This is a genomic window from Pseudomonas sp. W2Jun17, from assembly GCF_023127795.1.
Taxonomy (GTDB): Bacteria; Pseudomonadota; Gammaproteobacteria; order Pseudomonadales; family Pseudomonadaceae; genus Aquipseudomonas; species Aquipseudomonas synxantha_A.
In genome coordinates this window covers 1-56939 of the sequence record NZ_SPKO01000024.1, presented here as the reverse complement: position 1 = coordinate 56939, position 56939 = coordinate 1, and the positions used below count along the sequence as shown (strand labels likewise).

47 protein-coding genes and 2 pseudogenes (1 of these 49 running past the window's edge) are annotated in these 56939 nt (G+C 60.9%); 22 read left to right on the top strand and 27 right to left on the bottom strand.

All coding sequences use genetic code 11. From position 1 onward, the window contains the following. Positions 1-146: pseudogene (locus E4O98_RS12225) on the top strand (flavin reductase family protein) (its annotated part extends 328 nt beyond the left edge of the window); the annotation flags it as partial. Positions 147-178: 32 nt separating this feature from the next. On the opposite strand, the gene E4O98_RS12220 reads toward E4O98_RS12225, so the two are convergent. Next, positions 179-1501 carry an alginate export family protein gene (locus E4O98_RS12220; RefSeq protein WP_248135231.1) on the bottom strand — a complete coding sequence of 441 codons (1323 nt, stop codon included), beginning with the start codon at positions 1499-1501 and terminating at the stop codon, positions 179-181. Between the two features lie 217 nt (positions 1502-1718). Here E4O98_RS12220 and E4O98_RS12215 point away from each other — a divergent pair, with 217 nt between their 5' ends. The 3 genes from E4O98_RS12215 to feaR all read left to right on the top strand — a co-directional run bounded on the left by E4O98_RS12215 (position 1719) and on the right by feaR (position 4851). Further along, on the top strand, positions 1719-3218 hold the full coding sequence (locus tag E4O98_RS12215) for an APC family permease (protein ID WP_248135216.1): 1500 nt from the start codon (positions 1719-1721) through the stop codon (positions 3216-3218). Continuing rightward, entirely contained in the window at positions 3181-3747 is a 567-nt protein-coding gene (locus E4O98_RS12210; RefSeq protein WP_078821797.1) for a DUF3156 family protein, read from the top strand. The genes E4O98_RS12215 and E4O98_RS12210 overlap by 38 nt, the downstream gene beginning before the upstream one ends. Positions 3748-3909: 162 nt before the next feature. Next, positions 3910-4851, top strand: a complete 942-nt coding sequence (gene feaR / locus E4O98_RS12205; RefSeq protein WP_005789555.1) for a transcriptional regulator FeaR — start codon at positions 3910-3912, stop codon at positions 4849-4851. Between the two features lie 143 nt (positions 4852-4994). On the opposite strand, the gene E4O98_RS12200 is transcribed toward feaR, so the two are convergent. From E4O98_RS12200 to E4O98_RS12180, 5 genes are read right to left on the bottom strand one after another with little or no spacing between them, the layout of a single operon-like run. Next, positions 4995-5747 (bottom strand): SDR family oxidoreductase, encoded by a 753-nt coding sequence (locus tag E4O98_RS12200; RefSeq protein ID WP_032880369.1) that lies wholly within the window; start codon positions 5745-5747, stop codon positions 4995-4997. Beyond that, entirely contained in the window at positions 5737-6540 is an 804-nt protein-coding gene (locus tag E4O98_RS12195; protein WP_148853589.1) for an SDR family oxidoreductase, read from the bottom strand. Before E4O98_RS12195 ends, E4O98_RS12200 begins: the two co-directional genes overlap by 11 nt. After that, positions 6533-7354, bottom strand: coding sequence for a molybdenum cofactor biosynthesis F family protein (locus E4O98_RS12190; RefSeq protein ID WP_078821794.1), 822 nt, complete (start codon positions 7352-7354; stop codon positions 6533-6535). Before E4O98_RS12190 ends, E4O98_RS12195 begins: the two co-directional genes overlap by 8 nt. A gap of 11 nt (positions 7355-7365) precedes the next feature. Beyond that, the gene (locus E4O98_RS12185) at positions 7366-7731 is read right to left on the bottom strand and encodes a cupin domain-containing protein (RefSeq protein WP_103733832.1); all 366 of its coding nucleotides are present in this window, start codon (positions 7729-7731) and stop codon (positions 7366-7368) included. A 33-nt stretch (positions 7732-7764) separates the two neighbouring features. After that, on the bottom strand, positions 7765-9063 hold the full coding sequence (locus E4O98_RS12180) for an FAD-binding oxidoreductase (RefSeq protein ID WP_032880375.1): 1299 nt from the start codon (positions 9061-9063) through the stop codon (positions 7765-7767). Between the two features lie 206 nt (positions 9064-9269). Between E4O98_RS12180 and hpaR the strand changes: the two genes are divergently transcribed. Continuing rightward, positions 9270-9692 (top strand): homoprotocatechuate degradation operon regulator HpaR, encoded by a 423-nt coding sequence (gene hpaR / locus E4O98_RS12175; protein ID WP_005789546.1) that lies wholly within the window; start codon positions 9270-9272, stop codon positions 9690-9692. Between the two features lie 124 nt (positions 9693-9816). Here the strand turns inward: hpaR and hpaI are convergent, their stop codons facing one another. The 8 genes from hpaI to E4O98_RS12135 all read right to left on the bottom strand — a co-directional run bounded on the left by hpaI (position 9817) and on the right by E4O98_RS12135 (position 17118). Continuing rightward, positions 9817-10617: a 4-hydroxy-2-oxoheptanedioate aldolase gene (gene hpaI / locus E4O98_RS12170; protein WP_032880376.1), complete on the bottom strand. Its 801-nt coding sequence runs from the start codon at positions 10615-10617 to the stop codon at positions 9817-9819. Positions 10618-10633: 16 nt separating this feature from the next. Then, complete coding sequence (hpaH, locus tag E4O98_RS12165; protein ID WP_032880377.1) at positions 10634-11437, bottom strand: 2-oxo-hept-4-ene-1,7-dioate hydratase; 804 nt, start codon at positions 11435-11437, stop codon at positions 10634-10636. 11 nt (positions 11438-11448) lie between these two features. Next, positions 11449-12753 carry an MFS transporter gene (locus E4O98_RS12160; protein ID WP_032880378.1) on the bottom strand — a complete coding sequence of 435 codons (1305 nt, stop codon included), beginning with the start codon at positions 12751-12753 and terminating at the stop codon, positions 11449-11451. A gap of 46 nt (positions 12754-12799) precedes the next feature. After that, positions 12800-13192, bottom strand: a complete 393-nt coding sequence (locus E4O98_RS12155; RefSeq protein ID WP_005789539.1) for a 5-carboxymethyl-2-hydroxymuconate Delta-isomerase — start codon at positions 13190-13192, stop codon at positions 12800-12802. A gap of 15 nt (positions 13193-13207) precedes the next feature. Beyond that, the gene (gene hpaD, locus E4O98_RS12150; protein ID WP_248135213.1) at positions 13208-14065 is read right to left on the bottom strand and encodes a 3,4-dihydroxyphenylacetate 2,3-dioxygenase; all 858 of its coding nucleotides are present in this window, start codon (positions 14063-14065) and stop codon (positions 13208-13210) included. Positions 14066-14219: 154 nt separating this feature from the next. Beyond that, positions 14220-15680 carry a 5-carboxymethyl-2-hydroxymuconate semialdehyde dehydrogenase gene (gene hpaE, locus E4O98_RS12145; protein WP_103733836.1) on the bottom strand — a complete coding sequence of 487 codons (1461 nt, stop codon included), beginning with the start codon at positions 15678-15680 and terminating at the stop codon, positions 14220-14222. Positions 15681-15685: 5 nt separating this feature from the next. Then, positions 15686-16456, bottom strand: a complete 771-nt coding sequence (locus E4O98_RS12140) for a fumarylacetoacetate hydrolase family protein (RefSeq protein WP_032880384.1) — start codon at positions 16454-16456, stop codon at positions 15686-15688. Then, positions 16453-17118, bottom strand: a complete 666-nt coding sequence (locus E4O98_RS12135) for a fumarylacetoacetate hydrolase family protein (RefSeq protein ID WP_248135210.1) — start codon at positions 17116-17118, stop codon at positions 16453-16455. The genes E4O98_RS12140 and E4O98_RS12135 overlap by 4 nt, the downstream gene beginning before the upstream one ends. A 98-nt stretch (positions 17119-17216) precedes the next feature. Here E4O98_RS12135 and hpaA point away from each other — a divergent pair, with 98 nt between their 5' ends. Further along, positions 17217-18107 (top strand): 4-hydroxyphenylacetate catabolism regulatory protein HpaA, encoded by an 891-nt coding sequence (hpaA, locus tag E4O98_RS12130; RefSeq protein WP_164699538.1) that lies wholly within the window; start codon positions 17217-17219, stop codon positions 18105-18107. On the opposite strand, the gene E4O98_RS12125 is transcribed toward hpaA, so the two are convergent. Both E4O98_RS12125 and E4O98_RS12120 read right to left on the bottom strand, forming a co-directional pair. Continuing rightward, positions 18034-19503 (bottom strand): efflux transporter outer membrane subunit, encoded by a 1470-nt coding sequence (locus E4O98_RS12125; protein WP_248135194.1) that lies wholly within the window; start codon positions 19501-19503, stop codon positions 18034-18036. The genes hpaA and E4O98_RS12125 overlap by 74 nt on opposite strands. Continuing rightward, entirely contained in the window at positions 19503-20297 is a 795-nt protein-coding gene (locus E4O98_RS12120) for a helix-turn-helix transcriptional regulator (protein ID WP_032880390.1), read from the bottom strand. Before E4O98_RS12120 ends, E4O98_RS12125 begins: the two co-directional genes overlap by 1 nt. 490 nt (positions 20298-20787) lie before the next feature. Here E4O98_RS12120 and E4O98_RS12115 point away from each other — a divergent pair, with 490 nt between their 5' ends. Next, positions 20788-27057 (top strand): non-ribosomal peptide synthetase, encoded by a 6270-nt coding sequence (locus E4O98_RS12115; RefSeq protein WP_248135191.1) that lies wholly within the window; start codon positions 20788-20790, stop codon positions 27055-27057. A gap of 48 nt (positions 27058-27105) precedes the next feature. Here E4O98_RS12115 and E4O98_RS12110 read toward each other — a convergent pair whose 3' ends face one another. Further along, entirely contained in the window at positions 27106-27414 is a 309-nt protein-coding gene (locus E4O98_RS12110; RefSeq protein ID WP_005789528.1) for a hypothetical protein, read from the bottom strand. 704 nt (positions 27415-28118) lie between these two features. Between E4O98_RS12110 and E4O98_RS12105 the strand changes: the two genes are divergently transcribed. The 5 genes and pseudogenes from E4O98_RS12105 to E4O98_RS12085 all read left to right on the top strand — a co-directional run bounded on the left by E4O98_RS12105 (position 28119) and on the right by E4O98_RS12085 (position 32778). Further along, positions 28119-28862, top strand: a complete 744-nt coding sequence (locus E4O98_RS12105; RefSeq protein ID WP_248135189.1) for an ABC transporter permease — start codon at positions 28119-28121, stop codon at positions 28860-28862. Further along, positions 28862-29576: pseudogene (locus E4O98_RS12100) on the top strand (AAA family ATPase). Before E4O98_RS12105 ends, E4O98_RS12100 begins: the two are co-directional and overlap by 1 nt. A 446-nt stretch (positions 29577-30022) precedes the next feature. Continuing rightward, positions 30023-30964: a TauD/TfdA family dioxygenase gene (locus E4O98_RS12095; protein WP_248135186.1), complete on the top strand. Its 942-nt coding sequence runs from the start codon at positions 30023-30025 to the stop codon at positions 30962-30964. A 57-nt stretch (positions 30965-31021) separates the two neighbouring features. After that, positions 31022-31870 (top strand): EamA family transporter, encoded by an 849-nt coding sequence (locus tag E4O98_RS12090; protein WP_148853579.1) that lies wholly within the window; start codon positions 31022-31024, stop codon positions 31868-31870. Continuing rightward, entirely contained in the window at positions 31870-32778 is a 909-nt protein-coding gene (locus E4O98_RS12085) for a LysR substrate-binding domain-containing protein (protein ID WP_032880399.1), read from the top strand. The genes E4O98_RS12090 and E4O98_RS12085 overlap by 1 nt, the downstream gene beginning before the upstream one ends. Before the next feature lie 55 nt (positions 32779-32833). Here E4O98_RS12085 and E4O98_RS12080 read toward each other — a convergent pair whose 3' ends face one another. The 3 genes from E4O98_RS12080 to E4O98_RS12070 all read right to left on the bottom strand — a co-directional run bounded on the left by E4O98_RS12080 (position 32834) and on the right by E4O98_RS12070 (position 36892). After that, positions 32834-34351, bottom strand: a complete 1518-nt coding sequence (locus E4O98_RS12080; protein ID WP_248135183.1) for a glycosyltransferase family 39 protein — start codon at positions 34349-34351, stop codon at positions 32834-32836. A gap of 21 nt (positions 34352-34372) precedes the next feature. Further along, positions 34373-36028: a lipid IV(A) 4-amino-4-deoxy-L-arabinosyltransferase gene (gene arnT, locus E4O98_RS12075; RefSeq protein ID WP_248135181.1), complete on the bottom strand. Its 1656-nt coding sequence runs from the start codon at positions 36026-36028 to the stop codon at positions 34373-34375. Between the two features lie 183 nt (positions 36029-36211). Further along, the gene (locus E4O98_RS12070) at positions 36212-36892 is read right to left on the bottom strand and encodes a histidine phosphatase family protein (protein WP_122733786.1); all 681 of its coding nucleotides are present in this window, start codon (positions 36890-36892) and stop codon (positions 36212-36214) included. A 273-nt stretch (positions 36893-37165) separates the two neighbouring features. Between E4O98_RS12070 and E4O98_RS12065 the strand changes: the two genes are divergently transcribed. The 6 genes from E4O98_RS12065 to E4O98_RS12040 all read left to right on the top strand — a co-directional run bounded on the left by E4O98_RS12065 (position 37166) and on the right by E4O98_RS12040 (position 44467). Continuing rightward, positions 37166-37834 carry an ABC transporter ATP-binding protein gene (locus E4O98_RS12065; RefSeq protein ID WP_248135178.1) on the top strand — a complete coding sequence of 223 codons (669 nt, stop codon included), beginning with the start codon at positions 37166-37168 and terminating at the stop codon, positions 37832-37834. Position 37835: 1 nt separating this feature from the next. Further along, a complete protein-coding gene (locus tag E4O98_RS12060) occupies positions 37836-40298 on the top strand; it encodes an FtsX-like permease family protein (protein ID WP_248135508.1) in 2463 nt (820 codons plus the stop codon). Continuing rightward, positions 40288-41355, top strand: a complete 1068-nt coding sequence (locus E4O98_RS12055; protein ID WP_148853575.1) for a lipocalin-like domain-containing protein — start codon at positions 40288-40290, stop codon at positions 41353-41355. Before E4O98_RS12060 ends, E4O98_RS12055 begins: the two co-directional genes overlap by 11 nt. A gap of 139 nt (positions 41356-41494) precedes the next feature. Beyond that, on the top strand, positions 41495-42490 hold the full coding sequence (locus E4O98_RS12050) for a hypothetical protein (protein WP_032880414.1): 996 nt from the start codon (positions 41495-41497) through the stop codon (positions 42488-42490). 2 nt (positions 42491-42492) lie between these two features. Continuing rightward, on the top strand, positions 42493-42873 hold the full coding sequence (locus E4O98_RS12045; RefSeq protein ID WP_032803630.1) for a hypothetical protein: 381 nt from the start codon (positions 42493-42495) through the stop codon (positions 42871-42873). Positions 42874-43021: 148 nt separating this feature from the next. Further along, complete coding sequence (locus tag E4O98_RS12040) at positions 43022-44467, top strand: hypothetical protein (RefSeq protein ID WP_103733848.1); 1446 nt, start codon at positions 43022-43024, stop codon at positions 44465-44467. 5 nt (positions 44468-44472) lie between these two features. Here E4O98_RS12040 and E4O98_RS12035 read toward each other — a convergent pair whose 3' ends face one another. Both E4O98_RS12035 and E4O98_RS12030 read right to left on the bottom strand, forming a co-directional pair. Next, positions 44473-45174, bottom strand: a complete 702-nt coding sequence (locus tag E4O98_RS12035; RefSeq protein ID WP_248135175.1) for a sterol desaturase family protein — start codon at positions 45172-45174, stop codon at positions 44473-44475. A 555-nt stretch (positions 45175-45729) separates the two neighbouring features. Next, on the bottom strand, positions 45730-46878 hold the full coding sequence (locus E4O98_RS12030) for an aldose epimerase family protein (protein WP_248135172.1): 1149 nt from the start codon (positions 46876-46878) through the stop codon (positions 45730-45732). A 137-nt stretch (positions 46879-47015) separates the two neighbouring features. Between E4O98_RS12030 and E4O98_RS12025 the strand changes: the two genes are divergently transcribed. Continuing rightward, positions 47016-47783 carry an SDR family oxidoreductase gene (locus E4O98_RS12025; protein WP_032880421.1) on the top strand — a complete coding sequence of 256 codons (768 nt, stop codon included), beginning with the start codon at positions 47016-47018 and terminating at the stop codon, positions 47781-47783. A gap of 208 nt (positions 47784-47991) precedes the next feature. Here the strand turns inward: E4O98_RS12025 and E4O98_RS12020 are convergent, their stop codons facing one another. After that, positions 47992-48588 carry a glutathione S-transferase family protein gene (locus E4O98_RS12020; RefSeq protein WP_032880423.1) on the bottom strand — a complete coding sequence of 199 codons (597 nt, stop codon included), beginning with the start codon at positions 48586-48588 and terminating at the stop codon, positions 47992-47994. Between the two features lie 85 nt (positions 48589-48673). Next, complete coding sequence (locus tag E4O98_RS12015; protein ID WP_050549438.1) at positions 48674-49660, bottom strand: AraC family transcriptional regulator; 987 nt, start codon at positions 49658-49660, stop codon at positions 48674-48676. A 65-nt stretch (positions 49661-49725) separates the two neighbouring features. Here E4O98_RS12015 and E4O98_RS12010 point away from each other — a divergent pair, with 65 nt between their 5' ends. Both E4O98_RS12010 and yghU read left to right on the top strand, forming a co-directional pair. Beyond that, entirely contained in the window at positions 49726-50952 is a 1227-nt protein-coding gene (locus E4O98_RS12010; protein WP_032880424.1) for an MFS transporter, read from the top strand. A gap of 42 nt (positions 50953-50994) precedes the next feature. Next, entirely contained in the window at positions 50995-51825 is an 831-nt protein-coding gene (yghU, locus tag E4O98_RS12005; RefSeq protein ID WP_217882239.1) for a glutathione-dependent disulfide-bond oxidoreductase, read from the top strand. A 59-nt stretch (positions 51826-51884) separates the two neighbouring features. Here the strand turns inward: yghU and E4O98_RS12000 are convergent, their stop codons facing one another. The 3 genes from E4O98_RS12000 to E4O98_RS11990 are packed head-to-tail and all read right to left on the bottom strand — an operon-like array spanning position 51885 to position 54626. Beyond that, positions 51885-52811 (bottom strand): sugar ABC transporter substrate-binding protein, encoded by a 927-nt coding sequence (locus tag E4O98_RS12000; protein ID WP_103735493.1) that lies wholly within the window; start codon positions 52809-52811, stop codon positions 51885-51887. A gap of 19 nt (positions 52812-52830) precedes the next feature. Further along, positions 52831-53610, bottom strand: coding sequence for a TIM barrel protein (locus E4O98_RS11995; RefSeq protein ID WP_223018451.1), 780 nt, complete (start codon positions 53608-53610; stop codon positions 52831-52833). Beyond that, the gene (locus E4O98_RS11990) at positions 53607-54626 is read right to left on the bottom strand and encodes a Gfo/Idh/MocA family oxidoreductase (protein ID WP_248135169.1); all 1020 of its coding nucleotides are present in this window, start codon (positions 54624-54626) and stop codon (positions 53607-53609) included. The genes E4O98_RS11995 and E4O98_RS11990 overlap by 4 nt, the downstream gene beginning before the upstream one ends. Before the next feature lie 184 nt (positions 54627-54810). Between E4O98_RS11990 and E4O98_RS11985 the strand changes: the two genes are divergently transcribed. After that, the gene (locus tag E4O98_RS11985) at positions 54811-56772 is read left to right on the top strand and encodes a sigma 54-interacting transcriptional regulator (RefSeq protein WP_248135167.1); all 1962 of its coding nucleotides are present in this window, start codon (positions 54811-54813) and stop codon (positions 56770-56772) included. Positions 56773-56939 lie beyond the last annotated feature (167 nt).

The following is a 56939-nucleotide window of genomic DNA, read 5'->3' as shown; positions in this document are numbered from 1 at the left end:
TCGCCGATTGCTCGGCGCGCTTTCACTGCGAGAAGTACCAGCAGATCGATGGCGGCGATCACTGGATCATGATCGGCAAGGTGGTGGCGTTCGATGACTTCGGCCGTGCGCCGTTGCTCTACCACCAGGGCGCCTACGCCGAGGTCCGGGCGCTGCCTCCCTGCGCGCCCGAGGTGGTTCAGAACGGCACGGCCACCACCAGCTGACTGTAGACATTGGTGCCGTTGCCGCCGACCTGGTTACCGCCGGTGTCGGCCGCTTTATCGGGTTTGTACAGGCCCAGCAGCGGCGTGATGATCAGGTGCTCGTTCACGGCCCATTCGGCGTACAGGTCCAGTTCGCGACCATCCAGGTTCAACTGGCCGCGGGTGCTGACGGTGTTGTAGTCAAAGAACAGTGCGCCGAGGGTGATGTTGCCCAGCGGCTTGACCTTGAGCGCTACGTGCTGCACCGCCGTGTTGCTGTTGAATGGGCCTGAATAGTTGCCCGCCACTTCGCCCTGCACCCAGGTGCCGTAGCCACGGTTGAAGCCTGAGAACATGCCATCCCAGTTTTTCGAATAACGTGCGTAGCGGTAGGTCAGGTCCGGTGACCAGGGCAGGTGGGCAAAGGTGTAGCCGGCTTCGACGTAACCGGCGTTTTGCTGGCTGTCGCGCCTGTCCTGGCGGGCCAGTTCGAAAGCCAGGTGCGCGTTGTCGATACCTGCATTGCCGGCACCGCGCAGGCTATAGAGGTTCATGCCTTTGCGCTGGCGCTGCAGGTCGGTGGCGAAGCGCTCGTCCACATCGATGCCGTGAATGTAAGTCAGCCCCAGGGTGCCCGGCGCGGCGCTGTACTCCAGGGTGCCGGCGGCCATCTCGGTCAGGGCCTGGGCGCGGTTGTCGGATTTGATCCACATCAGGCTGCCATGCACGCCGTCCTTGCCACCCAGGCGAATCACCGCAGTCTTGTCGAAGGCATGGCGCGCGGCAATGTAGTAGGCGCCGCCGCGATTGAACTCGCCGTCGCCTACGCCGTTGCCGAGGTTGGGGCCGTCGTCGTTGATGATGAAGCCGTCGCCCAACAGGATGATCTGGCGGCCAAACGACAGGTCCACGCCATCCTTGCCCAGCGCCGGGAACAGCTCGCCGGAGCGCCAGCCGGCGAACGCTTCGTCAAACTTGGTGGTGCGCTCGGTGCCGTTGGTCAACCCCGACGCATCGCCGTCGCCCCAGGTGCCGGAACTCACCAGGTTCGCCGTGCCGTATACGCCGCCCAGGTTGCCCAGGCTCTGCTCGACGCTCAGGCCGTACTTGATGAACCCCTCGCGCCAGGTGGAGCCGCCGCTGCGGCCATCGTAGTTCTTCGGGCTGTTGAACAGGCCGTAGACGGCAAGGAAGTTGCCGGTGACCTGGGTGTCGGTATCGGCATACAACTCGATGGCCTGGGCCTGGCCGAACAGCAGTGCTATGCCCAGGCCGACCGCCTGGCGCAGGCGGCGGTTTTTCAGTGTGTGCTCCATTGTTATTGTCCCCATCTTAGTTAAGAGTGAGGGCGCATTAGGGCGAGCGGTCGCAGGCCAAGTCTTTCATATGCGTGCCAGGCAGTTGACCCTGGCCGCCAGGCGATACGCCGTGGCAGGCAGCAACAAAACCTTCGGCAGACAGGGGCAAGACGATCGAGCCAGGTGGGGCGCAGAGTGCCGACACACTAAAAAAACCGCTTTCGAGGACCCCACCATGTCGATCAACGACCGACTCACCGCGCACCTCAACCGGGGCACGGTAGGTTTCCCCACCGCGTTGGCCAGCACCATCGGGCTGATCATGGCAAGCCCGGTGATCCTCACCGCCACCATGGGTTTTGGCATTGGCGGCAGCGCCTTTGCCCTGGCGATGCTGCTCGCCGTGGTGATGATGCTGGCCCAGGCGACGACCTTCGCCGAGGCCGCCTCGATACTGCCCACCACGGGCTCGGTGTACGACTACATCAACTGCGGCATGGGCCGGTTCTTTGCGATTACCGGCACTTTGTCGGCGTATCTGATCGTGCACGTGTTCGCCGGTACCGCCGAAACCATCCTCGCCGGGGTCATGGCCCTGGTGAACTTCGAACACCTCAATACCCTGGCAGAATCGGCCGGCGGCTCATGGCTGCTGGGCGTTGGTTTCGTGATCGTGTTCGGGGTGCTGAACGCCTTCGGGGTCAGCGCCTTTGGCCGCGCAGAGATCATCCTTACGTTCGGCATGTGGACCACCCTGATGGTGTTCGGCGTGCTGGGCCTGATCGCCGCGCCGGCGGTGCAGTTGGATGGCTGGTTCGGGGAATCACTGGTGGGCACCGACCTGGTCACCGTGCTGTCGCTGGTGGGCATGGCGATGTTCATGTTCGTCGGCTGCGAGTTCGTCACCCCGCTGGCACCTGACCTGCGCCAATCGGCCAAGGTCATGCCACGGGCGATGATGCTCGGGCTGATGGGCGTGGCGACATGCATGTTCATCTATGGCGCCGCGATGAAACGCCAGGTGGAAAACGTGGTGCTCGACGCCGCCTCCGGCGTGCACCTGTTGGATACACCCATGGCCATCCCACGGTTCGCCGAGCAGGTGATGGGGCAGATCGGGCCGCTGTGGCTGGGTATCGGTTTTCTCTTCGCCGGTGCTGCGACTATCAATACCTTGATGGCCGGTGTTCCGCGCATCCTCTACGGCATGGCGGTGGATGGCGCGTTGCCGAAGGTGTTCACCTACCTGCACCCGCGCTTCAAGACACCGCTGCTGTGCATCCTGGTGGCCATGCTGATCCCGTGCCTGCATGCGCTGTACCTGGGCGGCAACACCGACAACATCATGCACCTGGTGCTGGCGGCGGTGTGCGCGTGGAGTTTTGCCTACCTGCTGGTGACGTTGTCGGTGGTGATCCTGCGCATTCGCCGTCCGGATTTGCCCCGGGCGTACCGTTCGCCGTGGTTCCCGCTGCCGCAGATCGTCTCCAGCATCGGCATCCTGCTGGGCATGTGGTTTATCACCCCGCCAGGTATGAACCCGGCCGACATTTATGTGCCGTTTGGGGTGATGCTCGGCGTGACCGCCACCTATGCGTTGTTCTGGACCCTGGTGGTGCAGAAGGTCAACCCCTTCAAGCCCGCCTGCGTTGAGGAGGTGTTGGCCAAGGAATTCAGCCACGAACCGGGGCCTGCCCATGACGGTTATAACGACTTTGCGGCAAAAACTGTATGAGCTGTTCAGCGCAGACCGTGCACCGAGCGGTTATCGACCTGGGGTGACCCTGGCGCGCTTACGGCGTGATCTAGGCCTGGCGACGCTTGAAGTGGACGGTGTGAACTTCGAGATTGTCGAGCGCACCGAGTCGCAGTTGTTGATGCACCTGGTGCTGACCGAGTGCGTCCTGCGCGTACCTGCTTCAGCGAGTGGCGCTGGCAGCTTCGAGGTGCACCATGGCGGCGCTATTCGGCGCAACGGCATCCGCGTGCGCCGGCGCTCCGGCAGCCAGGCTCTGGCGTGTGAGCTACAGGCGCGTTTGCTGGCCGACAGCGGGTTGTTCCAGGCGCTGATGCCGCTGGATTTCAAGCGCCTGCGCATTGATCTCAAGGACCGGCAATGGTGTGTGCGCCTGGAGCATATGGGCGGGAGTGAGGTGGTCAATCGGATGCCTGCGTTTCGGCGTTACATTGCGTTGAGCACCGAGCAACGCAGGTATCTATTGGCAGCCATAGGTGGGTTGCAGCGGGTGATGTCTGGCCTGTGAAACCAATGACGCACCTCTGTGGGAGGGGGCTTGCTCCCACATACCGTTTGGCATCATTAGTGCTTCTGCAAAGGGCAAACAGGTTGTTGTTGCGTGCATATAGATAACATGTTAACTATTGCATCAGAACAACAAAAAGAACGCCACTGCGGAGACACCCCCATGAGCATCCCACAGCATGCACCCGACGGGCTCGACAGCTGGAACCGCGAACTGCGCGCCGCGTGCGGCCACTTCGATACCGAACTGGCCTTCAACCGTTCGCTGTTTATTGGCGAGATCCACAACTTGCCTCGTGGCTTGGCCATCCTGCGCACCAATGCCGGGCTGATCAAACGCCCGACGCACCACGCCGATCACGACAATGACCAGGAGTGCTTCCTGGTCAGCCAGCGCAGCGGCTATTCGCAGATCACCCAAAACGAGCAGACCGTGCAGCTGGCCCCCGGCGAGATGCTGTTGATGGACTCGGTGGGCTCCATCGAAATCACCCCCTTTGGTTTGATCGAACATGCCTCGCTGTCGTTGCCGCGCACCGAGGTGTGCAAGCACCTGGGCGGCCAGGCGCTGGCGTTCGGCAAGATCTCCTCGACCAAAGCCTGTGGGCGTATGTTGCATGTGTTGATGGATCAGCTGTGCAAGGACGACACTGATGACGACGCCACGCAAGTGGACGCGCTGCAGGCGGCCTTTGTGTCGCTGCTGGGCTCGGCGCTGGAGCAGGGTGATGAGTGCCGCGAGGGCGTTGCTGCGTTGCAGGGCAATAATCTGCGCAGCTATGTGCAAAAGGTCATTGATGAGTCATTGGGCCAGCCTGGCCTGAGCCCGATTGGCCTGGCCAACCGCCTGAATATCTCGGTGCGGCACCTGTACCGTTTGTTCGAGGAGCAGGACGACAGCGTCTGCCGCTACATCCAGCGGGCGCGGCTCAAGCGCAGTGCGGACGACTTGACCAACCCGTTCCTGCGTAGCGAGTCGATCACCTCGATTGCCTACAAATGGGGCTTTACCGACTCGGCGCACTTCAGCCGATCATTCAAGAAACAGTTCGAGGTGTCGCCCAAGGATTTTCGTTCCAGCCGGTTGCAGGCGGTGGGGGCATAAACAGGTCCTTCAGGCTGCAGGAGATCCAATGTGGGAGGGGCGGTGCGACGATTCGACTTGCTCCCGATAGCAGTGTGTCAGCCATTGGATATTTGACTGAACCATCGCTATCGGGAGCAAGCCCCCTCCCACATGGGTCCCCGTTATTCGGGCAGGGTGGAGCCACCATCGACCACCAAGGTCTGCCCGGTGATATAGCCAGCCAGGTCAGAAGCCAGAAACAACATCGCGCCGGCGATATCCGCAGCCGCGCCCAAACGCCCCAGTGGCACACGGCTGGCGATGCTCTCATTCAGCGCGGCATCGCCCAGGTTGCTCATCGCCGGCGTGGCGATCATGCCCGGTTCCACGCCATTGACCCGCACATTCAACGGCGCCAGTTCCAACGCCGCGTTGCGGATAAACCCATTCACCCCAGCCTTTGACGCCGCATAGTGGCTCAGCCCCGGATAACCCACCCGGTTGCCGGTGACCGAAGACGTCACCAGCACGCAACCCCGGCCTTGCTCACGAAACATCGGTAACGCCGCCTGGGTCAGCCAGAACAGCGCCGAAAGGTTTACCGCCAAGGTGCGTTGCAAGATCGCCGGGGTGATGTCGGCAAAGGCTGTCAGAGGGAAATACCCGGCGTTGTGCACCACAATATCCAGCTGCGCCAACCCTTTAACGCAGGCGAATACCGCCTCGGCTTGCGCCAGGTCAACGCCCACGGCCTCGACCTGATAGCCCTGCGCGCACAACCCAGCGGCCACCCTTTCAGCTTGTTCCAGCAGGCGATCAGCAATCACCACCCGCGCACCGCGTTCGGCAAAGGCCTGGACGATACCCAGGCCAATCCCCTGGGCGCCGCCGGTGACCAGCACGACTTGGTCGCTGAAATCCAGATCATTGGGCATTAGCAGGCTCCAGGCGCGTAAACGCCAGTGTCGGCACGTCGACGATGCTGGACCCACCGTCCGCCACCAAGGTGGCCCCGGTAATGATCGATGCGTCGTCGCTGGCCAGGAAGCGGCACACCTTGGCGATCTCTTCGGCCCGGGCGGCACGGCGCAGCGGCACATCGGCACACACGCGCTCGTACGCCTGCTGCAAGGTGTCGCCGTACGCCTCCATCAACGGCTGCATCTCGGCATCGGCCATCGGCGTGTGCACCCAGCCCGGGCACACCGCGTTCACGCGCACGCCGTGGGGGCCGTAGTCCCGTGCCAGCGAGCGATTGAGCCCGAGCAACGCATGTTTGGCCGTGGTGTAGCCGCACACTTCGGGCCCCGCCGCGAGCGAGGCGATGGAGCCGATCAGCACGACACTGCCGGCGCTTTGCTGCAACAGCGGCAGGCAGGCGCGGGCACTGTAGAACGCGCTGTCCAGGTTGCTGCGCAGCGCCGCTTCCCACGTAGACGGGCTGGTCTGGGTCGCGCTGCCCAGGCCATGACCGCCGGCACACGCCAGCAGCACGTCGATACGCCCGTAGTGGGCGTGAATCTCGCGGATAAAGCCCTCCCAGGTGTCGGCGCAGGCGGCATCGCCCACCAGGATCAGGCCGCCGCTGGCCTGCGCTACCTGTTCCAGTGGCTCGCGGCGCCGGCCGATCAGTACCAGCCGTGCGCCTTCCTGCGCGTACAGCCGGGCACAGGCGGCGCCGATGCCGGTGCCGGCCCCGGTGATCACCACCGTGCGCGCCTCAGTCACGGGGGTACTCCGTGCGGTTGAGCACCTGGCAATAGGAACTGATCGGGAAGTTCGACAGCGCGTCGAAGGATGCCCCCGCATAGCCGAAGATCTTGCCGTCGCTGCGGTGTTGTTGCAGGTCGATCAGCACCAGGCCGAGGGTGGGCACGATCTTCTCCTGCCAGACGAACAGGTACAGCTGCTCGGCGATCTTGTAGTAATGGCAGCGGTCGGTGTCGCACAAGCCTTTCTCCACACCCTCAAGGCATTGCCAGGCATAGAACCGCGGGTTGAGGTAGATGTGCTCGTAGACCTCGCTGGGGCTGTAGCGGTAGTGGTTGCGCAGGCCCACCAGTTCCTCGGTGGGGGCGTGCAAGCAATGGCCCTCCTGCCACGGCCGGTCGAGGCTGCCGTGGAGGAACTCGGCGTGCACCGAGGTCAGCGGTTTGCCGGCCAGGGCGCGGTGGTAAAGACCTTCGTGGGTCTCTGCCGGCTCCGGCATACGGCCAATCACCGCGGTAAAGGAGGCAGTCGGCGTGTCCAGCACCAGGCTGATCGACCAGCTTTGCCCGGCCTCGTGCTTGATGAAGTCCACCAGGTACAGGCCCGGGCGAATTGAGCTGGCGCGGTAGGCAGCACTGCCGCTGGAGTGACCGTCGGCGGCGTGCCAGGCCAGGCGCTCCTGTTCGAAGCGGTGCTCGATCTGCCAGCCATTGGCAAAGTGCAGAGTGAAGGTCTGGCCCGCCAGGTCGGCGAGGTTCGGCAGGATGAACGCTTCGGGTGCAAAACCGTCGGCCAGGGCGCCCACGGTGATCCAGTCAGAAGAAGTGCTCATGGCAAGGCTCCTTAAACAACGGCGAAGTAGTGTTTGACGAAACTCTCGCTGACCACTTCCCACAGCACCGGCGTGCCCTTGGTCACAAACCAGCTGTCACCGGCCTTGTAGCGGGTGGACTGGCCGGTGGACTCATCGGTGAGTATCACCTCGCCGGTGACCACCGTGGCTTGTTCGGCGAACGGGTAGACCATGCGGAATTTGCCCCGGGTGGTGCCGAAGTAAGCGCTGCTGACCGCATCGGTAGGTGCGCCGAATGTCATCTTGCCGAAGGCGCGCACCTCGCCTTCAAGGATCTGTGAGCCGAGGTCGGCCACGGTGCCCCAGGCATCGAGTTCCGACAGCTGGACGTTATGTTTGACGGTGGTGAGGGTCATGGCAGTGGTTCCTGATGAGTGAAAAAAAGCGAATCAACGACGCCCGTTCCAGTAGCCGGACAATTGGTGCCAGGATTTGCCCGCCGTCAGCAGCAGAGGGCGAATTGCGTCCTTGCCGATGATGGTCGGGCGGCGGATCGAGCTGACCAGGTCATAGCGCGCCGAGCCTTCGCTCATGCCTTCGGCCAGGACCTTGCAGATGATGTGGCTGGGCGTGACGCCAAAGCCTGAATAGCCCTGCACGAAAAACGCATTGCTGCGCCCCGGCAAGGTGCCGATCTGCGGGAACAGATTCGGGCTGCACGCCATCGGGCCGCCCCAGGCCAGGTCGATTTTCACGTCCTTGAGGTAGGGGAAAATCTTCAGCATCAGGTGGCGGTTCCAGGCTTTCAGGTCGCCGGGAATATGCTCGACCAAAGGCGTCGCGGCGCCGAACAGCAGGCGGTTTTCATTGGTTACGCGGTAGTAGTCGATCACCGGGCGGATATCGCTGTAGGCGCCACGGATCGGGCTGATGCGCTGGATCAATTCTTCGGACAACGGCTCGGTCATCATCTGGAACGCGTAGGTGTTGATGGTCGAGCGGTGCAGTTCCGGTTCGAGCTTGTTGAGAAAGCTGTCACAGGCCCAAAGCAACTTGCCGGCGCGTACCGAACCGCGCCCGGTGCGCACGGTGATGCGTTCGCCGTAGCTGACCTCCAGGGCCGGGCTGTTCTCAAAGATCTTTACCCCATGGCCGGCCAGCGCGGTGGCCTCGCCCAGCAGCAGGTTCAGCGAATGCACATGCCCGCCGCCCATGTGCAGCAGCGCACTCGTGTAGGCGTTGGAACCGATGATCTGCTGCACATCCGAGCCGCCGAGAAAGCGGATTTCATGCTGGCTGTTGACCGACTTGAAGTCCTTCTCCCAGGCGCGCAGAGTTTTTTCCTGGCGGGCGTTGAAGCCCATATAGCCGTAGCCGTGGCAGAAATCGGCATCGATGTTGTACTTGGCGATGCGGTTCTTGATGATATCTGCGCCCAGGTCGCTGATCTCGAACACTTGGCGCAGGCCGTCTTCGCCCACGTCCTTCTTGATCTTCTCCAGGTCATGGCCGATGCCCGCCATGATCTGCCCGCCGTTGCGGCCGGTGCCGCCAAAGCCCAGGTAGCGCGCTTCAAGCACCACGATATTGGTGATGCCTTTTTCCGCCAGCTCCAGCGCGGTGTTGATCCCGGAAAAGCCGCCACCGATCACCACGACGTCCGCGTCGATGTCTTGCTCCAGGGTGGGGAAGCTGAGGTTGTATTTCTTGGTGGCGGTGTAATACGTAGGGGTTTCGATGTTGATCATGGCGCAGCCTGAAAAAGTGAAGGAAGGCGCTAAAGCGGATGCCTCCATTAGGGCCCCTGACGGGCTGGAAGTCTTGATCCTGCGTGCCCGGGTTTTTGATTCAGCGCGCCACGGGCGAGGGCACACACAAGTTATAGCGCGCTCGCTGGCGGGGAATGTTAGAGTTTCGTTAAATTATTAACTAAATACTTCGTGACCCTGATCCTATGTCCAAACCTCGACAATCCCTGACCCTGGCCTTGCTGCAAGCGCGTGAGGCCGCGATGAGTTTTTTCCGCCCGTCCCTGAATGAACACGGCCTGACCGAACAGCAATGGCGCATCATCCGCATCCTCGAACAGCACGGTGAGCTGGAGATTTACCAACTGGCGGAACTGGCGTGCATCCTCAAGCCGAGCATGACCGGCGTGCTGGTGCGCATGGAAGCCGCCGGCATGGTGCACCGACGCAAGGCCGAACAGGACCAGCGCCGGGTGCTTATCACCCTGGCAGACAAGGGCAAGGCGAGTTTCGAGTCCATGAGCCAGTGCATGGAGGCCAACTACCAGCGTTTGCAGGATCAGCTTGGCGAAGAGAAATTCCAGACCTTGCTGGGGTTGCTGGATGACTTGAAGAACATCAAGCGCTGAACTAATGACTGAACCACCGCCGGTCAACTGTGGGAGCTGGCTTGCCTGCGATAGCGTCGGGTCAGCTGGCTTATTTGTCGCTGATACACCGCTATCGCAGGCAAGCCAGCTCCCACATTGGATCTCAGTAGACACCACCGGTATTGGCAGCCACCGGTACGTCTTTGAACTTCCCGGCCAGGCTTTGCAACCCGCGCATCAACACGGTGGTATCCACTCCCACCGCCACGAACGTTGCGCCCAGTTCGATATAGCGCCGCGCCAGGCGTTCATCCGCACTGAGAATCCCTGCCGCCTTGCCCGCTCGAACAATGCGCACGATGGCGTCCTCTATCGCCGCCTGCACTTCAGGATGCCCGGGGTTACCGCGATGCCCCATGGCCGCACTCAAGTCCGCGGGGCCGATGAACACACCGTCCACGCCTTCGACGGCGGTGATAGCGTCCAGATTGGCCAGGCCCTCGCGGTTTTCAATCTGCACCAGCAGGCACATCTGCGCGTCGGCCTGGTCGAGGTAGTCGGTGATGCTGTTCCAGCGCGAAGCACGGGCCAGGGCACTGCCGACGCCGCGAATACCCTGGGGCGGGTAGTGCAGGGCGCGCACCAGTTCTTGGGCCTGGGCAGCGCTTTCGACCATGGGCACCAGCAGCGTCTGCGCGCCGATATCGAGCAGTTGCTTGATCAATGCCGTGTCGCCGACCACCGGGCGAATCAGCGCCTGGCTGGGGTAGGGCGCGATGGCCTGCAATTGCGCAAGCATCCCCGGCAGGTGGTTGGGCGCATGTTCGCCGTCGATCAACAGCCAGTCGAAACCGGCATTGGCGGCCAACTCGGCGCTATAGGCATTGGCGAGGCCAAGCCACAGACCGATCTGCACCTCGCCGTTGTGAAGGCGTTGTTTGAAGCGGTTGACAGGCATGTCCATGACAATCCTCCAGTGTTCAGACGAAGCGACAGGCGATCGAACCGAGCAGGTCGTAGTCGACGTGGAAGGTATCCCCGGGGCGGGCGGCCACCGGACGGGTAAACGAGCCGCCGAGAATCACCTGGCCCGGCAGTAAGGTGACGTCATGCGCCGCCAGCTTGTTGGCCAGCCACGCCACGCCCTTGGCCGGGTGGTTGAGCACTGCCGCCGAAACGCCGGACTCTTCGATCACGCCATTGCGATACAGCACCGCCGGCACTTTGCGCAGGTCGATCTCGGTGGGGCGCACAGCCCGGCCACCGAGTACCACGCCGGCATTGGCGGCGTTGTCGGAGATGGTGTCGAACACCTTGCGGGTGGCGTTGGTCTGTGGGTCGACCTGTTGGATGCGTGCGTCGATGATTTCCAGCGCCGGGATCACCCATTCGGTCGCGTCGAGCACATCGAACACCGTGCAGTTTGGGCCCTTGAGCGGCTTGCCAAGGATGAACGCCAGTTCCACTTCCACACGCGGCACGATGAAGCGTTCGAAGGGAATATCACTGCCTTCGTCGAAAAACATGTCATCGAGCAGGGCGCCGTAGTCGGGCTCGGTGATGTTCGAAGAAACCTGCATGGCCCGTGAAGTGAGGCCTATCTTGTGGCCCTTGAGCGTGCGCCCGTTCTTGATCTTTTGCGCAACCCATTCGCGCTGGATGGCGTACGCATCCTCGAGGGTGATGCCGGGGTAGTCGAGGGAAAACTGACGCACCTGTTCGCGGCTGCGTTCGGCGCGGTCCAGGTGGGCGGCGGCCGCGAGGATTTGCTGGGAGTCGAGCATGGCAACGGTCTCTAGTGTGGGTTGACGATGGCGGCCTGAGTGCGCAGCACCAGCAGGCCACCGAGGGCGATAAACAGGGCGAGTACGTACAGGGCCAGGCTGGCGCTCTGGGTGGCGTCGCGCATCCAGCCGATCAGGTAGGGCGCGAGGAACGCGGCGATGCTGCCGAACGAGCTGATCATGGCGATGCCCGCCGCCTGAGTGGTATTGGAAAGAAACGCCGGCGGCAGTTGCCAGAACATCGGCAGCGCCGCGCTGGCGCCCATGCCGGCGACCACCAACCCGCTCATCACCAGCAGCGCATTGCCGGGCGCCAGGCCCGCGACGGCAATGCCGACAGCGGCCATCAGCAGGGGCACGCATAAATGCCAGCGACGCTCGCGCTGGCGATCGGACGAGCGCCCGCAGCCGAGCATGAAGAAGCAGCCGGCCAGGTACGGCACGGCGCTGAGCAAGCCGACCTGACTGTCGCGGCCGATGCCGGCGCCGTGGATCAGGGTCGGCATCCAGAACGCCAGGGTGTTGACCGCCAGCATCACCGCAAAGTACACGGCCACCAGCAGCCACACTTGCGGGTCCCGCAGGATGCCGCTGAACGAGGTGATGGTCTTGCGCTGTTCTTCGTTGCTCAACTGGGTGCGCAGTTGCTGTTTTTGTTCGCTGCTCAACCAGTGCACCACTTCGAAACTGTCCGGCAAGCACTTGAGCACCACCAGCCCCAGCAGTACCACGGGCGCACCTTCGATCAGGAACATCCATTGCCAGCCGCGCAGGCTGCCGACGGCGTGGAAATTCTCCAGGATCGCCCCGGAAATCGGCCCGCCCAACACCCCGGCCATGGGCACGGCAATGGCAAACAAGGCGGTGACCTGGGCACGTCGCCGCGCCGGGTACCAGCGGTTGAGAAACACCAGAATCCCCGGGAAAAATCCGGCTTCGGCCACCCCCAGCAAAAAGCGCAGCACGTAGAAGCCCCTAGCACTTTCCACCCACAACATGCCGGTGGAGAGCAGGCCCCACACCACCATCAGGCAGGCGATCCAGCGCCGTGGTCCGACCCGGTCCAGGGCCATGTTGCTGGGCACGCCGAACAGCGCATAGGCAATGAAGAACAGCCCGGCGCCGAAGCCGTACACCGTGTCGCTGAACTGCAGGTCGTGGCTCATCTGCATCTTGGCGAAGCCGATGTTGATACGGTCCAGGTGGGCGAACAGGTAACACACCAGCAACAAGGGCATCAGGCGCCAGGTCACCAAACGATGGGTGCGGTCGTGCTCGGCAAGCCGCAGGCTTGCAGTGGAGTGGGCTGTGCTCATGATGTTGTACTTTTTGTCTGAGTGGCCGTGAGGGGAGGGCAGGTTTTTATCCCGCCGCGTTATTCAGAAACGCATGCACATTGTTCTGCTTGAAGTTGAGCTGTGGGTGCAACTCGACCATCTCGAACGACAGCGCCAACAACCGCTGCGCCTGCAATTGGGCGAAGTGCGCGGTGATCACCGCGAACACGGCTTCGGCCACCGCCTGGCGCGTGGCCAGGTCGCGGCCGTGGCCGACCTTGAGGGTCATGTGCACGAAGGCGTAGTCATGCTTGCCGTCGGCCATGCGCCAGGTGTCCAGGCGCACACCACGGCTACGGATGCCGCCCAACGGAAACACGCCACTGTCGCCCAGCACGCGGTGGATTTTTTCAAACAGGCCAGGCAAATCGGCCTGAGGTTCAAGGTTGTCGGTGTACTCAGCGATAAAGTGCGGCATAGGTTTCTCCCAAAGCTACAGCGGGAAAATTGCGTTGATCTGGCCAGTGCCCGAACTGCCGAACGGCGGTGTGATGATCTCGGCCGGCTGGGCATAGTCCGGCCCACCCAGCAGGCCCAGGAGCATGGCGGTGTCGTGCATCTTGCCTTCGCCAAAGCAGTGTTCGGCATAGTCCGGCAGCATCGCGCAGAACTCTTTGAAGCGACCTTGTTTCCACATGTCCACCACATGCAGGTCCATCTGCTTATCGAATTCGCGGGTCCAGTTGTGGATATTCGCTTCAGCCTGGCGGTCATCCGAGAACCGATGGGACAGTGAGCCGGAGGCCAGCACCAGCACTTTGCGGTCACTCTTTTCGATGGCCCGGCGCACAGCGGCGCCGAAGGCAAAGCTGTCTTCCAGGCGATGCCAGGCGCACCAGGCAGCGATGGAAATCACCTTGAGTTTTTGATCCTCGGGCACGCCCATGTGCATGTAGCGCAAGGGCACCAGCGTGCCGTATTCCAGCTCCAGGCTCGGGATGTTATGGGCCATGCTGCGCACGCCGGCCAGGTTGGCTTCGGCGGCGATCAGCTCGCCCAACTCGGGGCAGCCGGGGTAGGCGTAATCCATGTTCTTGATGAAGTGCGGTAGCTCGTTGCTGGTGTAGGTGCCCTGGAACTGCTCGCCACAGTTGACGTGATAACCGCTGTTGACCAGCCAGTGCACGTCGAACACCACGGCGGTGTCGGCCCCCAGTTCGCGGGCGCGCCGGCCGATTTCCTTGTGCCCGGCAATCGCCGCTTCGCGACAGCCGTGATGCTTGCCGGGCAGTTCCGACAGGTACATCGACGGTACGTGGCAGATCTTCGCTGCCAGAACCACTTCGCCCATGATGATTCTCCTGAATAATTATTCTTGTAAGGCTTGTGAGGTCCCTGTGGGAGCTGGCTTGCCTGCGATTGCATCGACTCGGTACGGCTGAAGGACCGCGGTGTCTGCATCGCGGGCAAGCCCGGCTCCCACAGGAGGCTTGTTTGATCCTGGGCTACACACCCCAGCGCGGAATGTGATGACTGCCCATGGAAATACACACGTTCTTGATCTCGGCAAACACTTCAAAGCTGTACTGGCCACCCTCGCGCCCGGTGCCCGAGCCTTTCACCCCGCCAAAGGGCTGACGCAAATCGCGCACGTTCTGGCTATTGATAAATACCATGCCCGCCTCAATACCGCGCGCCAGCCGATGAGCCTTACCGATGTCCTGGGTCCAGATATAGGACGCCAGCCCGTATTCGGTGTCGTTGGCCAGTTGCAGCGCTTCGGCTTCGTCCTTGAACGGGATCAGGCACACCACCGGACCAAAGATTTCTTCCTGGGCGATGCGCATCCGGTTGTTCACATCGGCAAACACCGTTGGCTGGATAAACTGGCCGCGGCTCAGGTGCGCCGGCAAGTTGGCCGGGCGCTCCAGGCCGCCGGCCAGCAGTGTGGCGCCTTCCTCCAGACCGATCTTGATGTAGCCGGTGACCTTGTCGTAATGGGCCTGGGTGATCATCGAACCGACCTGGGTCTTGGGGTCCTGCGGGTCGCCTACGATCAGGCGCTTGGCCCGCGCCGCGAACTCGGCGACAAATTGCGGGTAGACGCTTTCCTGAATAAAGATCCGGCTACCGGCGGTGCACCGCTCGCCGTTCAGGGAGAAGATCGTGAACAGTGCGGCGTCGAGGGCGCGCTCCAGGTCGGCGTCTTCAAAAATCAGCACCGGCGACTTGCCGCCCAGCTCCATGGAGTACTTTTTAAGGCCGGCGGTCTGCATGATTTTCTTGCCGGTGGCGGTGCCGCCGGTAAAGGAAATCGCCCGCACATCCGGGTGGCGTACCAGTGCATCACCAGCGGTGGCGCCGTAGCCCTGGATCACATTGAGCACGCCGTTGGGGATCCCGGCTTCCACCGCCAGGCGTCCCAGTTCATTGGCGGTCAGTGGCGACAGCTCCGACATTTTCAATACGGCGGTATTGCCCAGCGCCAGGCACGGCGCGGTCTTCCAGGTGGCGGTCATGAACGGCACGTTCCATGGCGACACCAACCCGCACACGCCTACCGGCTGGTACAGGGTGTAGTTGAGCATCTGGTCGTCCACCGGATAACTGTGGCCGTCCATGCGGGTGCAGACTTCGGCGAAAAAGTCGAAGTTGTGCGAGGCCCGTGGGATCAGCACGTTTTTGGTCTGGTGGATCGGCAAGCCGGTGTCGAGGGTTTCAAGCTCGGCCAGGCGCGGCACGTTCTGTTCAATCAATTCGCCGAGCTTGCGCATCAAGCGTGCGCGCTCCTTGGCCGGGGTGTTGGCCCACTTGGGAAACGCCTCCTTGGCTGCCGCCACGGCTTGTGCGACTTCATCGGCACCACCGCTGGCGACTTCGCCGATGGCCTCGCCGGTGGCCGGGTTGTAGTTGATGAATACGTCTTTGCTCTCGACCTCACGGCCGTTGATCCAGTGTTTGATCATGGTGCTCAAGCCTCTTTGCGCACGGAGAAAAACTCCGTCTCACTGACAATACGGTTGACCAGGCGGCCCACGCCTTCGACTTCCACCACCACCTCATCGCCCGGCACCACATCGGCCAGGCCCTCGGGCGTGCCGGTGGCGATCATGTCGCCGGGTTGCAGGGTCATGAAGCTGGACAGGTATTCGATGAGGTAGGGGATATCGAAAATCATGTCTTTAGTGCTGCCTTCCTGGCGCAGCTCGCCGTTGATCCAGGTGCGCAATTTCAGGTTGCCTGGGTCGGGCACATCGGCCACGTCGACGATCCACGGGCCCACCGGGGTGGTGGCGTCGCGGTTTTTAACCCGCAGGTTGGGGCGGTAGTAGTTTTCCAGGTAGTCGCGGATCGCGTAGTCGTTGCACACCGTGTAGCCGGCCAGGTAATCCAGGGCGTCGGCGCGCTTGACGTTGCGTGCGGTCTTGCCGATCACCGCCACCAGTTCGCACTCGTAGTGCATGTAGGCGACGTTGTCCGGGCGCCAGGTGACTTGGCGGTGACCGGTGTAGGTGCCGACCGACTTGATAAAGGCCAGCGGTTCGGTCGGCGGTGTGAAGGCCAGTTCGGCGGCGTGATCGGCGTAGTTCAAGCCCAGGGCGAACATATTGCCGGTGGCGGGCGGCAGCCATTGCACCTGATCTTCGGCAAGCCGCCGGCCATCGCTGAGGCGCACGCTGTGATCGTCGTCTACCTGCACGGCATGGATCTGACCTTCAAAACGGATACGTGCGCGCTTCATGCCAGTGCCTCCGCCTGAACGATATTGAGCAGGCGGCCGACGCCAGTGATTTCAACTTCAACACGATCACCCGGCTGCACATCCACGCGGCCCTCCGGTGTACCGGTGATCAGCACATCACCGGGGTGCAGGGTCATGAACTCGCTGATCTCGGCGATCAATTGCGGGATATCGCGCACCCAACGGGCGGTGGAGTTTTGCTGGCGCAGTTCGCCATTGACGAAGAGCTTGAGGGCCAGCTCGTTGGGGTTGGCCACTTGATCCCGGGCAATCACTTGCGGGCCCAAGGCGCAAAACCCATCGCGGCATTTGGCTTTGACGGCAGGGCGGTAATAGCTGTCTTCCGGCAGGCTGAATTCGTTGACCACCACATACCCGGCGACATGGGCCATGGCATTGTCCAGGCTGACGCGGCTGGCGCGCTGGCCGATCACCACGCCCAGCGCCTGGCCCGGTTGCAGGCGCTCGCCTGCAGGCTGCAACACCACGCCGCCATGGGCATTACGGGTGTTGGGCGTCTTGATGAACAACACTGGCTTGGTTGGCGGCTTCTGGTAGGGCGCCTGCGCGAAGGCGGCGAGATGTTGGTCCAGCAGGCCCTGGTAGTTCAGCGCAACGCCGAACAGGGTGCCGCTGGCAACATCATGCAGGGTACGGCTCATGCGTTTCTCCTGGCGGTGACGACGGCTGCATAGGCAGTTCGTTAAGTTGTTAACGTTATAATTAATATGTTAACTACCGTCAAGCGTGGCACACTCCGATGGCATCACAACAACAAGAGGAGGGCGACGTGCAGCCGATTCCCAACATCAACCTCGGGCAGGTCTACGACCAGCGTTACAGCGACGCCGAGGTGCATTACGACAAGCTGGGCAACCTGGCAGGTTTTTTCGGGCGCAATATGGCCGTGCATCGCCATGACCGGTTTTTCCAGGTGCATTACGTCAAGAGTGGCGCGGTGCGGGTGTATCTGGACGACCGCCAGTACGTCGAAGCAGGGCCGATGTTTTTCCTCACGCCGCCCACGGTGGCCCACGCCTTCGTCACCGAAGCCGATGCCGACGGGCATGTGCTGACGGTGCGCCAGCAGCTGGTGTGGGGCTTGATCGACGCCGACCCCAGCCTCGCCTCCGGGGCTGCGTGTGTCGCGCTGGGCGCCAACGCCGAAGGGCTGGACCAGCTTTTCGAAGAACTGTGCGGCGAGATCAACGCCGAACGGGCAGGCCGCGCAGCCGCCCTCGACAGCCTGACGCGCTTGATCATGATCCGCCTGCTGCGCCTGTGCGCCCACGCCCTGCCGGCACGGCCGACGGCCCATGAAGACCTGCGGATTTTTCATCGCTTCAACGAACTGATCGAAGCCCATTACCTGGAGCATTGGCCGCTGGCGCGTTATGCCCAGGCCATCGGCGTGACCCAGGCACGCCTCAATGAGGTGTGCCGACGCATCGCCGACCTGCCCTCCAAGCGCCTGATCCTTGAGCGCCTGATGCAAGAGGCCAAACGCCTGCTGTTGTTTACCGGCAGTTCTGCAAATGAAATCTGCTACCAGCTGGGGTTCAAGGACCCGGCATATTTCAGCCGGTTTTTCCTGCGGTATGCGCAGATGACGCCGGGGGAGTATCGGTTGCGGCAGTCGGCGTTGCGTTGACGCGCCACGCTCCACCCAACGCCGTATACAAGTTCACCTCCGCCACCAGCTGCGCCAGCCTGTCCACGATCAACGCCTGTTGCGAGCTGAACAACGCACGCTGCGCATCGAGGAACGTCAGGTTGCTGTCCACGCCGCTGCGGTAGCGGTGCTGGGCCAGGTCGTAATAGTTCTGGTTGGCGGCGACGAAATCCCGTTGCGCATCCAGTTGGTCGTTGAAGGTCTGGCGAGCGGCAAGGCCGTCGGCCACTTCCTGGAAGGCGCTCTGGATGGACTTTTCGTACTGGGCCACCGTGATGTCCCTCTGCAACTTGGCATAATCGAGGCTGGCACGCAGGCTGCCGGCGTTGAAGATCGGCAGGTTGATTTGCGGCTGGAAGGTCCAGGTGCCCGAGCCGCCCTTGAACAGACCCGACAGCTCCTTGCTGGTGCTGCCGGCATTGGCCGTGAGGGTCACGGACGGAAAGAACGCAGCACGGGCGGCGCCGATATTGGCGTTGGCCGCCTGCAACTGGTATTCGGCCTGGAGGATATCCGGGCGGCGTTGCAGCAGGTCGGAGGGCAACCCGGCGGGGACGCGGGCGACCAGATCATCGGCCAGCGGGCGAGCGGGCAGATGCTTATCCACCGGGCCGCCCACCAGCAGCACGAGGTTGTTAAGGTCCTGGGCGACCTGGCGTTCATAGCGAGCGACGCTGGCGCGGGTGCTTTCCACTGCGGTACGGGCTTGCACCACCTCCAGCGCCGAAGCTTTGCCTGCGTTTTTGCTGCGGCTGGTCAGTTGCCAGCTGTAGTCGTTGGCCACCAGGGTTTGCTCGGCCAGGGCCAGTAGTTCCTGATCGGCGCGCCAGGTCAGGTAGGCGTTGGCCACGTTCGCCACCAGGCTCAATTGCGCACTGCGCCGGGCTTCTTCGGTGCCCAGGTAAGTCAGCAACGCCTGTTCGCTGAGGCTGCGCACGCGGCCGAACAGGTCCAGCTCATAAGCGCTCAGGCCCAAGGTGGCGGAATAGTTGGAGGTGATCGCCGATTTGCCGGTGCCTGTCACGTTACCCGGCAATTTCTGACGCTTGCCGGCACCGCTGGCGGAGATCGCCGGGAACAGGTCGGCGCGCTGTATACGATACTGCGCCTGGAACGCCTCTACATTCAGGGCGGCTACCCGCAGGTCGCGGTTGTTGACCAGGGCATCGGCAATCAACCGTTGCAGCGCCGGGTCGTGGAACAGCTGCTGCCAATCCGGATTCTGCGTCAGGTCGCCGGCCTGCGCCAGGCTGTACACGCCGCCTTGAGGAAACTGCGCAGGCGTCGGCGCTGCTGGCCGCTGATACTCGGGGATCAGCGAACAGCCACTGAGCGTCCACGCCACCCCGACGCAGCAAAGCATCCGTTTGTTCATCAGGCACCCACCATCCATTTGGCCAGGCCATGCCGGCCGCTCACGCCCAGCTTGGCGGCGGCGCGCTTGAGGTAGGTTTCGATCGAGCTGTTTTTCACACTGAGTTTTTCCGCGATCTGCGGCACGGTGCCGCCGGTCAGCAGGCCGAGGCACACTTCCTGCTCACGCGCCGAAAGGGTGATATCGCTCAGAGCCAGGCGCTTGTAGAACTCGCGCTGCAATTGCGATTGTTCCAGCAGGGTGTGGGCCGGCTCAATCTCCGCGTGCGGCACCTGGCGCAGCAGTTGCGCGTGCCGCTCCATCAACGGCAACAGGGTGTCCGACAAGCACTTGAGAAACGACAACTCAGCCAGGGAAAACCCACGCTGAGTTGGCGGCCGGTAGAACGAAATCACACAGCGTCGGTTCCCTTGGCGCGATACCAGGTTGCACTGGTGCGAACTGCCCAATGGGTGCGCGCTGTTGGCCTTGGCTTTCATCTGGATCAACAACGGGTCTTGCATGCGCAGCATTTCGCGCATCAGCGGGTGGTCGTTCAACGGGTGCAGTGTCTGGGGTACAGACAACTCCTTTTTCAGCCCGGCGCTGCCCAGCAGCTTGATGTCGAGCACGCGGTCGCGCAGCTCATCGAGCGTCCATTCGCTGAGGTCCACCAGGTGAATCGGCACCCATTTGTCTACCAGGTGCAACATGTCTGCGGCGAAGCGTTCATGGCCGCTATTTGAAATCAACTCGCCCATTTCGGCATAAAAATGCGGGCCCTGTGTGTCGCCAATACTGCGGGTCAGACTCATAGCCATTTCATCCTTGATGTCGAAAACCGTCTGCGGAGGCTCCGGGCTGCGGCGGGGCGATCCGTACTGCTTGAACGTAACTCGGCGTTCGAGATTTTATTTAGCCATATGGATTTGTCCTACGTATGTAGCGGAAACGAGGGACACAAGCTGCCATAAAATCTGCGTCATTATTCCGACGTTTCTGGTCAATAAAACCGGCAACGAACGCTCGCAAGGTATTTTTAGGTTTAAGTAACTGGATGATATTTAAAGTAAAAGTCTAAATTCTTGCAGAGGTTCAAAGTGCCAGCATCGGCCATGTATAGCCAATTTCCTACAGCGCTTTAATCGTTTCAGCAGTGAACGACCCACCAAGCCCGTTCCATCCATTTGAATGTCCGGGTTTCGGGTGACAGACGCCTGCGGCCCCCCCATGCTCAAATCCGGCAAATTCGGCGTAATGGGCCACCCTGCGCGGCCAGTGCCTGACCTCCATGAGAAGGATCTTATGCAGTATTCCTCCCGCCAGCCGGCCAGCTTCCCCCTCACTGCCGCCCAACAGGACATTTGGCTTGATCAGATGCGCGTGGGCGATTCGCCGCTGTATAACATTGGCGGCTATCTGGATGTTGCCGGCCCAGTGATGCCTGAGCGCATCCAGCAGGCCGTAGCGCAGCTGGTGTCCAGACACGATGCGTTGCGCATTCAATTGCATACCGACGCCGAAGGGCTGGCGCGGCAAACCTTCGCTTCGGCACTGCCGGTGGACGTGGCCTTGCATGACTTCGCGGCGTTACCCGACCCGTGCGCCGCGAGCCGGGCCCTGATGCAGGCGCAAATGGCCCGACCGTTCATGATGAGCGGCGCGCCGCTGGTGCGCGTCCTGCTGGTCAAACTCGACGACGACCACTACCACCTCGGTATCCAGGCTCACCACCTGATTCTCGACGGCTGGGGCTTCGGCCAGTTGGTGCAGTCCCTCGCGCAGTTGTATACCGCCCTGGAGCAAGGCCGGCACGTGGAGCCGTTCGCACCGTCCTATATCGACTTTATCGACACCGACCAGCACTACCTGCACTCGGCCCGTTACGCCCGTGACCGTGACTATTGGCTGGACAAGTTCCAGGTACTGCCCGAGCCACTGCTGATGCCCAAGCAAACCACCAAGGCGTCGAGCAACACCTTCCTGGAAGGGTTTGCGGTGGCGCTGCTCAACCGTATGGAGCAGGTCGCCAACCGCTGCCAGGCGTCGGCTTTTCATGTGCTGCTGGCGGCGATGTATGTGTATTTCAGCCGCACCAGTCAACGCCAGGAATGGGTAGTGGGGCTGCCGATTCTCAACCGCTCCAACGCGCGTTTTCGCGCTACCGTCGGCATGTTTGCCCAGGTCAGTGCGGTGCGTTTTCAGTTCAGCGAGGGGTTGCCTTTTGGTGAGCTGGTGCGCGGCATACGCGATCAGCTCAAGCAGGATTTCCGCCATCAGCGCTTCCCGTTAAGCGAGATGAACCGTGAGCTTGGCCTGCGACGAACCGATCGCGGGCAGTTGTTCGACCTGTCGGTGTCGTTCGAGCAGGACGACCATGACCTGCGTTTTGGTCAGGTGCAGGCGCGCGCCATCAAGGTGTCCAACCACCATGAGGCATTGCCGATCGCCATTCACCTGCGCAGCAACCGCTACCAGGACAGTGCGTGGCTGCATTGCGTCTACAACGAGGCGTACTTCCAGCACGACGAAGTCCAGGCGATGGCGCGCGGCTTCACCTGGCTGTTGGAGCAAGGGCTGGAAGACCCCTCGCTGCCAGTCGGTGAGTTTTCCATGCTGGCGCCTGAAGCTCAGGCTCGGCTGCTGCACTGGAACGCCACCGCGCAGCCCAACGCATTGCCGCAAACCTTGCACCGGCGGATTGAAGCGCAAGCCGCACACACGCCCGACGCCATTGCCGCGGTGTATCAGGGCCATCAGCTGACCTACGCCCACCTCAACCGTCAGGCCAATGCCCTGGCGCATCAACTATTGGCACACGGCGTACAGCCGGATGATTGCGTGGCCGTGCTGGCCCGACGCGGGCTGGACACGTTGGCGGGGTTGTTGGCAGTGCTCAAATCCGGCGCCTGCTACGTGCCGCTGGATCCGGCCCATCCGGCTGAACGCCTGGACTACCTGCTGCAAGACAGTGCGCCTGTGGCAATCCTGACCCAGCAGGATTTGCGCCAGCGCCTGCCTGTCTCCACGGTGCCAGTGATCGCGCTGGAGCAGGTCACCTCGCACATCGACAGTAACCCCGAGGTCGCGGTCTCGCCGTCGAACCTGGCCTATGTGATTTACACCTCCGGCTCCACCGGCTTGCCCAAGGGCGTGATGGTGGAGCACCACAGCGTATCGAACCTGGTGGACTGGCACTGCCGGGCGTTCGACCTGCACGCGGGCAGCCATACCGCCAGCGTCGCCGGCTTTGGTTTTGATGCCATGGCCTGGGAAGTCTGGCCGGCGTTATGCGTGGGTGCAACGCTGCACCTGCCACCGGCCCACGACGGTGCGGAAGATATCGATGCGCTGCTCGACTGGTGGCGCGCGCAGCCACTGGACGTGTGTTTCCTGCCCACGCCTGTGGCCGAATACGCCTTTAGCCAGCAGCTTGGGCATCCTACCTTGCGCACCTTGCTGATTGGCGGCGATCGCCTGCGCACGTTCACCCAGGCGCAGACGTTTGCACTGATCAACAACTACGGCCCTACCGAAGCCACTGTGGTTGCCACCTCCGGAGCCATTGAGGTGGGCCAGCCGCTGCACATCGGCGCGCCGGTCGCCAACGCCCAGGTTTATCTGCTGGATGCGCAACAACGCCCGGTGCCGATTGGCGCAGTGGGGGAGTTGTATGTGGGCGGCAAGGGCGTGGCGCGGGGGTATCTGAACCGTCCTGAACTGAATGCCGAACGCTTCCTGGACGATCCTTTCAACGGCGCGCGTATGTACCGTACCGGCGATCTGGCGCGCTGGCTGTCGGACGGCAATCTTGAGTACCTGGGGCGCAACGACGACCAGGTAAAAATCCGCGGTGTACGCATCGAGCTGGGGGAAATCGAATCGGCCCTGGCCGCCCACCCGGCGATCAAGGACGCGGTAGTGCAGTTTCGCCAAGGGCAATTGCTGGCCTGGTTTATCCCGCGCGAGCCAGTCGATATCCAAACCCTGCGCGCCCATCTGCAGGCCTCGTTACCTGACTACATGGTGCCGGCGGCCTATGTCCGCCTTGAGGCGTTGCCCCTGACCGCCAATGGCAAGCTCGACCGCAAAGCCTTGCCCGCACCCAGCCAGGAAGCCTTTGTCACTCGCCGCTTCGAAGCTGCGCAGGCGGGTGTGGAAGCTACCCTTGCGCAGATCTGGGCCGAGTTGCTGCACGTGCAGCAAGTAGGGCGCCACGACCATTTCTTCGAGTTGGGCGGGCATTCGCTGTTGGCGGTGCAACTGGTGCAGCGCATGCGCCAGGCCGGCCTGCGTGCCGATGTGCAGGTGCTGTTCGGCCAGCCAACGTTGGCGGCGCTGGCGGCAGCGTGTGGCGGTAATGAAATGGCGGTGCCAGACAATCGAATCCCGCCAGGCTGTACGCATATCACTACCGATCTGCTCGCCTTGGCCGAGCTGGATCAAGCCAGCCTCGACCACATCGTCGCAAGCATCCCTGGTGGCGCAGCGAATGTGCAGGAAATCTACCCGCTGGCGCCGTTGCAGGAAGGCTTGCTTTATCACCACATCACCGATGCGCACGACCCGTATCAGCAACAGGCTCTGTTCAGCTTTGCGCGCCGCGAGCAACTGGATGCCTTCGCCCACGCCCTGCAACAAGTGATCGACCGCCATGACATCCTGCGCACCAGCCTGGTGTGGGATGCCCTTGAACAACCGATGCAGGTGGTGTGGCGAAAAGCGCGGTTGCGGGTCGAACCGCTGCGCGAGCCGGCTCAACCGCTGGACTTGCGCCAGGCGCCGCTGATGGCCCTGGACTACGCCGAAGAACCTCACCATCAGCGCTGGATCGCCAGGCTGCGCTTTCATCACCTGGTCAACGATGCCACTTCGACCACCCTGTTGGTGGACGAGATCCGCGCCCATCTGCTCGGCCAACAGGCGCAACTGCCCGTGCCGGTGCCGTACCGCAATGTGGTGGCGCAAGCCCGATCAGCCGTGCGCCAGGCTGCGCACGAGGCGTTCTTTCGCCAGCAGTTGGCAGAGGTGGATGAGCCGACGCTGGCGTTTGGCGTGCAGGAGCGCCAGGCCAAGCGTGCCGAGACCGAAGAAGCCGAACGCCTGCTCAATGACGCGCTCAACCTGCGCCTGCGCAGCCAGGCCCGCGCTCTTGGCGTGAGCGCCGCGAGCCTGTTCCACCTGGCCTGGGCCCAGGTGCTCAGCCGGGTGGCGAGCCGCGACGATGTGGTGTTCGGCACCGTACTGCTTGGCCGCTTGCAAGCCGGCGAGGGTGCCGAGCGGGCGTTGGGCATGTTCATCAACACCTTGCCGCTGCGCCTGCGCCTGGTCGGGCAAAACGTGGTGGATGCACTGCACGACACCCACACACAACTGAGCGCCTTGCTCGCTCATGAACAAGCCTCCCTGGCGTTGGCCCAGCGTTGCAGCGGCGTGTCACCGCTGTTCAACAGCCTGCTCAATTACCGCCACACCTCGGCCGATCCCGAACTGAAACTGGTACCGGGCATGGCCTTGCTCAACAGTGAAGATATCCTCAGTTACCCGCTGATGTTGACGGTGGATGACGTGGCCAGCGGTTTCCGGCTCAAAGCCAAGGCGCCGTGCACCGTGGGTGCCGAGCGGGTCCTGAGCTACTTTGACACGGTGCTCAATGGCCTGGTGGATGCGCTTGAGCAGGCGCCGAAAATGCCGCTTCGGGACATACAGGTGTTGCCCGCCAGCGAGTTGCACACCCAGTTGTCAGGCTTCAACGCCACCGCCACGGACTACCCGCAAACCCTCACCGTCCAGGCGTTGTTCGAAGCCCATGCGCGGGACATTCCCGATGCCATCGCGGTACAGGCCGGCGAACAGCAACTGACCTATCGCGAACTCAACGAGCGCGCCAACCAACTGGCCTTTCATCTGCGCGAGCGTGGTGTACGGCCCGACTCGCGGGTGGCACTGTGTGTGGAGCGCGGGTTGGAGCTGGTGGTGGGGTTATTGGCCATTCTCAAGGCGGGCGGTGCCTATGTGCCCCTCGACCCGGGCTACCCACGCGAACGCCTGGCCTACATGCTCGCCGACAGCCAGCCGGTGGCGCTGCTGGTACACGGCGCTACCCGCGAAGTGCCGGGCGAGGTTGCAATCCCCGTGATCGACTTCGACCACTGCACCTGGAGCCAGGCGCCGACCGACAATCCGTCGGTACCGGGTTTGAGCGTCGCCAACCTGGCTTACGTGATGTACACCTCGGGCTCCACCGGCATCCCCAAGGGCGTGATGATCGAACATCGCGGCCTGGGTAACCTGCTGCACTGGGGCTCGCAATTGTGCCCCGACGCAGCAGGCGGCGCCTTGTTGCAGCGCGCGCCATTCAGCTTTGACGGTTCGGTGTGGGAACTGTTCTGGCCATTGAGCAACGGTATGCGCCTGGTGCTGGCGCGGCCCGATGGTCATCGTGAACCTGCGTACCTGGCCCAGTTGATTCGCGAGCAGCACATCAGCGTGATCAAGTTTGTGCCGGCGATGTTGCAGCAGTTTCTTGAGCTGGACGAGTCGGCGCTGTGCACCAGCCTCACCGATGTGTTGTGCGGCGGCGGCGAACTGACCGAAGCTCTGGCCCGTGGCGTCCAGGCGCGTTTGCCCAAGGTGCGCTTGCACAACGTCTACGGCCCCACCGAAGCCACGGTCGACAGCAGCGCCTGGACCCTCGAACCCGGCGCGCCAGTACCCGCGGTGCAACTGCCGATTGGCCGGCCGATCAACAATACCCGCTTGTACGTGTTGGATGCCCATGACGCACCGGTACCCATAGGCATCAGCGGTCAACTGCATATCGGTGGTGTGGGAGTAGCCCGCGGCTACCTGGGGTTGGAGCAGATGACCGCCGAGCGGTTTATCGACAGCCCCTTCGTTGTCGGTGACCGCCTATATCGCACGGGCGACCTGGTGCGCTACCTGCCGGACGGCAATCTGGAATTCCTCGGGCGCAATGATTTCCAGGTCAAACTGCGCGGTGTGCGCCTGGAGTTGGGAGAAATCGAAGCACGCCTGAGTGCACACCCGGCGTTGCGTGAAGTGGCGGTGCTGATTCGCGATGAGCGCCTGGTCGCCTACTTCACCCTGCGCGGCCAGGCGCCGAGCCTGGAAGACTTGCGCGCCCATGTGCTGGATCAACTGCCGGAAGTCATGGTGCCGGCCGCCTTCGTACAACTCGACGCACTGCCCCTGAACCCTGCCGGCAAACTCGACCGCAAGGCCCTGCCGGAGCCGGGCCTGGACGCGGTGCTCAGCCGTGCCTACGAAGCGCCCCAGGGCGAAGTGGAAACCTTGATGTCCGGCATCTGGGCCGACGTACTGAAACTGGAGCGGGTAGGGCGCCACGACCACTTCTTCGAACTGGGCGGGCACTCGCTGCTGGCAGTCAACCTGGTGGCCCGCCTGCGCAAGGCCGGGCTGGAAGTGGACGCACGCACCTTGTTTAGCCAGCCAACCCTGGCGCAACTCGCCGCCAGGACCGTGGCGAAGGTCCAGCGCGTTGAAGTGCCGCAAACCGCCATTCCCGCCCTCAACCGCCGCCGCAGGATCTGAGGATTGGAATGCATTCAATCTGGGAGGGGGCTTGCCCCCTCCCACATTCTACGGTGCTGCCTTCAAGGGCTTCATGCACTCGATAGAGCGATCCACTGTGGTTCTGGCGATCTCCAGCAAATGCCACACCGCCAGAATCTTCGCCCGCACGGGGCTGTCCAGCAGCTCGCTACAATCGAGCGCTGTCGCTGAGGCACTGTCGAGCAGGCTGGCGGTGTACAGCAACGCATCTTCAAAACTCAGATCGTCGTTGACGCTGTGAAAACCCTGCCTGGGCAGGTAATGGTCAATGGCGCGGTTGAACGCGGCACGGGTTTTTGCGGGGTCGAAGGGTGGGTCGGGTAAGACTTTATTCATGGTGTAGCTCCGTGTTGGATTAGGAGCCGACACCCGTCGCGACTAAACGAGGGTGGTGGCTGTACGCAGGTTAGTCGACCGGCCCAACACGAAATATCCGGCGCACCCGAAGGTGCCCTACGCACAGCCACCATAAAACTCATGGGGGACCATGCCGTGTTGGAAGAAGCGGGCGACTAAACCCGATCACTGATGAGCAGTGACGGATCGCAGACTAGCCACCGATTCCAACCGGCACAAGGCGGCGGGGATTGTCTCGGAAATGTCCTGCAATTTAAAGAGAGATGGCTTGCTGGCCTTTTAAAATTGTTTCGAGAATAAGAGCTGGCCGGACCGTTTGTCGGATTAGTTACCTACTTTCTTGAGTTTCACGTTGTTTCCTACGCAGAGTCCGTTCGCAGTTAATTTTCATATCAGAAAAATGATGATTTATAAGGCGTTAATTTCGCTAGGGATTATCACGGTGTGAAAGTTTGAATCATTCTTTTCTTCTTTGAGGAACTATTGGTGGTCCGATTTTAATGAGTGAAATTTCCTAGTTGGAAGTAATGCTTTTCCTAAGGGTAGAGTTTACTTTTCTTGCGTGATTTTCTACTTCTACTAAATTGTGGGAGTTGCTTAAATTAAGTGGAGTACCATTAATTCTGAGGGGTTTGAAAGTGAAAGAATCAGAGGAGGATGGTGCCATTTCCATGAGGTGAGCCATGTATATCTATCCCTTATCTAAACCGATTTTACTATCGATGCTTTTTGTTAAGGAGCAGTTAAAGGAACCCGTTGCAGTGCTCTGGATAGTGATATCCCCCGCAGTCACCTTCTACTTGATAACTTACGCCAGAATCTCTGGTGAGGAAGCAACCCGTGACTACGCGTCTGCCACTTCATGGTTCTACGCTTTCATTTCTTCAAGCGTCGCGTTGTTTGGATTGGCTTTTTATATAGTGGGGCGCAGGGAAAGTGGTTTTTTACGTTCCTTTGTTTATACAAGACGTACCAAGCTAATTTTTCTCGTTGGGCAGTTTTTGGCGTACTCCTTCATGTCTGTTATCTATTGCTCCGTTTTTTATGTACTGACGCGAGGTTATTTTGGTTCGATGGCGATGGAAGAATGGATTGTCATAGTTGGGCGTTTTTATATGTGCTTATTGTTGTTTTCCACGCCCTCGCTTTTGCTGACGCTACTGCCTATCGGCTTTCAAAATACCAACACTCTTTTCTCCATGATTTCAGTCGGGATGTTGGCATTAGGTATCGGTAGCCTGAACACTTCACATCCAGTGCTTAACGTGATCGGCATCTTTAATCCGATGGAATGGGCCAATCGCATCATGACGATGGGAGTATCTGAATCCGCACCTGTGGTGGCGGGGGTTGTAGGGTTGATCAGCGTCACAGGGTGGTTGGTGTTCCGATTTTTACTCATCAATCCTGTTTGGAGTCGGTACTAATGAAAAGGCTGCTCGTGGATGAACTGAATTTAAGGCATGCCCAGCATGTTTTATTCAATAGCGCTTCATTGGCGGTCGAGGCGGGGGCGATCACAGGTTTGTTGGGGCCTAATGGATCCGGAAAAACCAGCTTTTTTGACGTGGTCTGTGGTCTGAAAAAAATGAATGGCGGGAAAGTGCATCATTCATTTTCCAAGCTGCTTTACCTATCGCAAATCATCGCAACGCCGCCTGTCTTTCGCATGTTTGATGTTTTCAAGATGATGATGCTTTTTTGTTCCGACACGCCGATTACGCAACGGCACGCCTTGGACAAAATTGAAAAGTGGAGCCCCGGCATTGCTGAGCGTTACCGCGAAATCTGGGCGAAAAAAATCATCCCTTTGCAGCTATGGTGAAAAGCGCTGGTTTTTTACGCTGTCCTTGCTGTCCGTCAACGCAGATCTGGTGATTCTGGATGAGCCGACCGCGGGTGTTGACTCCGAATTTCGTTATCACATCTGGAGGTGTCTGGAGGGAGCGGCCGCAGAGGGAGTCGCGGTACTTGTTTCATCACATAACGTCGATGAGATCGTCACTCACTGCGATGATTTCTACATGCTGAGCCAACAGCGTTTCAATCGTTTCACCGATGCCGAGGGTTTCATGAGCAGTTACGGTGGGAGTACCTTGGATGAGGCATTTATTCACGCAGCGAGCCTGCACAGAATCTGAGAGCTGACAATGTGCTCGACTCCACTATCGCTGTCGAATTCTGATGTGGAAGGTATTCAATGTGGGAGGGGCCCCCCGATAGCGGAGTGTCAGCAGCAAATATCTCCACTGACTCGGCCCCATCGGGAGCAAACCCCCTCCCACATTTTGAGGTTTTGCCTTCAAGGCCTTCATGCCCTCAATGGAGCGATCCACTGTGGTTCTGGCTATCTCCAGCAAATGCCACGCGGCCAGAATCTTCGTCCTGCAATTTAAAGAGAGATGGCTTGCTGGCCCTTTACAAACCATGACAAAACTGCCAGCAGTGACAGCTCATATTTTGGCGTAGGAAAAATCTGTCATGACGAGCGTTGATGGCTACCCTGATGAGGTTTCGCTTTTTCGGACAAGGTTGAGCTTAGTTAAATGGAGGCTCCTACTCACCACCGTAAAGGATTGCGATGAACATGGATGTCAGTCATTTTCGTCAAGAGGCAGCCAAAGTCAGACTTTCAAAAGCCGCATTTGATGAGTTGTTGTGCGCAAAGAATATAGTCGAGTCCAGTGGCCAAAATCATCGCTTCGATATAACACCTGCCTGCATCAATCCGCTTAGCTCACCCATCCTGCATGCGGAATTAAACAATATTCGAAACATGATTGACCATGAAACTCATGTGTTGATCTTGGATGGCTTTAAAGTCGATAGCCTCGCAGTCTTCAAATCACTCATTTGGACATTTGGCTCTTTGCTGGGAAAGCCAATGGTGCAGAATCATCTCGGTCATAAGGTTATTGAAGTATACGATCGGGGCGGTAAGAGTATTGAAGAGGGTGCCAGATACCACCAAACCCGGCAGGGTGCTTACGTACACAACGATGGTGTGAGTGACCCGCTACCTATCGACTATTTGATCTTGGCGTGTGGTCAGAAAGCACTGCTGGGTGGTGAAAGCATTCTGATTAATGCGAGCGCGGTCTACGCAGAGCTGATGACGTTTCCAGATGTACTGACACAGCTGAAATGCGATTTCTTTTTTGAGAATCGAGGCATGGCCGAGGATGAGACGCTGTTTAAAGCGCCCATCTTGAGTTTTTCAGACGCAGGCATTCCTTTGATCAGGTATTTTCGTGTCTACATTGAGTCGGCTCATCTGAAGGCTGGTGTCCCGTTGACCCTCGCACAAACTCAGGCGCTGAATATACTGGATGCTGTGCTCGACCAGTCTTCAGTCCAGCATCGCATACTGCTTGAACCAGGGCAGGTATTGATTTCTGCCGACAACAAGTTCCTGCATACCCGCACGCATTTCATAGACAGGAATGTTCCCTGTGCGCAGATCAATGATGATGAGCGGCTGAGCGATCTCAATCGCTACATGCTACGGATGTGGTTACGCAAGCCATGATGCCTGGCTTGCCCTGCATAACTGATTCCTCCCTGTTTTCAGCAAAAGCCGAGCCCCATGGACAACTCCGATATCGCGATCACCCTGGTCTTGATCTCCGCCTTCATGCACGCCACTTGGAATGCCGTAGTACGCGCCGGAAGCAGTCGCTTTATGACTTTGGCAATGGTCGATGGCACCGCATTGCTGATCTGTCTGGCAGCGCTGCCGTTGGTTCATGTGCCAAGCCTTGAGGTGTGGGGCTATGTGCTGGTTTCCGTAGTGCTCAATACGATCTATCGATTGTTTCTGATCAAGGCTTACGAGACCGGCGATTTCGGTCAGGTTTACCCGGTCATGCGTGGTGTGCCGCCGGTACTGGTTGCGCTTTTTTCCTACTTCTTACTGCATGAGCAGCTGTCGTTTCAGGCGATGGCAGGTGTGCTGATGATTTGCGTGGGGATCATCAGCCTGACATTTGTGCGCAGGATGACGGCGCACATGCTCAAGCCGATCCTGATGGCGGTGTGCGCTGGAGCGTTCATTGCGTCCTATACGGTGGTGGACGCCAAAGGCGTGCGAGCCAGTGAGACGGTGCTGCAATACATCATTTATCTGACGGTATTCCAGAGCATCCCGATCCCGTTATTGGCGTTGATCAAGGCGCGTCCGGCATTCACCCAGGCCATCCGCTGCCACTGGCGGGTAGGAATGTTGGGAGGGGTGTTTTACCTGGCGTCCTACGGCCTGGTGTTGTTTGCGTTGTCCCTGGATGCGGTAGCCAAGGTGTCCGCGTTGCGGGAAACCAGTGTTATTATCGGCACCATTATTGCCGCACTGTTTTTTCATGAACGGTTTGGCTGGCGGCGAATGCTGTCGGCATTCGTCATTGTTGGCGGGATCATCCTGATCAAAGTGAGCAACTGATGGCCCAACGTCCGCCCCCGACCCCTATGCTTCAAGCCTTCGTGAGTGCCGCGCAGACCGGCAGTTTTGCGCGTGCCGCATCCGAGTTGAACCTCACCGCCAGCGCTATCAGTCATCAAATCGCAGGTCTGGAAGAGTGGTGGGGGGTGCAGTTGTTCGAGCGCCACTCACGGGGCGTCAAACTCACGCCGGCGGCGCAGGCACTGTTGCCGGTGGCCGAAGGTTTTTTCAAAGACCTGGATGCTGTGCTGCATTCGCTCAGTCCCGGTAAACCTCAACCGCTTTACCTCGCCTGTACGTCCTCTCTGTGCTCAACCTGGCTGATTCCCAGGATGCATGGTTCTCATGCTCACGCGTCGTTCAATCTGGATTTGGTGTTGACCAGCGCGGACATGAGCAGCAGCAGCTTGAGTGCGCATCAGTATGACGTCGCCGTGGTGATGGGGTACGGCGACTATCCGGACCACCATGTCGAGCTTTTGATGCGCGATGCGGTATTTCCTGTATGTTCGCCAGCGTTTGCGCGTATACACGGCGATATTGCCCTGGCGGATATCGCCCAGTACCCATTGATTCATCGGGTGGATGATCAAGTGTGTCCAGGGTGGGAGAGCTGGTTTGCCTTCCAGGGGCTGCAAGCACCGCCCTATCACCATGGCCCACGCTTTCCTGATTCCAGTTTGGCTATCAGCCTGGCGGTAAAAGGCGGGGGAATTGCGTTGGGCAGAACTGCACTGGTACATGACGCGTTGAAGGAGGGAGCCTTGGTTGCGCTGGAAGCTCCTGTGATGATGTCGCCGGCTGCCTATTACATCATTTGCCGAGAGGGTCGTCAGTCGGAGCCGGATATCGCTCGGTTGTTTGATTGGCTCAAGGCGCAGGCTGACGAGTTTGTGTGCGAAGTTTAAATGCACCCCGTAGGGGGCTCACGCCAAGCCTTTGCAAACAGCACCTCTTCGATTCTCAGCGTGGCATCGGAACAAACGCCACGCTCCCTCCCTCACGCTTCTGAAACAAGCGCTCGCCATTATCCGATTGCGTAGTGACCACTCGATGATCCACGCCCAGAAACGCCAGCGGCATCGGGTCTTCCCTGGAATACTGCGCGATGATAATCGTGTGTTGCGGATCGAACCTTTGGCCGCTGGTCTTTTCCAGCCAGGCCATGAACGCGGCGCTGTTGCCCTGGCGGGGGTAGTCCTGGGTTTCGCTGACGTAGTAGAAGGGCCTGCCGTGGTTTTGCAGGTACATGGGCAGCTTGTTGTCGACCTCCACCAGCACCATTTGCCATTGGTCCCATGGTGCGCTTTTCACGGCTTGGGCTTGCACATCCTCGGCGAAGCGGGTCACGCCGCCGTTGCCGGTAGTCCAGGGGTAGATCACACCCAGCACCAGCAAGAGCAGGCCTGCGCTGATGCCGAAGCCTTTTTGCCAGCGCGGCCAGCTCGCCGGTTTTTTCTTTAGGCGTTCGCTCAGCCACCAGGCGGCGAGCAGTTGGGCAAAGGGCACCAGCGGCAGTACGTAGTAGCTGCGGCGGCTGCCGCTGGCGGTGAAGAATGCAAACAACAGGCCCAGGCCCCACACCAGCCAGCGCACGTTGGGTGGGGTGTGGCGCCAGTGCCGCACCGCCAGCCACAGGCCCAGTAGCCAGCAGGGGGCCCAGGGCAGGGTGTAGACCGGCAGGTAGATCAGGTAGGTGTAGATCGGCCCCATGTGATCGAAGGGGTCGAAGAAACGCACCACGTTTTCCCTGAACACCAACGCCAGACCGCTCTCGCCATAAGAGGGCGCGCCGTAGCGCTGGGACAGTACGAAAGGAATCGCGTAAAACGCCGCGGCGATCAGCATGGCCAACAGCAGACGCAGATTGAGGTGGCGTTTGTAGCGCTGCTGGCTGAGCAGGTGCGGCAGCAGCACCAGCCCAGGCAGCACAAAACCGATCAAGCCCTTGAACAGAGACGTCGCTGCCAGCAACAGGAAAAACACCGTGTAGCGCCCAAGCCTGGTGTCTTCCGGTCCGCGCCAATACCACCACACGGCTGCCAGCACGCCGCACACGGTCAGCACGTCGGCCGTGGCGACCCTGGCCCAGAACAGGAAGTAGAAGGTGGTGGCGAGCATCCAGCCGGCGATCAAGCCTGTGCCTTTGCGAAACAGCCGTTCGCCGATCAGGTACACCAGCCAGATACTCAGCCACGCTGCAATCACCGATGACAGACGCAACGACCACGGGCCAAGGCCACCCATCAAGCTGGCGAAGCCGGTGATCAGCCAGTAGGAGGGCAGGGGTTTGTCGTAATACGGCGTGCCTTTGAGATACGGGTCGAAGTAATCACCGCTTTGCAGCATCTGCAAGGCGATGTTGGCCCAGCGCGTCTCCGGCCCCCATAGGTCGCGGCTGCCCAGGCCCAGCAGCAAAAGCAAGGCCGAGACGCCCAGCAGTAAAACCAGGGCGCCGCGTTCGGTTTTCCATAGGCTCATGGGCTGTTCCTGCAAAGGCGATCAAGGTTGTTGGGGGTAAATCGTCAGTACCAGGTTGCCCTTGCGATAGCGCTTGCCGCCGGGCGGCAATTGCCCTTCTTCGCGGTGCTCGCTGGTGCTGCGGACCCGCATCAGCACGCCCACCGAACCTCGCTCGCGGGCTTCGGCCAACCAGGCTTGCACGTTGTCGAGTGTGACCTTGCGGTGCGCCGCTTCTTCGTAATGCAAGCCGTAGCGCAGCTCGCCCTCGGTGCCGTAAAACGCCACCTCTGGCTCACGCAGGCGCCATGACAATGCCGATGCCAGGCCCAGTTCGTTGCTCAGCAAAGCACGGGTGTGTTGCAGTTCGTCCAGGTGCTCAAGCACGAACTGGTCGGGCATTTCGTTATCCGCTATCAACTGCGGCATTCCCGCCGGCAGCAGGGCTACCAGCAAGCCAATGCCCAGCGCCGGCATCGCCCACAACGTCAGCGGGCGCACCGCTTGCAACAGGTTGGCGAGGATCCAGCCCAGCAGCACGATAAAAGCCAGGGACAGGCTGAACATCTCGGCGTGGCTGTTGCCGTACAGCGGGTCGGTGATTTGTAGGTAAATCAGCCCGACCATGGCCGCCATGCCGAGAACGAAATTGACCGCGCCGTTGATCACAATCGTACGTGCCTTGCCTTGCTTGATCAGGTCGATCAAGCCGTGGCCCATCAGCAGCGCCAGGGGCAGCAGGCAGGGCATGATGTAGGTCGGCAACTTGCCTTTGCTCAGGCTGAAAAAGCCCAGGGGCAGCAGCCACCACAGGGCGAGAAAGGCAATCGCCGGCTGGCGTTTTTCGTTCCAGGCCTTGCACAGTGTTGTCGGCAGCAATGCGGCCCACGGCAGACACGCCACGACCATGATCGGCAGGAAGAACCAGAACGGCCGCGCATGTTGCGCATTGTCGGAGGCGAAGCGGCGAATGTGTTCGTGCCAGAAGAAAAAGCGCCAGTAATCCGGTTCCCGCACATGGATCGCCAATGCCCACGGCAGGCAAACCAGTACCGCGACCATAATCGCCACCGGCCCGTAGCGCAGCAACTCACCGACGCGGCGCTGCCAGATCAGGTAAGGCACCGCGACCAATACCGGCAGCAGCCATGCCAGAAACCCCTTGGTCATGAACCCCATGCCGCACGCCAGCCCCAACAAGGCCCAGCAACCCAGACGCCCACCTAAGGTGGGGCTGTCGAGAGCAAACCACAGGGCGACCAGGCTCAGGTTGACCCACAAGGTAAATTGCGGATCAAGGTTGGAATACCCGGCTTGCCCGGCCACCAAGCCAAAGCTCATGTAGAGCAGGGCGCAGGCGAAGCTTTTACGTGGGTCGTTCCACAAGCGCCGCGCGATCAGGTAGGCCAGCAGCACACTCAGCGCCGTGGCCAGGACCGAGGCGATACGCACGCCGAACAGGTTCTCGCCAAACACCGCCTGGCCCAGGGCAATCAGCCAATAGCCCGCGGCGGGCTTTTCGAAATAACGCACGCCCATAAAGTGCGGCGCTACCCAGTTGCCGCTCATCAGCATTTCCTGGCTGACCTGGGCATAACGGGTTTCATCCGGAATCCACAGGCCGTGAAAGCCCAGGGGCAGCAAGAAAAAAACGGCAAAGCCCAGGATTAACCAGGGCAGAGGGCTCAAGCGGGTCATGAGCACGTCGCTCCATGACGTTCAAACAGGTGCAGGAAGAGTATTGAATTAATCGGGCCGAGCATCGTGATGTTCACTGAATCAATGAGGGGGGAACCTAACTAAGAGGCGCAACTGAACATGCCAGAACAGGGCTGTCGTTTTGCTGAACGTAACAGCTGCTGGATATGTAAATAAGTGTAATTAAAGTTGTTTAACTACTGCGGCCCATTGCTGGATTTTCAGAGTGCCCATTGCCTCAAGTTTGCCGTTGGGCAATACCTTGACGAACAGCGCACTGCCATATTCGGCCGCTGCGGCATGGGGAAAGCCCAGGCTCGTCTGGAAGTCGCTCATGCAGGCGCTGTGGGTGATCAACATCAGGTTGCGACCCGGCTGTTTATGGCTGAGGATTTCCTCCGCCATGGCATCCCCGCAAATGGCGAGCGGGCCAGGGGACAGCTCGGTCTTGCCGAACATGAACAGCGAGGTTTGGGCAGTGCGCGTGGTCGGGCTGCTCAGCACGTCGGTGGCCTCCATACCCAATGAATCAAAGGCTTTGCCCAGCTCGGTCGCGCGTTGCGTGCCCTGGATCGTGAGGCCGCTGGCAGGGCCGAAACAAGGATTTGTCGAGCGGTCGCAGCGTTCTTCATGACGCACCAGTACCACCAGGTCGCCCTGGCGCCAACTGGCGAGCACCCCGGAGGTGACCAGGCGATTGCCGACACCCAGATCAAGCGGGGAAGACGGCCACAACAGAAAACCTGTCAGCAGCAGGCCGATTACGCCGATGCCCAGCACAGGCAGGCGGTATTTTTTCAGGCGCTTCAACCTTGCCCATTTGGGTTTTGGATTGGCCAGGATCATGTCTGCCACGCTGTTCACCCTCGGCCCTTTAATTATGTTTATAACAAGTGCAGTTAATGGACGATCGCCCGTTGTGGAGCAGCAGCCTGTCACAGTACTGCTGTCTTTTTGCTGAACATTAGCGTCGTAAAAAGTGTGAAAATTAGTAACTAACAAGTTGCGGGTTATCACCACTGGGAGCGCACTTTAAAGTGTCGCGGATGGGCAGGCGGTGAAATCCATGTGAAAAATTTGCGTGGGCATCACCCTCAGCCGTTATTCTCGTTGGCAGTCCTTCAAATGAGCGTTCCTATGTTGCAGGTACAAGGGGTTATCAAACACTACGCCACTCCCCAAGGTCCGCTGGCCGTGCTGGCCGGTGTCGACCTGTACCTGGGGGCGCGCAGCAGTCTGGCGCTGATGGGCGAGTCGGGCAGTGGCAAAAGCACCTTGCTGCACCTGGTGGCCGGCCTGGACCGGGTCGACGGCGGCAGCATCCGCATTGGCGAGCAGCGCTTGGACCAGCTCAGCGAAGGGCAACTGGCCCATTGGCGCCGTACCGAAATCGGCCTGGTGTTCCAGCAGTTCAACCTGATCGGCAGCTTGCGTGTGGAGGACAACCTGGCATTCCAGGCACGCCTGGCGGGGCGTTTCGATCCGCATTGGCAGGCGCAGTTGGTGGAGCGCCTGGGGCTGGGTGATTTGCTCAAGCGTTATCCGGAGCAACTGTCCGGCGGGCAGCAGCAGCGGGTGGCGGTAGGGCGGGCGCTGGCCTCGCGTCCGGGTTTGCTGTTGGCCGATGAGCCCACCGGCAACCTCGACGAAACCACCAGCGATGAGGTGCTGCAGTTGCTGTTGGATCTGCTGCAGGACAGCCCTACCAGCCTCTTGATGGTTACCCACAGCCCACGCCTGGCCGCACGCCTGGACCAGCAGGTGCTGCTGCACCATGGCCGTGTCGTACCGATGGACGCGCGCTGAGATGGCGGTGTTCTGCTGGGCGTTGCGTGCGTTGTTGAGTCACTGGCGCCGTCACCCGGTGCAGTTTTTCAGTGTGCTGACCGGCCTGTGGCTGGCTACCGCATTATTGACGGGCGTCCAGGCGCTCAACAGCCAGGCACGGGACGGCTATGCGCGCGCCAGCCAATTGATCGGCGGCGAACCGCAGGCCAGCCTGAGCGCACCGGATGGTGCCGCCTTCCCCCAAGCGCTGTTTGCGCAGTTGCGCCGCGCCGGGTGGCCGGTGTCACCGGTGGTGCAGGGGCGGGTGGTACTCAAGGGGCATGAAGCGCAACGGCTGCAATTGATGGGCATTGAGCCGGTATCGTTACCCGGTAGCGGCAGCGTGGCCGGGCAGCGCTTGAGCCAGGCGCAGATGCTGGCGTTTTTCCAGGCGCCGGGGCGTACCTGGGTTGCCGCGCAAACCTTGGAGGCGCTCGGTTTGCACGCAGGCGAACAACCGCTGACGGCCAACGGGCAGCGCTTGCCGCCATTGCAGGTTCAGCCGGACATGGCCCCCGGTATGCTGCTTACCGATATCGGTTTTGCCCAACCCTTGCTGAACATGCAGGGGCGGTTGTCGCGCTTGCTGCTGGACAACGCCTTCGCCGCTCGCCATCCCCAAGCGCCTGCCGGGTTGCAACTCAAGCAGGGCGAGGACAACAACCTCTCACGTCTCACCGAAAGCTTTCATCTGAACCTCGACGCCTTGGGCTTTTTGTCCTTCGTGGTCGGGTTGTTTATCGTGCACGCAGCCATCGGCCTGGCCCTGGAACAACGGCGGGGTTTGTTGCGCACTTTGCGTGCCTGCGGGGTCAGTGCGCGAATGCTGATCCTGAGCCTGGGTGTCGAACTGGGCGTTCTGGCATTGCTGGGCGGTGTACTCGGGGTCGCCAGCGGTTACCTGCTGGCCAGCCTGTTGCTGCCGGACGTCGCCGCCAGCTTGCGCGGCCTGTACGGAGCCGAAGTGGCAGGTCAACTGAGCTTGAGCCCGGGGTGGTGGCTTGCAGGGCTGGGCTTGAGCCTGCTCGGCGCCTTGCTCGCAGGGGCCAGCAGCCTGTGGCGTGCGGCGCGTTTGCCGTTGCTGGCGCTGGCCAATGCACAAGCCTGGCATGAGGCCCACGGGCGCTGGTTGCGGCGCCAGGGTTGGGTGGCGGTTGCGGCGCTGCTCATTGCACTGCTGGCCCTGGAGTTGGGCAACAGCCTGGCCGCCGGATTCGTGCTGATGGCGGCCTTGCTGCTGGGCGCTGCACTGGGTTTGCCGGTGTTGCTCAATGCGCTGTTGAACGGCGTGCTGGGGCGCAGTCGTTCGGTACTGGGCCAGTGGTTCCTCGCCGACTGTCGCCAGCAACTGCCAGCCTTGAGCCTGGCACTCATGGCGCTGTTGCTGGCCCTGGCGGCCAATATTGGCGCAAGCTCCATGACCTCGGGTTTTCGCCAGACCTTCAACCACTGGCTGGAACAACGCCTGACCGCCGAGCTTTACCTCAACCCGCAAAATCCGGCTCAGGCGCAGCAACTGCACACATGGTTGGCACAGCAGCCGTTGGTGCAGGCGGTGCTGCCCAGCTGGCAGGTCGCGGTGCAGTTGCAAGGCTGGCCGGCGGAGCTGTTTGGTGTGGTCGACAACCCCACCTATCGTCAGCACTGGCCGTTGCTGGAGGCGACGAGCACACCCTGGGACCGCTTGCTGCAAGACGATAGCGTGATGCTCAGCGAGCAGTTGGCGCGGCGCTTGAACGTGCGCCTGGGCGACAGGGTTCAAGTCCCCACCCCGCAGGGCACATGGGCACCGGAAATCGTCGGAATCTACGCCGACTATGGCAACCCCAAGGGCCATCTGCTGGTCAACGCCAAGCACCTGTTGGCTCATTGGCCGACGCTGTCACCGGTGCGATTCAACCTGCGCGTGGCGCCCCAGGATGTGCAGCCGCTGGTGGGTGAAGTGCAGCGCGAGTTTGCCCTGGAAGACAGCCGTATCGTCGATCAACAACAACTCAAGGGGTGGTCCAGCCAGGTCTTCGAACGCACCTTCGCCGCCACTGCTGCGTTGAACAGTCTGACCCTGGGTGTGGCGGGCGTGGCATTGTTCATCAGCCTGCTGACCCAGAGCCAGAGTCGCCTCGGGCAACTTGCGCCGTTGTGGGCGCTGGGGGTGACACGCCGCCAACTGATGCTGCTCAACCTTGGCCAGACCTGGCTGCTGGCGGTACTGACGCTGGTCCTTGCGTTGCCGTTGGGGCTGTTGCTGGCGTGGTGCCTGGATGCGGTGATCAACGTCCAGGCGTTCGGCTGGCGCCTGCCGTTGCAGGTATTCCCCGGGCAGCTTGCACAGTTGATGGGGCTGGCGTTGCTTGCGACATTGCTAGCCTCGGCCTGGCCGCTATGGCAGCTCTACCGCAGCCGCCCGGCGGATTTGTTGAGGACCTTTGCAAATGAAGATTAAAGCGTTGGGGTGGGGGGTGTTGCTGCTGCTGTTGAGTGCCTGTGACAAGCCGCCTGCACCCGAGGAAAGCTTCGCCGGGCTGGGCAGCGATGCGGCGGAGTTTGCCCAAGTGGCCCCTGGTAAAGTCTTCAGCTTCCCCGAAGATCACGGCCCGCACCCAGGCTTTCGCATCGAATGGTGGTACGTCACCGCCAACCTCAAGGATGCCCAGGGCAATGTGTTCGGCGTGCAATGGACCTTGTTTCGCAACGCCGTGAATGCCGGGCCGATGCAGCAAGGCTGGCGCGACTCCACCATCTGGCTCGGCCACGCCGCCGTCACCAGCGCCACCCACCACTACGCCGCCGAACGCTTCGCCCGTGGTGGCGTCGGCCAGGCCGGAGCGCAAGCGTTGCCGTTCAACGCCTGGATCGACGACTGGAACTTCGCCACCCGCCCAGGCGCCACTAGCGCTCTGGCCGATATGCAACTCAAGGCCAGTGGCGGGCAATTCGCCTACGACCTGCAACTGACCTCCAGCCGCCCGTTGGTGCTGCAAGGCGACAACGGCTACAGCCGCAAATCCGACCAGGGCCAGGCGTCGTACTACTACAGCCAGCCGTTTTTCAACGCCACCGGCAGCATCAGTATCGACGGCCAGACGTACGAAGTCAGCGGCTCGGCCTGGCTCGACCGCGAATGGAGCAGCCAACCCCTGGCCGCCAGCCAGACCGGCTGGGACTGGTTCTCCCTGCACCTGGACCGGGGCGCGCAACTGATGCTCTTTCGCGTGCGAGACAAAGACGGCGGCGGGTACCTCACCGGAACCTGGATCGACGCCCAGGGCCGCACCGAGACCCTGCACAACGCAGATATTCAACTGGCGCCGCTGACCAGAACCGAGATTGACGGGCGCAGCATTCCCACGCGCTGGTCGCTGAAGATCCCCGGCAAACACCTGGACATCACCACCGAGGCGGTCAATCCGAAAGCGTGGATGAACCTGGGGATTCCCTACTGGGAAGGGCCGGTGAAGTTCGAGGGTGGGGTGGGGTATTTGGAGATGACGGGGTATTAGGGCGTCTTCCGTAGGCGCTTATCTTTTGCTGTGTAGGCAACTTCCCAAACGTATTGTTTGACCCCCGCCTGCTTGTGTCCGGGCTGTAGGCGCTTGCTTATATTTCGATGCCATCTTCATGGCATTCGAGATGTAAGGCATGGCGCAGGCATACCTCAACGACCGCACCACGGACTACCTCAGTTTGAAGTCCAGGCTAATGGGTGGGGCGTTGAATCGGCAGCGCTCTGATCATTTCGATGTGTTGAATCGGCACCTGCGCCATAAGCTGGTGACGCCAGGACAGTTGGTGATTATTCCTGATAATTACAGCGTAACTTGCAGTGCCGAAGAAGCCTGGTTGATGCGCTATGCCGAGGAAATTCACCGAGGACTGGCACTGGATGCGTCGGCTGGGCCAGCAGTGATCAATGACTATGACCTGCTGCAGAGCCTGTTGGGGTATGGCTCGATAGGCGTGGGGGGTGCGACATCTGCGTGGGGGCGACATCTGGATGAGGTGGTGCTTACGCTCGAGTCGATTGAACAGTTACATCAGCGGTTGAAAGGGGGTGGCTTGGACCGGGTTGAGTTTGTTCGACAACGGCAGATGCTGTTCGGGAACCTGGATAGGCAACTGCAAGGTGCAGCGCGGTTTGGGACAGGGCTGAGGGGGAATCAGTCATTGAAAAAGGTGCTTGGCGTTTCAACCAAGAGCTACCTGCATAAAGGCGAAATAGCAGGGTATGCACAGCGGATCGGGGCAGTTGCGCAGGCTTCGAAATGGCTGGGGAATGGGACTTATGTGGGGCTGGCTATGGATGTAGGCGTGGCGGGTTTGGAAATCAGGGAGGCGTGTGTGGTGGGAAGGGAGGTGCAATGCAAAAGAGCGAAATATGTGGAGACGGGGAGGTTGATGGCTGGAGTATTAGGCGCTGCTCTTGTGGGCAAGCCTGCTGCAAATATTGCTCGCAGTGCATGCCGGATTGCATTAGGTATTTCACTGAAAGGCAACGGTGAACTGGCGTGTGGAATTATCGGAGGGGCTGTTGGCGGGTCTGCGGGAGGCTCTTTTTTTGGTGAGGGTGGTGCGTTTGTAGGCGGAAGAGTCATGGAAATCGACGGCGATCTGATATTCCAACCCGAGGGGACATAACGATGTCCCCTTTTCTTGTATATACCATTGTGTGGCTCGCTGGGTCGGGTGTCGTCTTGGGACTGATAGTGTTTGCTGAATACGCAAAGCTGGATGAGCTGGAAAGTTACTTCAGTGAGAACGAGAAGGTTCGTCTACATAAGCGTTTCTGGAAAAGAAATCGGATGATCGACAGGTATCATCGCATGAGCCTGATGGTCGATATCCTGTCAGGGCCTAAGGCTTATCTCAAAGCCGGCCTTGTGACCGAAGCTGAGCTGGCATCTGTTCCCTTGACGCTGAGGCGCTGGGCTTTGTGGCCGTATCGCCTCGCGAGTATTTGTATCATCCAAATGGTTGTATGGGAGGTTTGGCGCAGGTGGTGCGATATCCCAATTCCATAGAAGGAGGGCTCACTCGCGTAACAAGCCAGGAGCACATATTTTGTTAAAATACTGTACATAAATACAGTATTGTCCTACAGTCCATCCCAGGTGACCGGATGTCACCGGTCACCTGAGCTTCAATTTTTTAACTATGGATGGATAAAAAATGAAATCGAAAAAAGCCCTTATGCTAGGCGCGGCCATGATGGCCTCCTGCTTTGTTTCGGCCTTTGCCCTGGCCGAGCAAACCCCTCCCAAGCTCAGTGCGCAGACGGTCAAGCAGGCCGTGGACAAAGCGTTGAAACAAGGTGGCACAGTAGAGAAGGCCATTGTCTCGGACGCACTCAAGCAAAAGCTCGATGCAGCCAAGGCCGGCAAGCCCAAGGTGTCAGCCGTCAAGGCAATTGCCAGTAATGCGGTGGTTGATGCCAAGGTAGGCGAGTTGGTAAAGCCCGATCAGGCGAAACTCAAGGAAGCGGCGGTTGCTGCCTTCACTCCGCTGTTTCCAACTCTGGATATCAACACCCTTTACACGCTGACCGGGGTGGAGACCGGCGCGCAGATCGCCTACCACTTCAACCTGCCGAAGAATGCGCGAATTCAGGTGCAGTTGTTGAACCAGAGTGTCGGCACCGACATGTCGCTGACCCTGTTCCACGATGACGGGCAGGGTAATCTGACCCCGTTGGGCACGTCTGATAACGCCGGCAATGCCGATGAGTACCTCAACGGTGTATTGCCGGCCGGTGACTACTACTGGTTCATGGTGGCCAATGCCGCGAGCAACTCGCAGTTCAGCTTCGGCGTGGCGGTAGACAGCAACATTGATGCCTACGAGCCCAACGATACCGAGCAAACCGCGTTTGCCCTGCCGGATGCGCTGAACCAGGTAACCGGTAACCTCGACAGCGTCAATGATGTGGATTACTTCTCCTTCACGTCGCTGCGTGGCCAGGGTGTCGGCATGTTCCTGGGTGATGATGGTGCGGGTACGCGCAACCAGTGGATCTTCGAGCGTTTCGACGGTAATAACTGGGTAGTGATTCAGCCGGATTCCACCTCCACCTATCCGAACCTGACGCCGGGCTACACGGTCAAGGTACGTGTGCGGGCGAACCCGGCGGTGGCGTTGAACCCTCAGGCCCAGTACAAGTTGACCCTGGGTTCGGCGCCTCGCTTGAACCAGCACAACGTGAACGGCGATAACGTAGTGCGCATTCCCAGCTCGATCTTCCAGCTGGCCACCCAGGCAGCCCGCAATCTGAGCTGGAGCACCCAATGGTCGGACAGCACCGGTGAGCCATTGCGCGGGGTCACCCCAGTGCTGCGGGTCGACAAGCACTTTGGTGCAACTTACAACTGGGTCAACTATGAGGCCAAGACCGGCATCACGGGTGCAGCTTCGGGCAATGTCGCCTTGGGCACTTGCTCCGGCGACTATAAAGTGCGGTACCCGGACAGCGCGTCGGGCCAGACCTACAACTGGGAAACCTGGTTCAACGAAGGTGGCTGGCGCATCGAGCTCAAGGAGTTTCCGGGTGTGGGCGTAGGCGGCAATATCACCCAATACGTCAGCCTGGGCCACATTTGCAGCCAGACCATCGTGCGCTGATTGATCTAGGAATGTGAAGCAGGGGGCAGTCCATCTGGGCTGCTCCCTTTTTTTGTGGCCGGCTCCCAATGCAGCGTGCCAAACAGGTAATCCATCAACGGCAGCACGATATTGAAATTGCGCCCCTGCATCAGCTCGCGACGGTGATGCAGGGCGTGCAGGCGATGCATTTGGCGAATCCACGGCAGGCGCGCCACCGGGTGTTCAGCGGGTAAGTGTTCGCAGGCGTGGAACACCTCGTAGAGCAGGTAGCCGAGGATCATGCACCCGGCAAACAACCCCGCCACGTTGGGGTTCAGTTGCTTGAGCAGCCACCAGCCGGGAAGGGTGATGGCCAGGCTGTGCAATACGATCAGCCAGGCGGGGAACAGGATGACGCGCCAGTCACGCGGGCTGTCGTAGGTCATGTGGCCGGGCGTGAAGAAACTGTGGTGATCGCCGGTGTGGCGCGCGTAGAACAGCCGGGCGAATGAGTGTTTGTGATGGCCGAGGTGACGGTGCACGAGGTAGATGCACAGGTTGAAGAACACCAGCGTCAAGGGCACCGTCAGCCACTGCAGGGCGGTGATCTGTGCGGTGGAGGACCAGGCCAGGATGATACAGGTGATGCCGTAGCCGAGGACGAACGCGGCGTGTAGCCAGGGGTTGTAATGGCGACTCACGTTTGCGCGGTAGCGGTTGCGGAACGTTTCGGTGAGATGGGGCATGGCGGGCTGCTCGCTGTTTTTGTTCGAGATTGAGCTTAGTGGGTGGGGAGGAATGTGCGAGCTTTTACTGGGGGCATGGGTATTTACACAACTTTGGCGTTACGCCGGACCTGTGGGAGGGGGCTTGCTCCCGATGGCGGCCTCGGGGCCGACCAGGATGCTGGATCAGACCGAGTACATATCCGTTATTTGGGTAACGGCTGATATTGGTTCCGCTTTTACAGCGGGTCACTTTGGAAAAAAGAGCCCCAAAGTAACCAAAGGGCTCTTGCCCCACCACTCGGCACCTCGCTTAGGCTCGGTGTGCCCGTAATCCGCCATGGATTTGGGGGGCCGCCGCCACGCGCCATCCATGGCGCGGGGCGGCTAAACCGGCATCCCTGCCGGTTTACCCCCCAAATCCCTGTCGAATTCCGGCCAGCGTGGTTTAACGGGGCGCCTGAGATCAAAAGCAGATCAAGATCAAGAGCGGCTCGCTTCGCATCGTGGTTACCGTCGGTTGCTATCAAGTTGTGCAGATACCCATGCTCATCGGGGTGTAGCCCTCCCACAGTTTTAATCGGCGGTGAACTTGAAAATGGTGTTCTGGATATAGGTTTGCCCTGGATTCAAGCGAGTTGAGGCAAAGCCGGGTTGGTTAGGCGCATCCGGAAAATGCTGGGTCTCCAGGGTAAACCCGCTCCAGTGCTGGTACGTCTTGCCACCTTTGCCCTTCACCGAACCATCCAGGAAGTTGCTGGTGTAGAACTGCACCCCAGGCTCACTGGTGTAAAGCTGCAAGCGCCGCCCCGACTCAGGGTCATGCACCTGGGCAGCAAGCTGCTTCACATCACCTTTGGTATCCAAGGCCCAGTTAAAGTCGAACCCGCCTTGTTTCGGCTCGGCAAATTTGAGCTGCGGATGGTCCGCCTTGATGTGCTGGCCAATAGGCGTGGGCTTGAGGAAGTCCATCGGTGTGCCCTTGACCGGAGCCAGCTCACCGGTGGGGATCAAGGTGGCATCCACCGGCGTGTAGTGGCTGGCGTGCAAGGTGGCGACCTGCTTGAGAATGTCGCCGTTACCCGCGCCGGCGAGGTTGAAGTAGCTGTGATTGGTGAGGTTGAGTACCGTCGGTTTGTCGGTGGTGGCCTTGTAGTCGATGTGCAGTTCGTTCTTGTCGTTGAGGCGGTAAGTGACTTCGGTCTTCAGGTTGCCGGGGAAACCCATTTCACCGTCCCTGGACAGGTAGGTGAGGGTGACGCCCACCGAATCCTTGTCCTTGACGGGCTCGGCGTGCCACACCTGTTTGTCGAAGCCCTGGGCGCCGCCATGCAGCGAGTTGGGGCCGTCGTTGAGCGGCACCTGGTAGCGTTTGCCGTCGAGTTCAAAGGCACCGCCGGCCAGGCGGTTGCCGAAGCGGCCGATGGTTGCGCCGAAAAATGCAGTACCGCCTTGATAGCCTTGCACGTCATCGAAACCCAGCACTACGTCGTCGAGCTTGCCGTTTTTGTCAGGCACCTTCAGCGACTGCAATACACCGCCGTAGGTAATTACCGTGGCTTGCATGCCATGGCTGTTGCGCAACACGTACTGTTCGACGGCGGTGCCGTCATTGGTTTTACCGAAAGGCTTGTGCTCGCTGGTAAGGCCGGCGGCGTGAGCGCCGCCGCTGGCGATCAGCATGGACAGCGCCAGACCGGACAACAGGTATCGAGGGTGCTTCATGTCGAACTTCCTTTTGTTGTTTTTGGGTTGAATAGTTCTACTAATGTGAGATATTTCACCGGTTATCCAGCAGATTTATAGCCTTTAACGCCGATTTCGTAAAATAAAATAAGACTAATTGATCGAGGCACTACGTTATGAGTACTGAACACGCCATTTATCCCGACCTCAAGGGCAAGAGCGTATTGATCTCCGGCGGGGCGTCAGGGATTGGCGAATTCATGGTGCGGGCCTTTGCCGCCCAGGGTGCCAAAGTGGCGTTTGTGGATCGCGCGCAAAGCCAGGGTGAACGCTTGGCGGCGCTGCTGAACTCTAAGGGCCATACCGTCGAGTTCGAGTGCTGCGATATCACCGATGAGATTGGCTACGGTGCGGCAATCCGGCGCTTCGAGCATTCCCTCGGGCCGATCACGGTGCTGGTCAACAACGCGGCAAATGACGTGCGCCACAGTCTGGAAGAAATCGACTCGCAAATGTTTGACCGGTTGATCGCTGTCAACCTCAAGCACGCCTTCTTTGCCGCAAAGGCGGTGGTGCCAATGATGAAAGAGGCGGGTGGCGGCTCGATCATCAACCTGGGTTCGGTCGGCTGGATGATGGCTTCTGCCGGCTACCCGGTGTACGCCGCCAGCAAGGCTGCCGCCCACGGCATGACTCGAGGCCTGGCGCGGGAGCTGGGGCCGAGCCATATCCGCGTCAACACACTGGTGCCGGGCTGGGTGATGACGGAAAAACAATTGGCCATGTGGGTGGATGATGCGGCTCGGGAGTTGATCGCCCGTAGCCAGTGCCTGCCTGGCAGTGTGATGCCGGAACACATCGCCAATATGGCCCTGTTTCTGGCCTCGGATGCCTCGGCGATGTGTTCGGCGCAAAACTTTATCGTTGACGGCGGCTGGGTGTAGAAACACGGTTCCAAAAAATTGTGAAGATCGCGAGTGGGAGGGGGCTTGCCCCCGATAGCGGTGGGTCAACCCACATCAATGTTCGCTGGGCCGACGTCATCGCAGGCAAACCAGCTCCCACATTTAGATCCTGGGGTGTCAGGTAGAGATGCGCCGGCTGTCAGGCCGTCAAGGGGGCAAGCCCCCTCCCACATATGAACTGCGATGCTTAGGCGATTGGGTAGCGTTTGAACGCCGGATGCTGTTCCAGGCGTTCAGCATGGCGCTTCAGGTTGGGGAACGCATCCGCCTTCACCACCGACGCCACGGTGAACTGGCTGAACGACCAGGCGACCGCTGCTGTAATGGATGCCTGGGTCAGCGCTTCACTGTCTGCCAGTTGCTTGTCCAGCAGGGCATAGGCCGCCAGCAATTGCCCACTGACGCGTTCGATCCATGGTGCATGTAACTTTTCGGCTGGGCGCAGGTTGTGTTCATAGACGATCTGCACACTCTTTTCACAGGCGGCAAGGGCCAGTCCGAGCAGTTGCAGGTCGTGGGCGCGTGCTGCCGGTTGTTGGGGCAGCAGCTTCTTGTCAGCCGGCGCCAGTGCTTCCAGGTAATCGAGGATCAGGCTCGAATCCATCAGCACCGTCCCGTCGTCCAACACCAGGGAGGGGGCTTTGACCACGGGGTTGATCTGGGCAAATTGCGCGTAGGTGCTGAACACCGACAGCGGTTCATGCACAAACTCCACCCCATACAAGTCCAGGGAAATCGCCACGCGGCGTACGTAAGGCGAGTCCAGCATTCCGACCAGTTTCATGCAGCCTCCATTGCTTTCGCGGTGTGATTGGCTGACGAGATTAAGGCTTCATGATCAGGGTGCGCAATGCTTGAAGGGGCGGTCGCTACATTGAACTGCGGGCCGCCCCGGGCGGTTGCCCGGTGATGCGCTTGAACGCACGGCTGAACGCCGCCTGGGAGGTGTAGCCGAGGCGTTGCGCGACGGTTTCGATGGGCATGCGCTCCAGGCTCAGCCACTGCGTGGCCAGGCGCATGCGCAGTTCCGTAGCGTAGCGCAACGGCGGTATGCCGAGGATGGCCTGGAAGCGATCGGCAAATACCGAGCGCGAGGTATGGCACTGCGCGGCCAGTTCCGCCACGCTCCAGTCGCGGCCCGGTTGCTGGTGTAGGGCGAGGAGGGCGCGGGCCAGGCGTGGGTCGCGTAGCGCCGCCACCAGGCCCGAGGCGTTGCCACAGGCGCATTCGACCCAGCCGCGTACGATCATCGCTGCCACCACATCGGCCAGGCGCGCCAGGATGCCGGCAAAGCCGATGCGGGCCGTGGAGACTTCCCGTTCCATCACCGCCAGGATCGGCATCAGGCCGGGGTAACGCTGGCCCCCTGCATTGATCAGCATCAGCGCCGGCATCAGGTTGCCGAGCCCCTGGATACTGCCAAGTTCGAACTCCATGCAGGCACTGAACAGCAAGGTGCTGGGCGTCGCATTAGGGGAGGCATCCACGGCGCAGACCGCATCCCCCAACGGTGCACTGTCGAAATCGCCGATATCGTGCACACCGGCGCTCGCATCGGATAACAGTGCATGCGCGCCACCATGGGCAATGAATACCGCATTGCCCGCCGACAGCTCGAAAAGGTTGCCGTCCTCGCCGCGCAAGGTCGCATGGCCGGCCGCGAGAAAGTGGAAATAGGCGTGGCCGGGCTTGGCGTCAAAGCCCATGCCGAAGCTCGGCCCGGCCTGGATGCGGCGGTACTGCACGCCCCGCAGGCGCATGCCGCGCAGCAGCTCATTGATCAGGTCGGAAGACAGGGTAAAAGCATGCGCGGCAGTCATGTTCGGGGTTTCGGTCAAAAACTCAAGGGTTTGCATCATAGATCATCCTGGCGGGCAAACCTAGACTGGCTGCCTTGCCAATGATCCGAGGATGACCTGTGATGAATGACAATGCAGCCCAAGCCCCTGCCGGGATTGTGACGGAGCCGGCCTGGCTGGCGGTGTTTTCTTTGGCGATGGGGGTGTTCGGCTTGCTGACGGCGGAGTACCTGCCGGCCAGTTTGTTGACCCCCATGGCCTTGGACCTGGGTGTCTCGGAGGCGCTCGCCGGCCAGGCCGTGACGGTGACGGCAGTGGTGGCGTTGTTTGCCGGTTTGCTGGTGCCCGGCCTGACCCGAAGCATCGACCGGCGCGTGGTGCTGCTGGGGTTCTCCACGCTGATGATCGCCTCCAACCTGCTGGTGGCGTTGTCTTCCAGCCTGACCGTACTGCTGTTGATGCGCATCCTGCTGGGCATCGCCCTGGGCGGTTTCTGGAGCATGGCGGCGGCGGTGGCCATGCGTCTGGTGCCGGCGGCTTCCCTGCCACGGGCGCTGTCGATCATCTTCAGCGGGATTGCGGCGGGTACCGTGGTCGCCGTGCCGCTCGGCAGCTACTTGGGTGGCCTGTATGGCTGGCGCAGTGCGTTTATCGCGGCGGCTGCCGTGGGTGCGGTGACCCTGGCGTTCCAGGCGTTCACCCTGCCGCGCCTGGTGCCCAATGGTACCGCGCGCCTGCGTACCGTGCTGGAAGTGCTGCTGCGCCCGGGTATCGCCATGGGCATGTTCGGTTGCGTGCTGGTACATACCGCGCATTTCGCATTGTTCACCTATATTCGCCCGTTCCTGGAAAGCACCACCGGCGTCGATACCCAAGGGCTGGCCCTGATGCTGCTGGGCTTCGGCGTGGCGAATTTCGTCGGCACCTTGCTCGCCGGTTGGCTGCTGGTGCGCCACCCGCGTGGGACGTTGGTGTTGATGCCGGTGCTGGTAGGCATTGCGGCGCTGGCCCTGGTCTGGCTGCCGGTGTCATTGCCGGGCCAGGCGTTGCTCCTGGCGCTGTGGGGCATGGCGTTCGGCGGTGTACCGGTGGCATGGTCCAATTGGGTCGCCCGTGCCGTGCCGGACCAGGCCGAAAGTGCTGGCGGCATGGTGGTCGCTTCGGTGCAGTCGGCGATTGCCGCAGGGGCTGCCGGTGGCGGGTTGATGTTCAGCGTCAGCGGCATTGGTGGGGTATTTGTGGGTGCGGGTGTATTGATGTTGCTCGCGGCCTTGCTTATCGCCCTGCGCGTACAGGTGCCTCGACAAGACCGGGATGCCGGTGTGACGCACCACCCGTCTTTGGTTTAGTCTGGAACGCTTCGTTGATCACAATCCCTGAGGAGCAGTGGCATGGCTGACTATCTACCCCCAAAGGTCTGGACCTGGGACACCGAGAGCGGCGGCACCTTCGCCAGTATCAACCGGCCCATCGCGGGTGCTACCCACGATAAAGAGCTGCCGATCGGCAAGCATCCGCTGCAGCTGTATTCCCTGGCCACGCCCAACGGGCAGAAGGTCACGATCCTGCTTGAAGAGTTGCTGGCCCTCGGGCACACCGGCGCCGAGTACGACGCCTGGCTGATCAAGATCGGCGACGGCGACCAGTTCGGCAGTGGCTTCGTGGCGGTGAACCCGAATTCGAAGATTCCGGCCCTGATGGACCACAGTGGTGCCACGCCGATTCGGGTATTCGAGTCCGGCGCGATCCTGCAGTACCTGGCCGAGAAATTCGGCGCGTTCTTGCCCAGCGAGCCTGCGGCCCGGGCTGAATGCCTGTCATGGTTGTTCTGGCAGATGGGCAGCGCGCCCTACCTGGGGGGTGGCTTCGGGCATTTCTATGCCTATGCGCCGAGCAAGATGGAGTACCCGATCAACCGTTTTGCCATGGAAGCCAAGCGCCAACTGGATGTGCTGGACAAGCGCCTGGCGGTGAGCGAGTACATCGCCGGCGATGAGTACACCATTGCCGATATCGCCATCTGGCCCTGGTACGGCGGGCTGGTCAAAGGCCGCTTGTACGGCGACTCGGCGGAGTTTCTCTCGGTGCATGAATACAAACACGTGCTGCGCTGGGCCGACGCAATTGACGCCCGGCCGGCGGTGCAGCGCGGGCGACGGGTGAACAGGGTGTCGGGTGAGGAGCAGTTGCCCGAACGGCATGACGCGAGTGACCTGGACTGATTCAGATCCAGTGTGGGAGGGGGCTTGCCCTCCCACATTTGGATCTCCTTAGCTTCGGTTTACTTGTAGCGCTGTTCGAATACCGCCACCTGCTCAGGTTTGATCAGTTCAAACGGCACCCACACTTCGGCTTCAATCGGTTCGCCCTTGATCATCTTGATCGCCGCTCGAACCGCCTGGGTCGCCTGGGCCTTGGGGTCCTGGAACACTGACGCAGCAAGCAGCCCACGCTTGATCGCCGCCAAACCATCGGGCAAACCGTCGATGCCGACGATCGCAATCTGGCCCTTGGCCTTGCCCGCTTGCTGCAATGCCATGGCCGCACCGATTGCCATTTCATCGTTGTTGGCCACGATCGCATCAAACTGCGTGCCTGCCAGCAGCCAGTTGCTGGTCAGGTCCATGCCTTTGTTGCGTTGCCACTCGGCGCTTTGCTGCTCGACGATCTTGATACCGGGAAAGTCCTTGAGCACCTGCCTGGCGCCCTCGGTGCGGTCGTGGGTGGCGTTCTGCGCAAGGTCGCCCATGATGATCGCCACGTTGCCCTGGCCGCCGAGTTTTTCCGCGAGGTAGCGCATCTGCAATTGCCCAGCCTCGATGTCGTTGGACGCCACCGTAACCACGCCCTTTGGCAGCGTGCGTTCATCCGGGTGGCGGTTGACGTACACCAGTGGCGTCTTGGCCGCCACGGCGGCGCGGGTGATGTTGGCAGTGGCAGCCGTGTCGACCGGCAGCACGATCACCGCATCGACTTTCTGGTTGAGAAAACCTTCGACCTGGTTGAGCTGGCGCACGACATCGCCCTGGGCGTCTTCGAACTGGATCTGCACGTCCTGCTGTTTCGCTGCGGCCTCAAGGCCGCTACGTACATAGGTCATGAAGTTATCGTCGACCCGGGCAATGCTCACGCCAATGCGGTACGCGGCGAAAGTCCATTGGCTGAACAGCACCAGCAGCGCGGCCACTAGCAATGAATAACGATGCATAAGGGTGTTCCTTTTATTGTTATAGGGTGAATGCCTGGCGGAAGCGCTCCAGGGCCAATTCGCTGGTGCCGCTGGCCCAGCCCTCCAGGCCTACCACGCCGGTGTAGCCCATGGCGTGCAACGCGCGGGCAATCGCCGGGTAGTGGATTTCGCCAGTGCCGGGCTCCTTGCGCCCGGGCACGTCGGCCACCTGGATTTCACCGATGGCGCCGCCGGCGCGCTGGATCAATTCGATCAGGTTTCCTTCGCCGATCTGCGCGTGGTACAGGTCCAGGTTCATCTTCAGATGCGGGCTGCCCACGGCTTCGATCAGGGCCAGGGTCTCGTCGGCGCGGGCGAACGGCGTGCCGGGGTGATCGACGGCGGTGTTGAGGTTTTCCAGCAGGAACACACGGCTGGCGTCTTCCCCCAGGCGCGCGATTTTTTCCAGGGTCTTGCAGGCGCTCAGCCACATGCGTCCGGTGGTCTGGCTGACCGGCTGCACCGGCAAGCCGCCGTCGCCCAGGCCGGTGCCGTGCAGGTTGAGGCTGGGGCAATTGAGGCGCTCGGCGATGCCCAGGGATTCGCGGGCGCTGTCGAGCAGTTGGCGGCTGCCTTCGGGGTCGGTGAGGGTGCCGCTGATGTAGCCGGTCATCGAGGTGAAGTCCGCGCCGGTCGCGGCCAGGGCGTCGATGTCCTTGTCGGTCCAGCTCCAGATTTCGGCGCTGAACCCAAGGGCGTGGATACGTTTGACCCGTTCGATGAAGGGCAGGTCGAGAAACACCATCTCGGCGCTGACGGCTAATTTGAACGGCATCATGGGCGCGCCCCTTGCACGGCCACAGACTTGCCGGTTTCGTACGACTCGATGCAAGCGCGGGCAATTGCCAGGGCTGCGCGCGCATCCTCACCGCTGGCCAAGGGCTTGGCGCCGCTGCGCAGGCAGTCGACAAAGTGGTTGAGCTCGGCAATGTAGGCTTCGCGCAGCAGGTCAGTGTCCATTCGTTGGGTGTCGGCCTGGATGCCCTCGGCCAGGTAGCGCACCAGGTCGCAGTCATTGAGGCTGCCCATGCTCAGCATGCCTTGGCTGCCGAACACTTCACCGCGCACATCGTAGCCATACACCGCCTGGAAGTTGGCCTCGGCGGTGGCGATGGCGCCGTTGTCGAAGCGGATCGTGACCACGGCGGTGTCCAGTAAACCCTGGCTTTTGTACGCCGGTGCGATCAGCGCGTCGGCCATCACATGCACCTGCACCGCTTCGGCGCCGGGGTTGAGGTAGCGCAGGGTGTCGAAGTCGTGGATCAGGGTTTCCAGGAAGATCACCCATTGCGGCGAGTTGGCAGGGTTGTTCAGTGCCGGGTCGCGGGTCAGCGAGCGCAGCAACTGCGGCGTACCGATGCGGCCGGCGGCGACATCGAGGTGCGCGGTACGGAAGCTCTTGGCGAAACGCCGATTGAAACCGACCTGCAACGGCACGCGGGCGTCGGCGGCAGCGGCGATGGCGCGATCGGCTTCATCCAGGGTGATCGCCATGGGTTTTTCGCAGAAGATACCCTTGCCGGCGCGGGCGGCGCTGATCACCAGTTCGGCGTGGCTGCGGGCGGGGGCGGCAATGAGTACGCCGTCGATCTCCGGGTCGTCCAACAGCTGTTGCGGGTCGGTGTAGACCTTGTCCACCCCCAGCTCTGCTGCCAGGCGTGCGGCCTGGCCTGGGGTAGGATCGGCGATGGCGGCGAGGCAGGCACCGGGGATGTGGCGCGCCGCCGTAAGGCCGTGGAAGCTGCCCATGCGACCGGCACCGATCAAGCCCAGGCGGATATTCTGTGTACTCATGAAGTGACCCCTTTTTATTGTTGGCCCGCAGGACAGTCCTGGCTGGCATAGAGGTAAGAGCAAGGGGTGTGCCAACTCATAACTAACTGATTTTTAATAGTTTATTAAAATCAGTAAACAAAATGTGTTCATTCAGATGACATGTATATACTGACATGTCAAAAATATGAACATGGATACCTTGATGAGCCTCACATTCAGCGTGCAAGACCTCGAATACCTCACGGCCCTTGGACCTGATGCGCTGAATGACGGACCCGTCGCTGCGTTGGAGCAGGGCTGGCGAGCGTGTCTGTCCGGCCAGGTCGAACGCCCGGCCGAGGTGCGTCAGGTCATCTGGGATTCGTGGAGGCGCAGTCTCGAGGCAAGGATCGATCCCGATCACAGCCACTACCGTTTCGTGGCCGCCCAAGCGCTGGCGGCAACCCTGGCCAATCACCGCGTACTGATCGCCGCTGCCGCGCAGGTCATGCACGGCTTGCTGGCCTATAACCCACGCGGCCATATCAACCTTACCGATGCCGAGGGCACCACCCTGTATTTCTGCGGGCTGGACATCACCCCGGTGGGCAGTCGCCTGTTGGAATCGGTACAGGGCACCAACTGCACCGGGCTGGCGCTGGCCGAAGATCGCCTGATGTACGTGTTGGCCGAGGAGAACTTCGCCGGCGCCCTGCGCCAGCGCCGCATGCACTGCGCCGCTGCGCCGATCAAGGATGCCCAGGGCCTGACATTGGCCATGCTCACGCTGACCGCCGAGCCCGGCTGGTTTCATTTCCATACCCTGGGCACCGTCCAGGCGGCAGCCGAAGCGGTGTCGCGGCAGATGGCGCTGCAGGTGTTGCTGGAAGAACAACAAGCGGTGCTCGAAGTGCTGAACGAAGGCTTGGTGGTGCTGGACGAGCATGGCTGCATCAAGGCGCTCAACCGTTATGCGCGGCAGTTGTTCGGGGTGGGGCTGGAGCTGATCGGCAGTCCGTTCCAGCGCCTGGGGCGCAGTGAGTTGAGCGACGCGCTGGGTGAGCCGGTGCGTGACCTCGATTGCACCTTTGAGCTGCACGACCGCAGCCCGCTCGCCTGCCTGGTCTCGGTATGCCCGCTGGAGCAGGGCGGGGTGATCGTGTCGGTGCGCGAAAACCGCCGCATCCGCGAAATCACCCGGCGCCTTATCGGTACTCAGGCGCGCTATACCTTCGACACCATCCAGGGCACCTCACGGGCGATCCAGGACGCGCTGCACCTGGGGCGCATCGCCAGTCGCGGCGACGCCACCACCTTGGTCCTCGGCGAAAGCGGCACCGGCAAGGAGCTGTTTGCCCAGGCCATTCATAACGCCAGCGAGCGTTGCAACGGCCCGTTCGTGGCGGTCAACTGCGGCGCCATCCCCCGGGACCTGGTGCAGAGCGAACTGTTTGGGCATGTCGAAGGCGCGTTCACCGGCTCGGCGCGAGGTGGGTCGGCGGGCAAGTTTGAATTAGCCGATGGCGGCACCATCTTCCTGGATGAAATTGGCGACATGTCCTTCGATGCCCAGGTCAGCCTGTTGCGGGTGTTGCAGGAGGGGGAAGTGACCCGCGTGGGCGCGAAAAATTCGCGGCCAGTGGACGTGCGCATCATCGCCGCCACCCATCGCAACTTGAGCCAGGCAGTGGCCGAAGGTGCGTTTCGTGAGGATCTTTACTACCGCCTCAATGTGTTGAACCTCACCGTGCCGCCGTTGCGTATGCGCCGCGAGGATATCCCGCTGTTGGCACGGCATTTCCTGCAGCGCTGTGCGCGTTCGTTGCGTAAGCCAGTGCAGGGTTTCTCGCCGGAGGCGCTAGCGCTGCTGTCAGCCCATGGCTGGCCGGGCAATGTGCGTGAATTGGAAAACGCCATCGAGCGGGCGACCAACCTGGCGATGGGGGAGTTGATCCAACCGGCTGACTTGCCGCTGGAAACCCAGCAGCGGGCGATGCCGCCTCTTTACCAGCCCCAGCCCGCGCAGGATCTGAGCAGCCATGAACTGCATGCCATCGTCGCTGCATTGAACAACACGGGCGGCAATATTCGCCTGGCCGCCCGGCAACTCAACGTGTCGCGGGGTGGGCTGTACAACAAGATGGGTCGGTTTGGCTTGGATGCAGGGGATTTTCGCGGGCGGTGAATGATTGCCCGTGTGCAGATTAAATGTGGGAGGGGGCTTGCCCCCGATGGCGGCCTGACAGCCGACCAGGATGTTGGATCAGACCGAGTACATATCCATTCCTGCGGTAACGGCTACTTAGGGTTCCGCTCTTACAGCGGCTCACTTTTGGAAGGACCGGAATGCCG

What these genes read in the sequence shown, in the direction of transcription:
- E4O98_RS12120 (WP_032880390.1), bottom strand. Translation starts at nt 20,297, where the DNA reads ATGAGTCTGACCCGCAGTATTGGCGACACACAGGGCCCGCATTTTTAT.
- hpaD (WP_248135213.1), bottom strand. Translation starts at nt 14,065, where the DNA reads ATGGGCGAAGTGGTTCTGGCAGCGAAGATCTGCCACGTACCGTCGATG.
- E4O98_RS12135 (WP_248135210.1), bottom strand. Translation starts at nt 17,118, where the DNA reads ATGAGCCGTACCCTGCATGATGTTGCCAGCGGCACCCTGTTCGGCGTT.
- E4O98_RS12110 (WP_005789528.1), bottom strand. Translation starts at nt 27,414, where the DNA reads ATGAATAAAGTCTTACCCGACCCACCCTTCGACCCCGCAAAAACCCGT.
- hpaE (WP_103733836.1), bottom strand. Translation starts at nt 15,680, where the DNA reads ATGATCAAACACTGGATCAACGGCCGTGAGGTCGAGAGCAAAGACGTA.
- E4O98_RS12060 (WP_248135508.1), top strand. Translation starts at nt 37,836, where the DNA reads ATGGCGGTGTTCTGCTGGGCGTTGCGTGCGTTGTTGAGTCACTGGCGC.
- E4O98_RS12115 (WP_248135191.1), top strand. Translation starts at nt 20,788, where the DNA reads ATGCAGTATTCCTCCCGCCAGCCGGCCAGCTTCCCCCTCACTGCCGCC.
- arnT (WP_248135181.1), bottom strand. Translation starts at nt 36,028, where the DNA reads ATGACCCGCTTGAGCCCTCTGCCCTGGTTAATCCTGGGCTTTGCCGTT.
- E4O98_RS12085 (WP_032880399.1), top strand. Translation starts at nt 31,870, where the DNA reads ATGGCCCAACGTCCGCCCCCGACCCCTATGCTTCAAGCCTTCGTGAGT.
- E4O98_RS12215 (WP_248135216.1), top strand. Translation starts at nt 1,719, where the DNA reads ATGTCGATCAACGACCGACTCACCGCGCACCTCAACCGGGGCACGGTA.
- E4O98_RS12140 (WP_032880384.1), bottom strand. Translation starts at nt 16,456, where the DNA reads ATGAAGCGCGCACGTATCCGTTTTGAAGGTCAGATCCATGCCGTGCAG.
- feaR (WP_005789555.1), top strand. Translation starts at nt 3,910, where the DNA reads ATGAGCATCCCACAGCATGCACCCGACGGGCTCGACAGCTGGAACCGC.
- E4O98_RS12000 (WP_103735493.1), bottom strand. Translation starts at nt 52,811, where the DNA reads ATGCATCGTTATTCATTGCTAGTGGCCGCGCTGCTGGTGCTGTTCAGC.
- E4O98_RS12200 (WP_032880369.1), bottom strand. Translation starts at nt 5,747, where the DNA reads ATGCCCAATGATCTGGATTTCAGCGACCAAGTCGTGCTGGTCACCGGC.
- E4O98_RS12010 (WP_032880424.1), top strand. Translation starts at nt 49,726, where the DNA reads ATGAATGACAATGCAGCCCAAGCCCCTGCCGGGATTGTGACGGAGCCG.
- E4O98_RS12160 (WP_032880378.1), bottom strand. Translation starts at nt 12,753, where the DNA reads ATGAGCACAGCCCACTCCACTGCAAGCCTGCGGCTTGCCGAGCACGAC.
- yghU (WP_217882239.1), top strand. Translation starts at nt 50,995, where the DNA reads ATGGCTGACTATCTACCCCCAAAGGTCTGGACCTGGGACACCGAGAGC.
- E4O98_RS12015 (WP_050549438.1), bottom strand. Translation starts at nt 49,660, where the DNA reads ATGCAAACCCTTGAGTTTTTGACCGAAACCCCGAACATGACTGCCGCG.
- E4O98_RS12030 (WP_248135172.1), bottom strand. Translation starts at nt 46,878, where the DNA reads ATGAAGCACCCTCGATACCTGTTGTCCGGTCTGGCGCTGTCCATGCTG.
- hpaR (WP_005789546.1), top strand. Translation starts at nt 9,270, where the DNA reads ATGTCCAAACCTCGACAATCCCTGACCCTGGCCTTGCTGCAAGCGCGT.
- E4O98_RS12180 (WP_032880375.1), bottom strand. Translation starts at nt 9,063, where the DNA reads ATGATCAACATCGAAACCCCTACGTATTACACCGCCACCAAGAAATAC.
- E4O98_RS12125 (WP_248135194.1), bottom strand. Translation starts at nt 19,503, where the DNA reads ATGAACAAACGGATGCTTTGCTGCGTCGGGGTGGCGTGGACGCTCAGT.
- E4O98_RS12105 (WP_248135189.1), top strand. Translation starts at nt 28,119, where the DNA reads ATGTATATCTATCCCTTATCTAAACCGATTTTACTATCGATGCTTTTT.
- hpaH (WP_032880377.1), bottom strand. Translation starts at nt 11,437, where the DNA reads ATGCTCGACTCCCAGCAAATCCTCGCGGCCGCCGCCCACCTGGACCGC.
- E4O98_RS12040 (WP_103733848.1), top strand. Translation starts at nt 43,022, where the DNA reads ATGAAATCGAAAAAAGCCCTTATGCTAGGCGCGGCCATGATGGCCTCC.
- E4O98_RS12155 (WP_005789539.1), bottom strand. Translation starts at nt 13,192, where the DNA reads ATGCCGCACTTTATCGCTGAGTACACCGACAACCTTGAACCTCAGGCC.
- E4O98_RS12095 (WP_248135186.1), top strand. Translation starts at nt 30,023, where the DNA reads ATGGATGTCAGTCATTTTCGTCAAGAGGCAGCCAAAGTCAGACTTTCA.
- E4O98_RS12020 (WP_032880423.1), bottom strand. Translation starts at nt 48,588, where the DNA reads ATGAAACTGGTCGGAATGCTGGACTCGCCTTACGTACGCCGCGTGGCG.
- E4O98_RS12090 (WP_148853579.1), top strand. Translation starts at nt 31,022, where the DNA reads ATGGACAACTCCGATATCGCGATCACCCTGGTCTTGATCTCCGCCTTC.
- E4O98_RS12025 (WP_032880421.1), top strand. Translation starts at nt 47,016, where the DNA reads ATGAGTACTGAACACGCCATTTATCCCGACCTCAAGGGCAAGAGCGTA.
- E4O98_RS12080 (WP_248135183.1), bottom strand. Translation starts at nt 34,351, where the DNA reads ATGAGCCTATGGAAAACCGAACGCGGCGCCCTGGTTTTACTGCTGGGC.
- E4O98_RS12065 (WP_248135178.1), top strand. Translation starts at nt 37,166, where the DNA reads ATGTTGCAGGTACAAGGGGTTATCAAACACTACGCCACTCCCCAAGGT.
- E4O98_RS12050 (WP_032880414.1), top strand. Translation starts at nt 41,495, where the DNA reads ATGGCGCAGGCATACCTCAACGACCGCACCACGGACTACCTCAGTTTG.
- E4O98_RS12190 (WP_078821794.1), bottom strand. Translation starts at nt 7,354, where the DNA reads ATGAGCACTTCTTCTGACTGGATCACCGTGGGCGCCCTGGCCGACGGT.
- hpaI (WP_032880376.1), bottom strand. Translation starts at nt 10,617, where the DNA reads ATGGACATGCCTGTCAACCGCTTCAAACAACGCCTTCACAACGGCGAG.
- E4O98_RS11995 (WP_223018451.1), bottom strand. Translation starts at nt 53,610, where the DNA reads ATGATGCCGTTCAAATTAGCCGTCAGCGCCGAGATGGTGTTTCTCGAC.
- E4O98_RS12210 (WP_078821797.1), top strand. Translation starts at nt 3,181, where the DNA reads ATGACGGTTATAACGACTTTGCGGCAAAAACTGTATGAGCTGTTCAGC.
- E4O98_RS12035 (WP_248135175.1), bottom strand. Translation starts at nt 45,174, where the DNA reads ATGCCCCATCTCACCGAAACGTTCCGCAACCGCTACCGCGCAAACGTG.
- E4O98_RS11990 (WP_248135169.1), bottom strand. Translation starts at nt 54,626, where the DNA reads ATGAGTACACAGAATATCCGCCTGGGCTTGATCGGTGCCGGTCGCATG.
- E4O98_RS12045 (WP_032803630.1), top strand. Translation starts at nt 42,493, where the DNA reads ATGTCCCCTTTTCTTGTATATACCATTGTGTGGCTCGCTGGGTCGGGT.
- E4O98_RS12055 (WP_148853575.1), top strand. Translation starts at nt 40,288, where the DNA reads ATGAAGATTAAAGCGTTGGGGTGGGGGGTGTTGCTGCTGCTGTTGAGT.
- E4O98_RS12220 (WP_248135231.1), bottom strand. Translation starts at nt 1,501, where the DNA reads ATGGAGCACACACTGAAAAACCGCCGCCTGCGCCAGGCGGTCGGCCTG.
- E4O98_RS11985 (WP_248135167.1), top strand. Translation starts at nt 54,811, where the DNA reads ATGAGCCTCACATTCAGCGTGCAAGACCTCGAATACCTCACGGCCCTT.
- hpaA (WP_164699538.1), top strand. Translation starts at nt 17,217, where the DNA reads ATGGCATCACAACAACAAGAGGAGGGCGACGTGCAGCCGATTCCCAAC.
- E4O98_RS12185 (WP_103733832.1), bottom strand. Translation starts at nt 7,731, where the DNA reads ATGACCCTCACCACCGTCAAACATAACGTCCAGCTGTCGGAACTCGAT.